This is a genomic window from Roseibium sp. HPY-6, assembly GCF_040530035.1.
Classification (GTDB): Bacteria; Pseudomonadota; Alphaproteobacteria; order Rhizobiales; family Stappiaceae; genus Roseibium.
The window spans coordinates 1594704-1651806 of the sequence record NZ_JBEWCD010000001.1; the positions used below are offsets into that span (position 1 = coordinate 1594704).

The 57103-nt window shown below is 56.7% G+C and carries 56 protein-coding genes (2 of these 56 only partly in view); 24 read left to right on the forward strand and 32 right to left on the reverse strand.

The genetic code is table 11. From position 1 onward, the window contains the following. The 11 genes from ABVF61_RS07570 to ABVF61_RS07620 all read right to left on the reverse strand — a co-directional run. Positions 1-738, reverse strand: the 5' portion of a protein-coding gene (locus tag ABVF61_RS07570) for an FCSD flavin-binding domain-containing protein (protein ID WP_353992903.1). It extends 522 nt beyond the left edge of the window; 738 of the gene's 1260 nt are visible here — the first part of the coding sequence; the start codon lies at positions 736-738; its stop codon lies off the left edge, out of view. Between the two features lie 22 nt (positions 739-760). Next, complete coding sequence (locus ABVF61_RS07575; protein ID WP_353992904.1) at positions 761-1465, reverse strand: c-type cytochrome; 705 nt, start codon at positions 1463-1465, stop codon at positions 761-763. A 6-nt stretch (positions 1466-1471) separates the two neighbouring features. Further along, positions 1472-2773, reverse strand: a complete 1302-nt coding sequence (locus tag ABVF61_RS07580; RefSeq protein WP_353992905.1) for a c-type cytochrome — start codon at positions 2771-2773, stop codon at positions 1472-1474. Next, a complete protein-coding gene (gene soxC, locus ABVF61_RS07585; protein WP_353992906.1) occupies positions 2757-4028 on the reverse strand; it encodes a sulfite dehydrogenase in 1272 nt (423 codons plus the stop codon). The genes ABVF61_RS07580 and soxC overlap by 17 nt, the downstream gene beginning before the upstream one ends. A gap of 22 nt (positions 4029-4050) precedes the next feature. Beyond that, positions 4051-5748 (reverse strand): thiosulfohydrolase SoxB, encoded by a 1698-nt coding sequence (gene soxB / locus ABVF61_RS07590; protein ID WP_353992907.1) that lies wholly within the window; start codon positions 5746-5748, stop codon positions 4051-4053. 89 nt (positions 5749-5837) lie between these two features. Beyond that, positions 5838-6689 carry a sulfur oxidation c-type cytochrome SoxA gene (gene soxA, locus ABVF61_RS07595; RefSeq protein WP_353992908.1) on the reverse strand — a complete coding sequence of 284 codons (852 nt, stop codon included), beginning with the start codon at positions 6687-6689 and terminating at the stop codon, positions 5838-5840. Between the two features lie 39 nt (positions 6690-6728). Further along, positions 6729-7058: a thiosulfate oxidation carrier complex protein SoxZ gene (gene soxZ, locus ABVF61_RS07600; RefSeq protein WP_353992909.1), complete on the reverse strand. Its 330-nt coding sequence runs from the start codon at positions 7056-7058 to the stop codon at positions 6729-6731. A 25-nt stretch (positions 7059-7083) separates the two neighbouring features. Further along, positions 7084-7506, reverse strand: a complete 423-nt coding sequence (soxY, locus tag ABVF61_RS07605; protein ID WP_353992910.1) for a thiosulfate oxidation carrier protein SoxY — start codon at positions 7504-7506, stop codon at positions 7084-7086. A gap of 22 nt (positions 7507-7528) precedes the next feature. Then, on the reverse strand, positions 7529-8002 hold the full coding sequence (gene soxX / locus ABVF61_RS07610; RefSeq protein WP_353992911.1) for a sulfur oxidation c-type cytochrome SoxX: 474 nt from the start codon (positions 8000-8002) through the stop codon (positions 7529-7531). Between the two features lie 153 nt (positions 8003-8155). Continuing rightward, positions 8156-8716: a thioredoxin family protein gene (locus ABVF61_RS07615; RefSeq protein WP_353992912.1), complete on the reverse strand. Its 561-nt coding sequence runs from the start codon at positions 8714-8716 to the stop codon at positions 8156-8158. A gap of 16 nt (positions 8717-8732) precedes the next feature. Beyond that, positions 8733-9473: a cytochrome c biogenesis CcdA family protein gene (locus ABVF61_RS07620; protein WP_353992913.1), complete on the reverse strand. Its 741-nt coding sequence runs from the start codon at positions 9471-9473 to the stop codon at positions 8733-8735. Positions 9474-9554: 81 nt separating this feature from the next. Here ABVF61_RS07620 and ABVF61_RS07625 point away from each other — a divergent pair, with 81 nt between their 5' ends. The 4 genes from ABVF61_RS07625 to ABVF61_RS07640 all read left to right on the forward strand — a co-directional run bounded on the left by ABVF61_RS07625 (position 9555) and on the right by ABVF61_RS07640 (position 12688). Further along, the gene (locus ABVF61_RS07625; RefSeq protein WP_353992914.1) at positions 9555-9923 is read left to right on the forward strand and encodes a thioredoxin fold domain-containing protein; all 369 of its coding nucleotides are present in this window, start codon (positions 9555-9557) and stop codon (positions 9921-9923) included. Positions 9924-10003: 80 nt separating this feature from the next. Further along, positions 10004-10312 carry an ArsR/SmtB family transcription factor gene (locus ABVF61_RS07630; protein WP_299472333.1) on the forward strand — a complete coding sequence of 103 codons (309 nt, stop codon included), beginning with the start codon at positions 10004-10006 and terminating at the stop codon, positions 10310-10312. 41 nt (positions 10313-10353) lie between these two features. Next, positions 10354-11409, forward strand: a complete 1056-nt coding sequence (locus ABVF61_RS07635; protein ID WP_353992915.1) for a YeeE/YedE family protein — start codon at positions 10354-10356, stop codon at positions 11407-11409. 175 nt (positions 11410-11584) lie between these two features. Further along, positions 11585-12688 (forward strand): YeeE/YedE family protein, encoded by a 1104-nt coding sequence (locus tag ABVF61_RS07640; RefSeq protein ID WP_353992916.1) that lies wholly within the window; start codon positions 11585-11587, stop codon positions 12686-12688. 285 nt (positions 12689-12973) lie between these two features. On the opposite strand, the gene ABVF61_RS07645 is transcribed toward ABVF61_RS07640, so the two are convergent. Further along, positions 12974-13903, reverse strand: coding sequence for a response regulator (locus ABVF61_RS07645; RefSeq protein ID WP_353992917.1), 930 nt, complete (start codon positions 13901-13903; stop codon positions 12974-12976). Then, the gene (locus ABVF61_RS07650; RefSeq protein WP_353992918.1) at positions 13890-17303 is read right to left on the reverse strand and encodes a hybrid sensor histidine kinase/response regulator; all 3414 of its coding nucleotides are present in this window, start codon (positions 17301-17303) and stop codon (positions 13890-13892) included. Before ABVF61_RS07650 ends, ABVF61_RS07645 begins: the two co-directional genes overlap by 14 nt. A 452-nt stretch (positions 17304-17755) precedes the next feature. Between ABVF61_RS07650 and urtA the strand changes: the two genes are divergently transcribed. From urtA to ABVF61_RS07685, 7 genes are all read left to right on the forward strand, one after another. Next, positions 17756-19009, forward strand: a complete 1254-nt coding sequence (urtA, locus tag ABVF61_RS07655) for an urea ABC transporter substrate-binding protein (protein WP_502949934.1) — start codon at positions 17756-17758, stop codon at positions 19007-19009. A 173-nt stretch (positions 19010-19182) separates the two neighbouring features. Then, complete coding sequence (urtB, locus tag ABVF61_RS07660; protein ID WP_353992919.1) at positions 19183-20109, forward strand: urea ABC transporter permease subunit UrtB; 927 nt, start codon at positions 19183-19185, stop codon at positions 20107-20109. A gap of 10 nt (positions 20110-20119) precedes the next feature. After that, positions 20120-21286 (forward strand): urea ABC transporter permease subunit UrtC, encoded by a 1167-nt coding sequence (gene urtC, locus ABVF61_RS07665; RefSeq protein WP_353992920.1) that lies wholly within the window; start codon positions 20120-20122, stop codon positions 21284-21286. 9 nt (positions 21287-21295) lie between these two features. Further along, positions 21296-22051 carry an urea ABC transporter ATP-binding protein UrtD gene (gene urtD / locus ABVF61_RS07670; RefSeq protein WP_353992921.1) on the forward strand — a complete coding sequence of 252 codons (756 nt, stop codon included), beginning with the start codon at positions 21296-21298 and terminating at the stop codon, positions 22049-22051. A gap of 9 nt (positions 22052-22060) precedes the next feature. Next, on the forward strand, positions 22061-22750 hold the full coding sequence (gene urtE / locus ABVF61_RS07675; protein ID WP_353992922.1) for an urea ABC transporter ATP-binding subunit UrtE: 690 nt from the start codon (positions 22061-22063) through the stop codon (positions 22748-22750). 56 nt (positions 22751-22806) lie between these two features. Further along, complete coding sequence (fmdA, locus tag ABVF61_RS07680) at positions 22807-24036, forward strand: formamidase (RefSeq protein ID WP_353992923.1); 1230 nt, start codon at positions 22807-22809, stop codon at positions 24034-24036. An 81-nt stretch (positions 24037-24117) separates the two neighbouring features. Then, entirely contained in the window at positions 24118-24492 is a 375-nt protein-coding gene (locus ABVF61_RS07685; protein WP_353992924.1) for a zinc ribbon domain-containing protein, read from the forward strand. Positions 24493-24747: 255 nt separating this feature from the next. Here the strand turns inward: ABVF61_RS07685 and ABVF61_RS07690 are convergent, their stop codons facing one another. Next, positions 24748-25683: a hypothetical protein gene (locus ABVF61_RS07690; RefSeq protein ID WP_353992925.1), complete on the reverse strand. Its 936-nt coding sequence runs from the start codon at positions 25681-25683 to the stop codon at positions 24748-24750. Between the two features lie 716 nt (positions 25684-26399). Between ABVF61_RS07690 and ABVF61_RS07695 the strand changes: the two genes are divergently transcribed. Beyond that, positions 26400-27059: a hypothetical protein gene (locus tag ABVF61_RS07695; protein WP_353992926.1), complete on the forward strand. Its 660-nt coding sequence runs from the start codon at positions 26400-26402 to the stop codon at positions 27057-27059. Between the two features lie 105 nt (positions 27060-27164). Here the strand turns inward: ABVF61_RS07695 and ABVF61_RS07700 are convergent, their stop codons facing one another. The 8 genes from ABVF61_RS07700 to ABVF61_RS07735 form a co-directional block, all read right to left on the reverse strand. Next, positions 27165-28250, reverse strand: coding sequence for a lactonase family protein (locus tag ABVF61_RS07700; RefSeq protein WP_353992927.1), 1086 nt, complete (start codon positions 28248-28250; stop codon positions 27165-27167). A 21-nt stretch (positions 28251-28271) separates the two neighbouring features. Further along, entirely contained in the window at positions 28272-29222 is a 951-nt protein-coding gene (locus ABVF61_RS07705; protein ID WP_353992928.1) for an ABC transporter permease, read from the reverse strand. Between the two features lie 2 nt (positions 29223-29224). Continuing rightward, entirely contained in the window at positions 29225-30175 is a 951-nt protein-coding gene (locus tag ABVF61_RS07710) for an ABC transporter permease (RefSeq protein WP_353992929.1), read from the reverse strand. Beyond that, complete coding sequence (locus tag ABVF61_RS07715) at positions 30172-30927, reverse strand: ATP-binding cassette domain-containing protein (RefSeq protein WP_353992930.1); 756 nt, start codon at positions 30925-30927, stop codon at positions 30172-30174. The genes ABVF61_RS07710 and ABVF61_RS07715 overlap by 4 nt, the downstream gene beginning before the upstream one ends. Further along, a complete protein-coding gene (locus ABVF61_RS07720; protein WP_353992931.1) occupies positions 30920-31660 on the reverse strand; it encodes an ATP-binding cassette domain-containing protein in 741 nt (246 codons plus the stop codon). The genes ABVF61_RS07715 and ABVF61_RS07720 overlap by 8 nt, the downstream gene beginning before the upstream one ends. Positions 31661-31692: 32 nt before the next feature. Continuing rightward, entirely contained in the window at positions 31693-32871 is a 1179-nt protein-coding gene (locus ABVF61_RS07725; protein WP_353992932.1) for a substrate-binding domain-containing protein, read from the reverse strand. Positions 32872-33196: 325 nt separating this feature from the next. Continuing rightward, positions 33197-33967, reverse strand: a complete 771-nt coding sequence (locus tag ABVF61_RS07730; RefSeq protein WP_353992933.1) for an SDR family NAD(P)-dependent oxidoreductase — start codon at positions 33965-33967, stop codon at positions 33197-33199. Continuing rightward, a complete protein-coding gene (locus tag ABVF61_RS07735; protein WP_353992934.1) occupies positions 33964-35010 on the reverse strand; it encodes a zinc-dependent alcohol dehydrogenase in 1047 nt (348 codons plus the stop codon). The genes ABVF61_RS07730 and ABVF61_RS07735 overlap by 4 nt, the downstream gene beginning before the upstream one ends. A 125-nt stretch (positions 35011-35135) precedes the next feature. On the opposite strand from ABVF61_RS07735, the gene ABVF61_RS07740 reads away from it, so the two are divergent. Further along, entirely contained in the window at positions 35136-36266 is a 1131-nt protein-coding gene (locus tag ABVF61_RS07740; protein ID WP_353992935.1) for a CaiB/BaiF CoA transferase family protein, read from the forward strand. Positions 36267-36298: 32 nt separating this feature from the next. Here ABVF61_RS07740 and ABVF61_RS07745 read toward each other — a convergent pair whose 3' ends face one another. The 9 genes from ABVF61_RS07745 to ABVF61_RS07785 form a co-directional block, all read right to left on the reverse strand. Beyond that, positions 36299-36808, reverse strand: coding sequence for a MaoC family dehydratase (locus tag ABVF61_RS07745; protein ID WP_353992936.1), 510 nt, complete (start codon positions 36806-36808; stop codon positions 36299-36301). A gap of 90 nt (positions 36809-36898) precedes the next feature. Next, positions 36899-37345, reverse strand: coding sequence for a MaoC family dehydratase (locus ABVF61_RS07750; RefSeq protein ID WP_353992937.1), 447 nt, complete (start codon positions 37343-37345; stop codon positions 36899-36901). Next, positions 37342-38397, reverse strand: coding sequence for a Gfo/Idh/MocA family protein (locus tag ABVF61_RS07755; RefSeq protein WP_353992938.1), 1056 nt, complete (start codon positions 38395-38397; stop codon positions 37342-37344). Before ABVF61_RS07755 ends, ABVF61_RS07750 begins: the two co-directional genes overlap by 4 nt. A 29-nt stretch (positions 38398-38426) precedes the next feature. After that, complete coding sequence (locus tag ABVF61_RS07760) at positions 38427-38756, reverse strand: L-rhamnose mutarotase (protein WP_353992939.1); 330 nt, start codon at positions 38754-38756, stop codon at positions 38427-38429. A 10-nt stretch (positions 38757-38766) separates the two neighbouring features. Further along, on the reverse strand, positions 38767-39879 hold the full coding sequence (locus ABVF61_RS07765) for a mandelate racemase/muconate lactonizing enzyme family protein (RefSeq protein WP_353992940.1): 1113 nt from the start codon (positions 39877-39879) through the stop codon (positions 38767-38769). A 4-nt stretch (positions 39880-39883) separates the two neighbouring features. Further along, on the reverse strand, positions 39884-40972 hold the full coding sequence (locus tag ABVF61_RS07770; RefSeq protein ID WP_353992941.1) for an ABC transporter ATP-binding protein: 1089 nt from the start codon (positions 40970-40972) through the stop codon (positions 39884-39886). Between the two features lie 6 nt (positions 40973-40978). After that, on the reverse strand, positions 40979-41845 hold the full coding sequence (locus ABVF61_RS07775) for a carbohydrate ABC transporter permease (RefSeq protein ID WP_353992942.1): 867 nt from the start codon (positions 41843-41845) through the stop codon (positions 40979-40981). A 3-nt stretch (positions 41846-41848) separates the two neighbouring features. Further along, positions 41849-42745 carry a carbohydrate ABC transporter permease gene (locus tag ABVF61_RS07780; protein WP_353992943.1) on the reverse strand — a complete coding sequence of 299 codons (897 nt, stop codon included), beginning with the start codon at positions 42743-42745 and terminating at the stop codon, positions 41849-41851. 102 nt (positions 42746-42847) lie between these two features. Continuing rightward, positions 42848-44155, reverse strand: a complete 1308-nt coding sequence (locus ABVF61_RS07785; RefSeq protein WP_353992944.1) for an ABC transporter substrate-binding protein — start codon at positions 44153-44155, stop codon at positions 42848-42850. 118 nt (positions 44156-44273) lie between these two features. Between ABVF61_RS07785 and ABVF61_RS07790 the strand changes: the two genes are divergently transcribed. From ABVF61_RS07790 to ABVF61_RS07805, 4 genes are read left to right on the forward strand one after another with little or no spacing between them, the layout of a single operon-like run. Next, the gene (locus ABVF61_RS07790) at positions 44274-45110 is read left to right on the forward strand and encodes an amidohydrolase family protein (RefSeq protein ID WP_353993686.1); all 837 of its coding nucleotides are present in this window, start codon (positions 44274-44276) and stop codon (positions 45108-45110) included. 51 nt (positions 45111-45161) lie between these two features. After that, positions 45162-45971: an IclR family transcriptional regulator gene (locus ABVF61_RS07795; RefSeq protein WP_353992945.1), complete on the forward strand. Its 810-nt coding sequence runs from the start codon at positions 45162-45164 to the stop codon at positions 45969-45971. Positions 45972-46004: 33 nt separating this feature from the next. Then, entirely contained in the window at positions 46005-47147 is a 1143-nt protein-coding gene (locus ABVF61_RS07800) for an extracellular solute-binding protein (protein ID WP_353992946.1), read from the forward strand. 2 nt (positions 47148-47149) lie between these two features. Further along, on the forward strand, positions 47150-48286 hold the full coding sequence (locus ABVF61_RS07805; RefSeq protein ID WP_502949935.1) for a CaiB/BaiF CoA transferase family protein: 1137 nt from the start codon (positions 47150-47152) through the stop codon (positions 48284-48286). Positions 48287-48439: 153 nt separating this feature from the next. On the opposite strand, the gene ABVF61_RS07810 is transcribed toward ABVF61_RS07805, so the two are convergent. Continuing rightward, positions 48440-49186 carry a DNA alkylation repair protein gene (locus ABVF61_RS07810; RefSeq protein WP_353992948.1) on the reverse strand — a complete coding sequence of 249 codons (747 nt, stop codon included), beginning with the start codon at positions 49184-49186 and terminating at the stop codon, positions 48440-48442. A 479-nt stretch (positions 49187-49665) separates the two neighbouring features. Here ABVF61_RS07810 and ABVF61_RS07815 point away from each other — a divergent pair, with 479 nt between their 5' ends. The 7 genes from ABVF61_RS07815 to ABVF61_RS07845 all read left to right on the forward strand — a co-directional run. Beyond that, the gene (locus tag ABVF61_RS07815) at positions 49666-50586 is read left to right on the forward strand and encodes a sugar ABC transporter substrate-binding protein (RefSeq protein WP_353992949.1); all 921 of its coding nucleotides are present in this window, start codon (positions 49666-49668) and stop codon (positions 50584-50586) included. Positions 50587-50666: 80 nt separating this feature from the next. After that, the gene (locus tag ABVF61_RS07820; RefSeq protein ID WP_353992950.1) at positions 50667-52235 is read left to right on the forward strand and encodes a sugar ABC transporter ATP-binding protein; all 1569 of its coding nucleotides are present in this window, start codon (positions 50667-50669) and stop codon (positions 52233-52235) included. Continuing rightward, positions 52232-53230, forward strand: a complete 999-nt coding sequence (locus tag ABVF61_RS07825; protein ID WP_353992951.1) for an ABC transporter permease — start codon at positions 52232-52234, stop codon at positions 53228-53230. Before ABVF61_RS07820 ends, ABVF61_RS07825 begins: the two co-directional genes overlap by 4 nt. After that, a complete protein-coding gene (rbsD, locus tag ABVF61_RS07830) occupies positions 53227-53637 on the forward strand; it encodes a D-ribose pyranase (protein WP_353992952.1) in 411 nt (136 codons plus the stop codon). Before ABVF61_RS07825 ends, rbsD begins: the two co-directional genes overlap by 4 nt. Then, on the forward strand, positions 53634-54560 hold the full coding sequence (rbsK, locus tag ABVF61_RS07835) for a ribokinase (RefSeq protein WP_353992953.1): 927 nt from the start codon (positions 53634-53636) through the stop codon (positions 54558-54560). The genes rbsD and rbsK overlap by 4 nt, the downstream gene beginning before the upstream one ends. Before the next feature lie 73 nt (positions 54561-54633). After that, the gene (locus tag ABVF61_RS07840) at positions 54634-55617 is read left to right on the forward strand and encodes a LacI family DNA-binding transcriptional regulator (RefSeq protein WP_353992954.1); all 984 of its coding nucleotides are present in this window, start codon (positions 54634-54636) and stop codon (positions 55615-55617) included. 193 nt (positions 55618-55810) lie between these two features. Then, positions 55811-57103: the 5' end (the start) of a DUF2169 family type VI secretion system accessory protein gene (locus ABVF61_RS07845; RefSeq protein ID WP_353992955.1), read on the forward strand. 1917 nt of this gene lie beyond the right edge of the window; only the first 1293 of its 3210 coding nucleotides appear in the window; it begins with the start codon at positions 55811-55813; its stop codon lies off the right edge, out of view.

A 57103-nucleotide genomic window follows, 5' to 3' on the forward strand; every position in this document is an offset into this window, starting at 1 on the left:
GTCTTCGCCGATCCAGTCGACCATGCCTTCGTAGTGGTTCGCCCAACCTTCCTGGAAGAGAGACATCTTGGAGAATTTCGGCTTCGGATCGGCCACGATGATTTTCGCGGTCGGATTGTTCTGCTTCAGGAAATGCGCCACCATCGACACCCTCTCATAGGGGCCCGGAGGACAGCGAAAGGGGTTCGGTGGTGCGACCATTGCAAAGGTTCCACCTTCCGGCATCGCCATCAGCTGTGCCTTCAAAAGTTCCGATTGGGAACCCGCCTTGTAGGCATGCGGCATCGCGTTTTGCGCGCTCAAGCCCCAGCCCTCGACAGCCCCTTCCACAAAGTCGATACCCGGGCTCAGGATGAGCTTGTCATAAGGCACCGATCCGCCACCAGCCAATGCGACCGTTTTGGCGTCCCGGTCGACGCCAACCGCCCAGTCATGGACCACGTTGACACCACCTGCGGCGAGACCGCCATAGGTATGTCCGATATCCTCGATTTCCTTGAACCCGCCGAGATAGAGGTTGGAGAAAAAGCAGGTGTAGTATTTGCGGGTCGGCTCGATCAGCGTGACGTCGATCGCCCCCTTGCTGTCCTTGGCCAGATAGCGTGCCGCAGTGGCACCGCCGGCACCACCGCCGACCACGACAACGCGCGGTGTTCCTTGCGCCTTGACCATGGGAGCGGACAGGACCGCTGCCATTGCAGCCGTTGTACCGATAAACTGCCTTCTGTTCAGTGTCATTTCTTCCTCCCTAAATGCACTGTCATTGTTCAAGCGCGGCAAAATAGGCTGCCAGCGCCGCGATCTCTTCCGCGTTGAGCCGCCCGGCCATCATTTGCATGACAGGGTGCGCGCGTTTCTTGTTCTTGTAGGCATGCATGGCGACGACGAAGTCTTCCTCCGGCCACAGCACGATCGACGGAATGCCGTCATCCGCGCCGTCGGCCTGGTGACAGGTCGTGCATTCGCTACTGAGGTATTCTCCGTATTCCGGATCTCCTTTTAGCGCGAGTATGTCCGGATCAAGATCATGATCCGTCGGAGTGGCTGTCGGGTCCGCTTCCGGAATGTTGGCCGGATCGTCGGAAAACGTGCGCAGGTAAGCGATGAGATTGAGCCGATCAGCGGGCTTTTTCAGGCCTGAAAAGCTCATGCGCGTCCCGCTTGCAAGCGCCCTTGGTTTTTCCATGAACGCATCCAGCGTATCGGCATGCCACGCAAGTCCGCCGGTCCCGGCGCGTACAAGCGCCTTGGAATACCGGAAGTCCTGATGCGTGCCGGCCTGCCGGCCGAAGATACCGTTCAGATGCGGACCGATACGATGCTTTGCGCCGTCGCCCACCATGTGGCAGCTCTTGCATTTTTTGAATACCGCCTCGCCGGCGACGGGATCTCCGAACTCATCGGCCGCTGCCGCCGTGCAAAGCAGCGAGACCGCGAGAACCTGGAAAAGTGGAGCGAGGCGCATCTCTCCTCACTCTCCGATCGACTTCAGATAAGCCGTAATGGCATCAAGATCGTTCTGTTTCTTAAGCCCGGAGAAGGCCATTTTCGTGCCTTTCATGTAGGACCTGGGCTTTGCCAGAAACTCTGCCAACGCCACCTCATCCCAAACCCGGCCTTCTTCGTTGGCAGCGACGAAACCCTTGGAATACTTGTATCCTTCCACGGAACCCATCTGGCGGCCGATCAGGTCATTCAGATGTGGCCCGGACTTGTTCTTGGCGCCCACGCCAACCGCATGGCAAGCGCTGCATTTCTTGAAAACCTTTTCGCCGGAAGCCACCAGTGCGGGATCGACAGAAGGCGAAGCCGCAGCCGACGGCGCTTCCTCTGTGGCAGTGGCATCTGTCCCGGTGGAAGGTGCAGCAGCGACGAATGTCGGCGTGTCGTCTGCCGTTGCATGGTTCATGACCGACTCGCCACCGTCTTCCGGTGTCACGTCGAGAAACGTCGCGCGCATGGTGATTTCGACGCTCGGCTTGCAATTCTCCATGCAGGGCTCGCCGCGCCACTTGGCATATTCAAGCTCGGGACGGTCATCGATCACGAACCCGTCCTTGTTATACATCTCGAACTCGGCGAAATTCTCGTGGCTCAGTTCAAAGTCGTCATCTACGAGATCGTTCGAATAAAGAATATAGGCGACGATTGCATAGGTCTCGTCGGCGGTGAGCGTCTGCGCTTCGCCGAACGGCATGGAGCGATGCACATAGTCCCAGACCGTAGAAAGATACGGCCAGTAGGATCCAACGGTCTTTACAGGATCCTTGTCGCCAAGCGTGTCGAACCCGCCTGCAAGAACCGGCCAGTTGTCCACGCCTTCAGCGAAATCCCCATGACAGGACGCGCATTTTTCCGCGAAGACTTCCTCGCCCCAGTAGGCGTCACCCTTGCCTTCCGGCAGACCCCGTCCGTCGGGCAGCACGTCGACGTCCCATGCCGCAACCTCCGCAGGTTGTGCTTCCCGGCCAAGACCGAACTTGCCGTCGTTACCCGGGGCAACTTCGGTCAGATCGGCGGCGTTTGCCTGACGCGCAGCGGCTGCTTCCTGGATTTCCGCGATCTTGTCTCTCAACTCTGATACGACAGCCGCCTCTTCGTCCGCCCGCCTGTTCGCCGTTTCGGCTTGCAGGGAAACCTGCTCCACGCGCTTTTCAAGCGATCCGATTCTTTTCTGTCCGTAGTCCATATTGGCGAACAACAGCGCGGCCGAAAGCGCGAGAGCCGTACCACCGATGACCGGAAGAAAAACCTGGTTAAGAGACTTCGACATTCTCGGCGACCCCGTTTTCATCCACGAACCAGGTCTGGATGCAATTGTTGTGATAGACGGCGTTTTCGCCGCGCATTTCCCGCAGTTGCTGTTTCGTCGGCTGGACGTAGCCGGTCTCGTCCATCGCGCGCGATTGCAGAAGCATCGGGTTTCCGTCCCAGTCGATGTCCAGATAGAACCGGGTCAGGGCCTTGGTGTCGCCCTGCTTTCCAAGCCGGGCCGTCCGCCAGGTGATGCCGCCATCTCTTGAGACATCGACCCGCGTGATCTTGCCGTGGCCGGACCAGGCGAGCCCCGAAATGACAAGGGGGCCTTTGCCGTGCGGAATGGGCATCTGCGGGCTTGGAGAGGTGATGACGGATTTTGCATCCATCACCCAGGTCCACTTCCGAGCGGTGCCATTCTCGTAGACGTCTGTGTATTTCGAGGTTTCTTCGCGGCTTTCCACCGCCATGTCGGTCACCTCGATGCGGCGCAGCCACTTCACCCACATGTTGCCTTCCCACCCCGGCACCACGAGGCGAACCGGGTAGCCGTGCTCCATGCGCAGGGCTTCACCGTTTGCCTTGAATGCCACAAGGACATCATCCAGGGCCTTTTCCATCGGGATCGAGCGGCCATTCGACGAAGCATCGGCTCCTTCGACGTAGACCCACTTGTCTTTGAGGTCACCGGCCGCGCCAAGGCCTGCCTCATTCAACAGCGTGCGAAGCGGAACGCCGGTATACTCCATATTGTGGATCATGCCGTGCGTGAACTGCGCCCCATTCAGCTGGGCTCCCGCCCACTCCATGCCGGTATTGGCGGCACATTCGCAGAAATAGACGTGGTTCTCTCGCGGGAAGCGCTCCAGATCCGTGTACTGGAACACAAGCGGCTTATCGACCAACCCGTTGATCATGAGCCGGTAATCTTCCTTGCGCAGCTCGATCGCACCGGAATGGTGGCGTTCGAATGCGCATCCCTGGGGCGTGATTGTCCCGTCGAGCGCGTGTATCGGTGTGAAGTTGATCGAAGAAATAGGTGAGGCCGTCAGCCATTCGACATTGCGGCGGACGACATCTTTTTCGAAACTGATCGGCATGCCGTAGGGCGTTTCATCCACGCCGGCGCCGGTGATCGATGCCCAGTCCTGAACCTCAGTGATCAGCGGATCGGCCTCGGTTGCGCTTGCCGCTCCGGCCACCGACGCGCCTGCGATCGCGACACTGCCCTTCAGAAAGGACCTTCGGGATGTTCTGGTTTTCGCGTCCATCAAAGAGGACTCCCTGCCTAAACTATGCACCAATGACTTCAACGCTGTTGCTCGGCTGTGTCGTCACCGTGCCGAGCTTGCGAATGTGAGTTTCAACGACGTCCCAGATCTGCGGTCCTTCCGTGCCCTCATTCACACTGGCCCATCCGGCCACGACGTACGAGCGCGACGGATCGATCGCCTCACCGGTCTTCAGAAGGGTCATGTTGGAAATGCGGCTGCCCTGCGGCTGGGCGATATCGATTGTGTAGCCAAGCCCGCCGGTGCGCACCATGTCGCCGCCCTGCTGGTAATAGGGATCCGAGTTGAAGATGTTGTCCGCAACATCCTCCAGGACGACTTTCAGGAATTCTCCCGTCATTTCGGTGCGATAGGCCTTGCCATAGGTCATCGAAGTAACGTTGAAGATGTCCTCGCGCGTGATCTCCTGCCCAGGGATCAGCGACGGCCCCCAGCGTACACCGGGGCTGAGCGCGATTTCGGCATCGCGTTCAGACAGCAACGCATCGCAGATAAGGTCGTCCCAGGTGCCGTTGAAGTTGCCTCTGCGATAAAGCAGGCTGTCGGTCTTGCCGACGACCTCAGACAACTCGGCAAGAAACGGCGCACGTTGTTCATCGATGAGAGCGGCAACCTCTGCATCCGGTTCAATAACGTCGGAGAAAACCGGAATGAGCTTGTGCCGGTAGCCCATGAGCTGTCCGTTGCGAATGTCGAGATCGACGCGGCTCACAAATTTTCCGTTCGACCCGGAGGGAACGATGATGGTCTTGCCCGCCAGCACCGGCTCCGGCAGTGCATCGTGGGTGTGACCCGATAGGATGACATCGATCCCGCTGACCACGGTCGCCATCTTCTTATCGACATCGAACCCGTTGTGGCTCAGGACAACGACACATTCCGCGCCTTCCGCGCGCACATCGTCGACCATTGCCTGCATGTTTTCATCACGGATGCCAAACGCGAATTCGGGGAACATCCAGCCCGGGTTGGCAATCGGCATATAGGGAAAGGCCTGCCCTATGACCGCGACCTTGGTGCCGCTGCGCTCGAACATCTTGTAAGGCGGAAAAAGCTCCGTTGGCTCGTCCCATTCGACATCGAAAATGTTCTGGCCAAGCGCCGCAAAGGGAAGGCCTTCGACAATTTCGGTAACGCGGTCGCTGCCGAGAGTGAATTCCCAGTGGAACGTCATGGCGTCCGGGTTCAGTGCATTCATGACATTGACCATGTCCTGCCCCGCCGTCTTGTAGCAGGTGTAGGAGCCGTGCCAGGTATCGCCGCCATCGAGCAGGATCGCGTCTGGACGATCTGCGCGAATGGCCTTGATGACAGTTGCGACGCGGTCCAGTCCACCGACACGGCCATAGCCTTTGGCCAGTGACGCGAAGTCGCCCGAGCTCAGGGCATAGTGGCTCGGACTGCCATCCGCTATCCCGTAGAGCTTGCGGAACTGCGCACCGGTTACGTGCGGCACGGCGCCACGATTATCTCCGACGCCGATATTTTCCGATGGTTCGCGGAAATAGATCGGTTTCAGTTGAGCGTGGATATCAGTTACGTGAATAAGCGAGACATTTCCGAAGGTGTCGAACTCCAGAAGCTGATCCTGGGTCAGCGCCTGCTGCGCTGCAAGCCGTGCCCAATTGCCGAAGCCCGAAGCGCCGACGACCGCTGATGCAGCCATTCCAACCTGAAGAAAATCGCGACGCGATATCATATTACTGGGCGCTCCTTAAAACATATGCGCATAAGTGAATATTTCACATTGCAAAAAGGGCCTCAGCGACAAGCAGAGGCCCTTAGGCATCAGTTGCGGACGGACGGACCTTCGACACTCAGACCGTTTCCGCGGGAGGCAACATAAAGCTCAAGCGCGATGAACTCCGGCGACCCGGGTTTGAAGGTCTGCGCGCGCGTATCACGGACACAGCCCTTAAACCTGGCATGCACGGAATTCAGCTTGGTGTTCTTGAGCCTGTAAGTCGGAAAACCGTTGATCTGCCCCTGGCTCAGGTGATCCGCGCGGATCATCAGGCCATAACTGTCTTCATGGCAGTTCGCGCAGGAAAGCTCCAGTTGGCCGGTGCGCGTATAGTAGAGTTCCTTGCCCTGCTCCCACGTCTCCTTTGCAGGACCGTTAATGGCGACATTGACCGGCATGCCACGGGAAACCGAGGAAATCAGAGCCACCATGTCGGTCATATCGCCACCGGTGTATTTCCATTTTTCCGCACCCATGCGGTTCTCGCGGCAATTGTTGACCTCCACTTCCAGGGTGGTCACCTTGCCTTTGTCCTCGTTCCACTTCGGGTAAACCGCACGCACGCCTGCCATGTCTTCAGGCGCACCATGACAGCCCGCGCAGGATTTTCCCGCAGATCCGTCGACCGTTTCCCAGTTCACCATCGCGTTTTCGACACCGATCATCCCGGGATTGTCGAAATCGTCCATCTGGAATGCCTGGGTTTCGTCGGAGCGAAACCGCCAACCGGAATAGATTGTCGAGAGGTTCTCCGCGTGCGCCGGGGCCTCGGTCTCCGTGACGATCGAAATATCGCCATTGATCGTCAGGCTATCATCGTCAGGGCCCGACATGGCAAGTCCGGGGACCAATATCAGCATCGCCGCCGAGCCAATTGCTGTTGTCGTTTTTTTCACGCCTTCCTCCCTCTACGAGACGCTTGAGTGACCTGTCGATCAGCTGACCGTGATCTTTTTTGCAGTGTCGTAGACGGAGCCGTCGTCGTCGTACCAGGTGAACTTGAATTCGCCCGATTCCGGAACGACTGCCTCGAACTGGAAATAAGGATTGGTTGATATTGCGGGTTCGAGCACGACATCGATTACGTTCTCACCGTTGAAGTCGGCGGTGAACCGATTGATGATCGAACGCGGGATGACATTTCCATCATCGTCCTTGCGCTGACCGCTTTCCATCTTGTGGCTGATCAGGGTCTTGATGGTGATCGTTTCACCCGCCGCCGCCTCTTTGGGAACCTTCACCCGTGGTTTCACACCAGATGCCATGATTTTTCTCCTAATGCCTTGCGGGTTAGCCGCCGCAGCCGCCGATGGTCACTTTCACGTTGGCTTTGGCCATCTGGAAGGAGCCATCTTCCATTTTCGCGATTGCGACGACGTTCTGGGTCGTTGCAAGACGGATGCGCGTCGAGGCGCTGCGAGATGCGCTCAAAGGACCGAACTTGAAAGTCGCGACATTCGGAACGGGGTTTCCGTCGGCAAAGAGCGTCACTTCCGCCGCGCCCGGCGCGTCGAAGGCAATTGGGACGGTGTTACCGTTTTCCGCGATTTCCGGTGCGGTCAATGTGATGGCCCCCTCGCCCATGTCCGCCCCGCCTGTCAGCTCGGCTATCGCGTCGTCGGTCAGGGTGGCAAATGCGGGGAAGCTCGGCAGGGTCGCCAGCACGAAAGTACCGGAGCCGAGTGCGAGCAGTTTTCGCCGTGTCATTTCCATGTTGGTCTCCATGTGAGGAAGATCAGTCTTCCTTGAGCGTTACGAGAAAGGCGACAACGTCCTCGATCTGCTGAGCCGTCAGCAGCGGCTGGACTTCACCATCGCCATGAGCATCGCCCGTGTAGGCGTCCCCCAGACGAACAAATCCCTCGGTTTTGTAAAAAGAAGGCATCATGCTGCCCTCAAACATCACCTTCGCATTGGTGACGATGCCGCGAAGCTCCGCGACGGACCAGCGATCGGCGACACCGTCGAGCGGTGGGCCAATCTCACCGTGAAAGGCCAGATGACTGAGCGCGGAAATCTGATGACAGGCAATACAGTTGCCTGCGCCCTTGTCCATGATTTCGGCCCCTGCCGCGGGATCGCCGGCGACACCGGATAACGAGACGTCAACGGCACCATCGGCAAAGACGACGTCCTTCGGCTTGACTGTTTCGGCAAACGCCGTCGTTGCGGCAAGCATTGCAGATAAGCCGAATAGTGCGTTTTTCATGTACCCTCCCTCAGTCGATTCCCGGCGACCTTTGGTGCGACCATACATCACATATTCGCTTTTACGCAATAACAAATTCAATTAAATGAATTTATCTATTTGTTCGCGAACGCAGCAAAAACGAAATAAAATGTCGCGCCGCAGCATCGACAGCTACTTGTTTTGGCTCTCGAACTTGCGTGCGTGGTATTTTTGGAAGGGTTCGTCGCTTTTGTAGCCCTCCTCAACCACCCAGGTCAGCATATTCAACGTCGTCCACCGTCCGAAGGCACCGGGCATGTTGGCAACAGCTGCTTGTGTTGCTGTCAGATCATCTGCAACCTCGGCCGGGAAGAAAAATATGTTCGGCGTGAACAGCGCGCCCCACCGTTTAACCATGTCCTTTTCCGGCAGCGTCGTCCCATCGAAATCAGTGACTTCGACATCTCCGAACATGTTGATCTGGACGACAAAAAAATTGTCCTCGATATACCGGGAGATTTCCGGGATCACGAAAACCTCTTCGTGCATCCGCTTGCAATAGATGCAACCGCGCTGCTCGACGATCACCATCAGTCGCTTGCCTTCAGCGTTTGCTTCTTCAAGGTCTTCTGAAAGGTCCTTGAAAGTGTCCCGCATCCAGGCTGCCTTGTGAAGGCCATCGTCGCCTATCTCGGCCGCAAACACGTTTGTTGTCAAAATGACCGCGCAAAGCGTCAAAAGCAGACGTTTCATTTTCCTTCCTCCTCCACTAGCCAATGGCGCTGAACCAGGGAACGTTTTCCAGCATCCATTGAGCGATGACGTTGATGGAATTCGTGGCGATCAGGACCCCGAACAGGATCAGAAAAGCGCCCATGAGTTTTTCAATGACGCCGAGATGTTTCCGAAATCCGGCCATCCAGGACATAAACGGTCCGATGAAAAGAGCCGCAAAAACAAACGGCAGCGTCATGCCGAGGCCGTAGATGAACAACAGCATGGCCCCCTGCCCCGCAGTCTCCTGACCTGCCGCCGTGAACAGGATTGCGGCCAGTACCGGCCCGACGCACGGCGTCCAACCGAATGCGAATGCAAGACCAACCGCGAAAGCTCCGAGCAGGCTGACACTCGATGCGTTTCCGGTCTCGACCCGCAGCTGCCGGTAGAGAATACCGATCCGAACCACACCCAGAAAGTGAAGGCCCATCGCAATGACAAGCGCTGCCGCCCCCCAGCGCAGAACATCAAAATACTCGCGCACCAACTGACCGAATGTGCTTGCGGTGGCGCCGAGCCCCATGAAAACGGTGATTACGCCAAGGGCAAAACAACAGGCGGAAAGAAAAGCGCGCATCTTTACGGCGCCGGATACGCCCGTCTCTGCTTCCATCTGGTTCAGCCCGACACCTGCAAGGTAACTCAGATAGAACGGTACGATGGGCAGGATGCAGGGCGACAGGAACGACAGAAGTCCTGCCGCCAGCGCACCAACAAAGGTAATCTCGAACATGGAGTGAGCTGCTTCTCAGCTTGATATATTCACAAATTAGATTATGATTAAGTGTATGCACTCGTCAATCGGGGTTTCGAATTGACTTTGTTGAAGACGCTGATCGTTCTGTTGCTGGCGTTCGCGCCCGCCGGAGCGCGCGCAGAGACGCTCTTGCTCATGGCGGAGGAAGACGGCTGTCACTGGTGCGCGAAATGGAACAAAGAGATAGCGCACATCTACCCCAAAACGGTTGAAGGCAGGACGGCGCCGCTGAAACGCTATGATTTGCACGGCGAAGCGCCGGATGTGACATTCGAAAAGAAGGTTCGCTTCACACCAACCTTCATTCTCGTGCACAATGGCGCGGAAGTCGGTCGAATCGAAGGATATCCCGGTGAGGATTTTTTCTGGAGCTTGCTCAACATGATGTTCACTCAGGCGAACATTCCACTGGATCAGACGGGTTGAACAATATGACTGCTGACACGCAAGGCACCCCCGAAGGCTCAAGCGAAGGAACGTCCCGCCTGCCAGTGTTCGACGCCAACATGTGCGCCGAGGATATGGACAGGATGATGAAGAACGCACAGCGTGCCTCCAATTTCCTGAAGGCGATCAGCCACGAAGGCCGCCTGATGATCCTGTGTCACCTCGCGTCCGGTGAAAAGTCGGTGGCCGAACTGGAAAATCTGCTTTCTGCCAGGCAGGCGGCCGTATCGCAGCAATTGACACGTTTGCGGCTTGAGGGTCTGGTAACACCACGGCGCGACGGCAAGGCGATCTATTACAGCCTGGCAGATGACAGGCCGAAGCAAATCATGGAAGTTGTCTATGAACTGTTCTGTCGGGACGACTAACCGAACGCTTTGACAGCGTCCGCTTTTGGGAGGAGCCGGACATGCTGGAAATGCTCGGAGAAGCCAATTCAGTTGCACTGATCGGCCTTGTGGGCGGCATCGCCCTCGGGCTTGCCGCACGGATTGGCCGCTTCTGCACTCTTGGTGCCATCGAAGATTTTCTCTATGGCGCGGACGACCGCCGTCTGCGCATGTGGGGTCTGGCAATCGGTGTCGCCATTATCGGATCGCACGCAGCCATGTCCTCGGGGTTCCTGGAAGGCTCCGGCACAGCTTATCTCGACAGGGTCTGGAACCCGCTCGGTTCGATCATCGGCGGACTGATGTTCGGTTACGGCATGGCACTTTGCGGCAATTGCGGCTATGGCGCCCTTGCCCGCCTCGGCGGCGGGGATTTGCGGGCGTTTGTCATGGTCATCGTGATGGGGCTGTCCGCCTATTTTGTCATGTCGGGCCCCCTCGCCCATGCGCGTGTCTGGTTGTTCCCGGCCGAGACAGGTGCCGAAACGCCACAAGGCGTGAGTCAGTTCTTTGATGCCCGCTTCGGTATTGCGCCCGTCGTAACGGGCCTCGTAATCGGCGGCCTGATCATCGCGTTTACGCTCGCAAGCGCCACCTTCCGGCAGTCCCCACGCCATATCTTCTGGGGAAGTGTTGTCGGCCTGGCGATCGTTTCGGGATGGGTCGGCACCTATTGGGTGGCCATGACAGGCTTTGAAGCAGAACCGGTTGAGACGCACACATTCGCCGCGCCCATCGGCGACACGATCTACTACGCCATGACCGCCTCCGGTAACACGCTCTCTTTCAGCGTCGGATCGGTTGCCGGTGTCATCATCGGTGCGTTTCTCGGATCGTTTTCAAAAGGGCATTTCCGATGGGAAGCCTGCGAAGATCCACGCGAGCTGCGTCGGCAGATCACAGGAGCGGCAATCATGGGTCCTGGCGCGATCCTGGCCGTAGGGTGCAGTGTCGGCCAGGGTATTTCCGCGTTTTCAGTGCTTGCCTACAGCGCACCGGTGACATTTCTTGCCATTTTTGCCGGAGCCGCACTTGGCTTGAAACAGCTCATCACGGGTTTTGCACCAGCCGAATAGCTCGGGATAGTTGCGCTAGAGCCATTTGACACGCGTGCCACCGTCGCATCATATTCAAATTATCGAATTTTTTGATGCGTTCTTGAGATCGGTCAATGCGATCCGATCGACGGTCCTCAGAATTGGCACCATCTTCAACTTCTGACAGCGCTGATCCCGCTGCATTGGATCGTACATGGACCTGACCCCCGTTCTTGAAAGCTTATCGGAGCCCACAGTGCTCGTCATCGGTGGATTGGTGGTCGGTGTCACGTTCGGCGCTCTCGCCCAGCAGAGCCGTTTCTGCCTTCGGGCCGCAGCACTTGAGTTCTCGCGCCGCAAACCGTCCGACCGGCTGCCCATCTGGCTGCTTGCTTTTTCAAGCGCCATGATCGCAACGCAGCTTCTCAATATGTTCGGCGAGATCGCCGCGGACGAAACCCGGCAACTGGCGTCTCCGCAGAGCCTCTCTGGGGCACTGATCGGTGGCCTGTTGTTCGGAACGGGCATGGTCATGGCCCGCGGCTGCGCCAGCCGGCTCCTGGTGCTTTCGGCAACCGGCAACCTGAGAGCGCTGCTCTCCGGACTGGTCTTTGCGGTTGTCGCCCAGTCCAGTCTATATGGCGCTTTGAAACCGATGCGTGACTGGTTGTCCGGATTGTGGACAACGGTTGACACAGGAGGCAACAACCTGACTTCATTCCTTGGATTGAGCGAGGCATCCATTTTTCTGTTCGGTGGTCTCTGGCTGCTCGCGGGTCTTGGTTTTGCGTGGCGCAACCGGAGTTCTATATGGCAGACAGTTGCAGCAGTCGGTGTGGGATTGACGGTCCCGCTTGCGCTTTGGTTCACGACTGCCATGTCACGGCAGGCCTTTGATCCTGTTCAGATTGAAGGCGTGACCTTTACCGGACCGTCCGCCGACATGCTGATGCTGTTCCTGTCAGCACCTTTCGAAAGCCTCGGCTTCAATTCCGGACTTGTTCCAGGCGTTTTCCTCGGCTCGTTTGTTGCGGCGCTCCTGACCCGGCAGTTGGTGCTGCAGGGCTTTGAGAGCGGACCATCCATGGCCCGGTATCTCACCGGCGCTGCCCTGATGGGATTTGGCGGGATGCTGGCCGGTGGCTGTGCGGTCGGCGCGGGCATATCAGGCGCGTCCCTCTTCGCGGTGACCGCCTGGCTCACGCTCATCGGCATCTGGCTGTCCGCGATTGTTACGGATCATGTTTTCAAAAACGCAGCGCGCAAGACGAACGTTAGACAGAGCGCGCGCCTGGGCGGGCAACAAGCAGCGCTTTGAATTCAATTCCGCTTCTGCTCTCTTTCAACGTCATATTGACGTTTTGCAGTCGTTTGTTGAGCTGCCATGCGGGTTCGCGATCAATTTGATCACGAATGTTCAGCACATCGCGTTATCTCACATCGTCAAACAACAGAACTCATGCATCGCCCGCTTTCTAGTGACTTTTATGAAAGCGCCAACACCACGAAATGCACTTCACTTGGGTGCTTGCAACGGTGATTGAGATCCTTGAATGTAAAATTCGAGGGTCGTTTCAATCTCTTGCTTTCCAAGCGCGCTTTTCTAGCCTTCCAAAATACGCTTGAGAGAAACGACGGCAGCGGATGTCCGGTTCTCGACCCCGAGTTTTCCGAAAATCCGGTCAAGATGCTTGTTCACCGTTCGCGGGCTCATCTCAAGAATGACCGCAATTTCCTTGTTCGACTTGCCATTCGCAATCCATGTCAGCACCTCGGCTTCGCGCTCTGTCAAATCGAATGATCTTCGAAGAATGTCGGACGGACCGCCGCCGACCACTTCGGTGACGCGCAGCAGATGTTCGCCTGAGCTGATTTGACCGGCATAGCTGAACCTGAGCGACAAACCAGACATCGCCGCAACGACGTCATTGTTGCCAAGCGCGTGTTTGCTCGCTTCAAGCAGATAGCCGCGCAGCCATTCCGTGGCTTCGACAGGCAACTCGCCGAATGTTTCCTCGTCTCTCGTGCCTTTGCCATCGAGCAGTGCAAGAGCTTGCGGCGTTGCCCAGCAAATCCGACCGGATAGATCCACCGAAATAAGAAACCGCCCGGATGCGTCCAGCGCGACATGCGCACTGTGCGTGTTGCGGGCGTTTGATATATGGACGCGCAATCTTGCAATGAGTTCATCCGGGTCGACAGGTTTGGTGACGTAGTCAACGCCGCCGGACTCCAGTCCCCTGACGATATGTTCCGTCTGGCTAAGACCGGTCATGAAGAGAACCGGCACGTCGCGAAGGGCATCAAGTTGTTTGATCTGCTTGCTCGTTTCGAAACCGTCAAGCTCCGGCATGATTGCATCCATCAGGATGGCACTCGGCGTAATTCTTGCCGCGATGTCCAGGGCCTTGCGACCGTCCTGGGCAACCAGCACCGTATAACCGGCCTCTTCCAGGGCATCTGTCAGCATGCCCAGGGACGCCGGCGCATCATCGACAACGAGAACGGTTTCGCTGGGACTAGGAGCATTCATGATCATGTCCAAGTCCTTCCAGTACCTTGTCATATCGGGTGAGATCGAATTCACGGATGAGGCGTCGCATATGTCCGACAAACTCCGCCGCATTTGGTTCGTGCGCCTCAATGTCATCAAGCTTCGCCCTGATGCCACGAACATAGCCCAGACTGCTCAGCTGCTTGAGCATTTCAAGGCTCTCTACCGAAGGCAGGCTGTCTCCAGCGAACACGCGTTCGGATGCAGCGGCCGGGATGTGAAGCTGTGGGCGTGACTGCATGGGCGAGGTCCGCCAGACGAGTTTCAGACCCTGTTGCAATTTGTTCTGAAGGTCCTGCAGCCGGACAGGCTTCACCAGATAGTCGTCGTGGTAAATCCTGTGGAGCGGATCTCGTCCGCTGTCATCGGCATTTGCGGAGATCATGATGATGAGCGCATCGCTGTGTCCTGTTTCGCGAAGCGTTCTGGCAAGGTCCCATCCGTTCATGCCGGGCATGCTGATATCCAGAAGAAATGCGCTGGGTTTTTCGGTCGCGACCAACTTTAGACATTCGTTGCCGCTGGCGGCGGTCAGCACCTTGAAACCCAACGGATTGAGAAAATCCTGGATCAGCGATCTTTGAGCCGCATCGTCATCCACCACCATGATCGTTTGGACAGCGCCTTCATAGCCATGGACGTGTTTTTCGGCCGGGGCTGTCTGTGCCGGCGCATTCGCGGCACTCAAAAGGATCCGCACCTTGAAGGTGCTGCCCTTGCCTTTCTCGCTTTCAACCTGGATGTCACCACCCATGATCTCGCTCAGGAGCTTGGTGATCGTCAGCCCGAGACCCGTGCCAGGAATGCCCGACTGCCCTTCGTCCTCAACTCTTTCAAAAGGATTAAAGATCCGCTTCAGGTTCTCTTCGGCAATACCGATACCGGTGTCGACAATCGAAAACTCGGCGACCTGACTGTGGTAGGAGACGATCAGACTGACGCGGCCACTGTCCGTCCATTTGATCGCATTCGAAAGCAGGTTGATAAGCACCTGCCGAAGCCTCTTTTCATCGCCGAATACAAACTGGGGCAGATTGTCCGCGGGACTGAATGCCAATGTCAGTGCCTTGGCGTCCGTCTGCAGCCGGAACATGTCGACGATCTGCGTGAGGAACTCATGCAGATTAAACCGCTCCCGGTAGATCGTCAGGTGTCCCGCCTCTATTTTGGAAATGTCGAGAAGCCCTTCGATCAGGCCGGCCAGATGGTCGGCGGAATGCTGAATGACCTTCACCGCGTCCCGGCGATGGGCCGGGATTGTCGGATCCTTGCGCATGAGCTGTGCATATCCGGCAATCGCATTCAGCGGAGACCGCAATTCGTGGCTAATGCCGACAACATATCTGCTTTTGGCCTGGTTGGCGGCTTCCGCGGCTTCCTTGGCTTTTTGCAGTTTGGCGTCCGTTCTCTGGTGCGCCCTGATTTCCTTCATCAAAAGACTGGTCTGGCGCCGTGTCTCTTCATTGGCGAATTTGCGGCTTTCGTGGACCAGAACGAACAGCCAGGCCATTACGCCGGAAATGAGCAGCAGGATGAAAAAGACCTGGGTCAGCGCCCGGGCGACGCTGTCCGTCCCATAAAGGGCCTGCTGTGCCCCGGCCTCGACGAAGACAAGGTAGAGAATGCCGCCGAGGGACAGCATCGTGATCAGCATGATCCCAAGATAAATGCCGATGCGCGACCCAAGCCAATTGGCTGTACGAGTGGGCAGCAGAGAATGCAGCAGCAGGGATATCTGATCGCCCCATCGGGCGTTTTCCTTGCAATCGTCCTCGCAGCGCGCATCGAGGGAGCAGCACAGCGAGCAGATCGGACCCGTATAGACCGGGCAATGCGTCATATCCTCGTGTTCAAATGTGTGTTCACAAATACAGCACTGGACGGTCTGTTTCTTTTCACCGGTCTTGGAAACAAGTTCGACGGCCTCGCGCGCGATGTAATATTTGCCTTTCGTCACGAACGCGATCACGGGCGCCAGAACGATCGCGGTGAAAAGCGCGATATAGCTGGCAAGCGCATGTGCCGTTTGCCCGAACCAGCCGGCATAGGCCAAGAACGCTATGACGCTCGCGACGATCATCGAGCCCAGTCCGACAGGGTTGATGTCATAAAGATGAGCGCGCTTGAACTCGATATAGGACGGGCTGAGACCCAGTGGCTTGTTGATCACAAGATCTGCAAACAGCGCTCCGATCCAGGCAACCGCAACGATCGAATAAAGGCCGAGCGTCCGTTCCAGTGCCTTGTAGACGCCCAGCTCCATCAATGTCAGAGCAATCACGACATTAAATACCAGCCACACAACGCGGCCCGGGTGGCTGTGGGTCAGGCGGGAAAAGAAATTGGACCAGGCAATCGAGCCCGCATAGGAATTCGTGATGTTGATCTTGATCTGGCAAACGACCACGAAGATACCTGTCAGCGCGATGGCGACTTCCGGCGTCGTTACCTTGCTGAAGGCAACCAGATACATATGCGTCGGCTCGACGGCTTTGTCCGGTGCAAGCCCGCTCTGCAGAGCAACCACGACAAGGAACGATCCCAGCAGGAGCTTGAAGGCCCCGATTACGATCCACCCCGGTCCGGCAGCCAGCAACGCGAACCACCAGCCGACCCGACCACCGCGCCTCTGGCGCGGGAGAAAACGCAGAAAGTCGACCTGCTCACCAATCTGCGCGATGAGCGAAAACAGGACCGCACTCGCTGCACCAAAGAGAAGAAGGTTGAATTGACCGTTCTCATCCCCCAGGCGCCCTGAAAAATTCTGCCAGTCCTCAATGGGTGCCAGCCCCTGCCAGGCGAGAAAGGCAAAGGGAAGAAGCTGAAGAACGATCCAAAGCGGCTGGGTGTAGACCTGAAGCCGGCTAATGAGTGTGATGCCGTAGATCACCATCGGAATGACGACGAGTGAGCAAATGAGGTAGCCGACATTGAGCGGAATCCCTAAGAACAGCTCGAGCGCCGTCGCCATAATCGCCGCTTCCAGAGCGAAGAAGATGAAGGTGAAGCTGGCATAGATCAGCGAGGTGACCGTCGAGCCGATATAGCCGAAGCCGGCACCGCGGGTGAGAAGATCGATATCGACGCCGTATTTCACCGCGTAATATGAAATCGGCAAACCGGTCACAAAGATAAGCAGGCCGACCAGCATGATCGCCGGAACTGCATTGGAAAAACCATAGTTGTATGTGATGGCTGCGCCGATCGCTTCCAGCGCGAGAAAGGAAATGGCGCCGAGCGCCGTGTTGGCAACCCACACAGGTGACCACCGCCGGGCGCTCTTTGCCGTGAAGCGCAGGGCATAGTCCTCAAAGGTCTGGTTGGCGACCCACTGATTATATGTTCGACGCGAGCGCACAACCCGCTGGTAACCTGCCATCTATCCTGCCTTGCGATCCGTTTTCACTTGGATCCGCTCAGATTTTGTGCATCGCAATCCCGCTGTTGCCTTTTGTAGCTCAAACACTCGGCAAAGAGCACACAGAGAGCAGCTGATACACTCTCGCTCCAACTACGACTTGCAATTATCGTGCCCAATCTCAGCCAATTAATCTTATTGTTACTATGTTACATGAAGAATTATTCGGCAAAGAGTTATCTTGCAGCCTCAACGCTCAGTATTTTGAAAGCATCTTTGAATGAAGTCGCTCAGGAATATTTCCACGCGACCAAGCGAAACATTGTCTCATAGTTCGAACCGAGCCGGAATCAGTCAATTGACCCACAGCAACTGACGCATTGCGGCAGCGCACAAAAAACGTCGACGCTTGGAGCCAGACAGAGGTGCTTGAAAGCGCCCTGCTCAAACTCGAACCAGATAGGGGTCCAAGTATGCGACGCGTGAAAGACATTATTCAAAGCCGGATGTCCCGCCGGTCCCTCCTGGCGGGAACCGCCGCCACTGCAATTGTCGCGGCGACTGGTGCGGTAACGCCGGCCTTCGCCGACGAAGTCAACACCACGGGGCTCGCCGTTACCGACGACACTGTTCAGGTCGGTATTCTTCATTCGGTCACGGGCACCATGGCGATCTCCGAGACCGGGTCCGTGCAGGCTGAAAAGCTGGCCATCGAACAGATCAACGCCATGGGCGGCGTTCTTGGCCGGAAGATCGAATACATCCAGGAAGACGGCGCCTCCGACTGGCCGACTTTCGCGGAAAAGGCCAAAAAGCTCCTCGTGAACGACAAGGTCGCTGCCGTCTTCGGATGCTGGACGTCAGCCTCCCGCAAAGCGGTTCTGCCGGTGTTCGAACAGTATAACGGCATGCTCTACTATCCGACCTTCTACGAGGGGCTAGAGCAGTCGCCGAACGTGATCTACACGGGCCAGGAAGCGACGCAGCAGATCATTGCCGGGATCGACTGGGTTGCTGAGGAAAAGGGTGCGAAAAGTTTCTACCTGCTCGGATCCGACTACATCTGGCCGCGCACGTCCAACAAGATCGCCCGCAAGCACATTGAGAAACTTGGCCACAAGGTTGTCGGCGAGGAGTACTATCCGCTCGGCCATACCCAATTCAACTCGGTCATCAACAAGATCAAGCTGAAGAAGCCGGACGTTATCTACGCCATCGTCGTGGGCGGTTCGAACGTTGCTTTTTACAAGCAGCTCAAGGCTGCCGGCATCGACATGACCAAGGAAAAACCGCTTCTGCTGACGATTTCGGTGACCGAAGACGAAATCCGCGGCATTGGTGGTGAAAACATCGAGGGCGCTTACGCCGCGATGAAATACTTCCAGTCTCTGGAAAACGAAAACAACATCGAATTCGTGAAAGCATTCAAGGAGATGTGGGGCGATGATGTCGTCATTGGCGACGTTACCCAGGCCGCTTATCTCGGTCCATGGCTCTGGAAGGCCGCGGTCGAAAAGGCGGGCAGCTTCGACATCGACAAGGTGCGCCTCGCATCACCGGGCATTGAACTGACCACGGCGCCTGAAGGCTATGTACGCATTCACGAAAACCACCACCTGTGGTCCAAGACGCGCATCGGTCTGGCAAAGCCCGACGGTCAGTATGAACTGATCTATGAAACCGCGGAGCTGATGGAGCCGGATCCGTTCCCGGAAGGCTACCAGTAAGCGGCGTTCCCTCTCTCCCCTGGGACGGAAACGCCCGCCCGATTGACGGGCGACCCGGCAAGGCACTGCGCGCGAGCAGCCCGTGCGGTGCCTTGCCCAACCTTCGCACTTGCCATTCCCACAGCAGGGGCACCTTGCCTTCGCATCGCCCCAAAGCCTGGAGACCGCGCGCCATGTTCGCCGACTACACCTGGACGGAACTCGGGTCCATCTTTGCCATGCAGGGTTTTGCCGGACTGATCCTTTTTTCCGTTTTCGTTCTGATGGCCCTGGGCCTTGCAATCATTTTCGGCCAGATGGGCGTGATCAACATGGCACATGGCGAGTTCATGATCCTGGGCGCCTATGTGACGTATCTGTGCTCGAATTTCGTCGAGGCCTATTTTCCCGCACTCTTCGGGATCTACTTCTTTTTCGCGATGGCTCTGGCCTTTGTCGCTGCCGGCGCGCTTGGCGCACTCGTGGAATGGTCACTCATAAGGCACCTCTACAAACGGCCGCTCGACACGCTCCTGGCAACCTGGGGACTGAGCCTTATCCTCCAGCAGGCCTACCGCTCGATCTTCGGAGCGCGCGAGGTTGGCGTCTCGCTGCCGAACTGGCTGCTCGGGTCAGTCCCCCTCACCGACATCATCGAGATCCCCATCAACGGCATCTTCGTCATGGTGCTGACCTTCGTTATCGCCATCGGCGTCTATTTCATTTTGTTCCGTTCACGGATGGGCATGCAGACGCGCGCGGTGGTGCAGAACCGGGTCATGGCAGGTGCTGTGGGCATCAACACGCAGAAGGTCGACCGCAACACATTCGCGCTCGGCTGCGGCATTGCCGGCATCGCCGGAAGCGCCTTCACCATGATCGGGTCGACCGGTCCCACCGCCGGCCAGCTCTATATCGTCGACACGTTCCTGATCGTCGTGTTCGGCGGCGCAGCCAGCCTGCTTGGAACCATCGCTTCGTCTTTTGCAATCAGCCAGGCCCAGTCGACCATGGAGTTCTTCCTGTCCGGCTCCATGGCCAAGGTTCTGACGCTCCTGACCGTGGTCGGCATCCTGATGCTGCGTCCCCAGGGTCTCTTCTCCCTGAAAATCCGCCGCTAAGGAGGCCGTGATGACAAGCCTTAAATCCTTCATGTCGCGGCAGGAACTGATCGGCATCCTCGTCATTGCCGCCGTTCTTTTCGTTGTCATGCCGCTGGCAATGGACATCTTCCGGCTCAACCTGTTCGGCAAGTACCTGACCTACGCCTTCGTTGCCGTCGGCCTCGTTCTGTGCTGGGGCAAGTGCGGCATTCTCAGCCTCGGCCAGGGTGTTTTCTTCGGCCTCGGCGGCTACTGCATGGCCATGTACCTGAAGCTGGAGGCGTCCACGCCCGAGGCGACCGCCATCCAGTCGACACCCGGCATTCCCGACTTCATGGACTGGAACCAGATTACCGCGCTGCCCTGGTTCTGGGAGCCGTTCAACAGCCTGACATTCACGTTGCTCGCCATCATCGTCGTGCCGGCCCTCTTCGCCTTCATTATCGGGGCGGCCATGTTCAAGCGGCGTGTCGGCGGCGTCTATTTCGCGATTATCACCCAGGCAATCGCGGCGATTCTGACGATCCTGATCATCGGTCAGCAAGGCTATACCGGCGGGGTGAATGGGATCACGGACCTGAGGACGCTGAAGGGGTGGGACATCCGCACCGACGAGGCAAAGTACATTCTCTACTACGTGAACGGCGCGCTGCTGATCGCCGTCCTCCTGCTGAGCCAGGTCGTGCTCAAAAGCAAGCTTGGCCGCCTGCTGGTGGCGGTCCGGGACCAGGAGGACCGTGTTCGGTTCTCCGGGTACGATGTCTCCAACATCAAGATCTTCGTCTTCTGTTTCGCAGCCGTCCTGTCTGCGATTGGCGGTGCGATGTTCACCCTTCAGGTGGGCTTCATGTCCCCGTCCTTCGTCGGCATCGTGCCGTCGATCGAGATGGTGATTTTCTGTGCCGTCGGCGGCCGCCTGTCGATCTTCGGCGCCGTCTACGGAACGCTGCTCGTCAACTGGGCCAAGACCACGTTTTCAGAGACATTCCCCGAACTTTGGCTCTTCGGCCTCGGTGCTCTTTTCATCGCCGTGGTGCTGATTTTTCCGAACGGCCTCTCCGGTCTTTACCAGTCCTATCTCGCACCTCTTGTGGACCGTCTCGTTTCAGCCGGCAAACGCAAGGGACGCTCCGACACAGCTCCTCCGCCATCCTCCGGCTTTGGTGCCGAAACGACCGCAAAGCCAGCCGAATAGGAGGCCCACATGAATACGATCAACAACAACACCGATTTTCTGCTGTCGATTGAAAATCTGACCGTCTCCTTCGATGGATTCAAAGCGGTCGACGATCTCAACCTCTATGTTGACGAGAACGAGATCCACGTGATCATCGGCCCGAACGGGGCTGGCAAAACCACCGTGCTCGACCTTATCTGCGGGCGCACGCGATCGACCGACGGCTCGATCAAGTTCCGCAACAAGGAACTGACCGACATGCGCGAACACGAGATCGTTCGTGAAGGCGTTGGCCGCAAATTCCAGAATCCGTCCATCTACGAAGATCTGACGGTTTTCGAGAATCTCGAACTCTCCTTCCCGCGCGGACGCAGCGTCTGGGGAGCCCTGACGTTTCAGCGGGACCAGGACGTCAAGGCGCGGGTTCATGAAATCGCGGGCATGGTGTTCCTCGACGAGCTTCTCGACAAGCAAGCCGCGCTGCTCAGTCACGGTCAGAAGCAGTGGCTGGAGATCGGCATGCTGCTGATCCAGGACCCGGAGCTCTTGATGCTGGACGAGCCGGTTGCCGGCATGAGCGTCTCCGAACGCAAGCAGACAGCGAAACTTCTCAATGAAATCACAAAGGGCCGCTCGGTGATGGTGGTGGAGCACGACATGAAGTTCGTCGAGGACATCGCCCACCGCGTCACAGTTCTCCACCAGGGAAAGATCCTTTCCGAAGGCTCCATGGCCAAGGTGCAGGCGGACCCCAAGGTCATCGATGTCTATCTCGGCCACTAGGAGGCTCCAATGCTGAATGTCGCGCACTACCACGTCGCCTACGGCCAGAGCGAAGTGCTCCACGGTCTCGACTTCACCGTGGCACCCGGCGAGATCATCGCCATCATGGGCCGCAATGGCATGGGCAAAACCACGCTGATGAAATCTCTCATGGGGATCGTGCCAACCAAGGACGGCGCCGCTGCCGTTGACGGTGTCGACATCACCTCGATGCAGAGCTACGAGCGCGTTGCCAACGGCATCGCCTACGTGCCCCAGGGCCGGATGATTTTCCCGACCATGACGGTCCAGGAAAACATCGAGACCGGACTTTCGATCAGTGGCAGAAGCAAAGTTCCGGGAGACATCTACGAATTGTTTCCGGTCCTGCTCGACATGAAGGGCCGCCGGGGCGGCAATCTTTCCGGGGGCCAGCAGCAACAGCTCGCCATCGCGCGCGCGCTCGCAACCAATCCAAAAGTGCTGCTGCTGGATGAGCCCACCGAAGGTATCCAGCCGTCGATCATTCGTGAAATGGCGCGCGTGCTCAGGCGTATCCGGGACGAACGCGATCTTTCCATCGTCGTCTCGGAACAGGTCCTATCCTTCGCTCTCGACGTCGCCGACCGTGTGCTCGTTCTGGAGAACGGACGCCTCGTTCACGACGAGCCGCGAGACAGCGTCGACGAAGAAAAGGTCGCTGCGTTCCTGTCCGTCTGAGCAATCGAAACTTCCGACAAAAAACCAAACCGCAGGTATTCAAGAGGAGAAGCCCAATGGCAGATACACTGATCTCGGTAGACTTGAGCGAGTCCCCGCACACAAACGAGAAGGTTCACAACCGCTGGCACCCTGACATTCCGATGGCGGTCTGGGTGGAGCCTGGCGATGATTTCAGGATCGAGACCTATGACTGGACCGGGGGCCAGATAAAGAACGACGACGATGCCGCTGACGTGCGCGATGTCGAGCTTGAGCAGGTTCACTACCTGTCGGGTCCGATTGGTGTGAAGGGAGCCGAGCCGGGTGATCTGCTCGTCGTCGATATCCTCGATATCGGTGCCAAGGAAGAAATGCTCTGGGGTTTCAACGGCTTCTTCTCCAAGCAGAATGGCGGTGGTTTTCTGACGGAGCACTTTCCGGAAGCACAGAAGTCGATCTGGGATATCGAGGGCATGTTCACGCGCTCGCGCCATGTACCGGGTGTCAGCTATGCGGGGCTCATTCATCCTGGTCTTATTGGGTGCCTTCCGGACCGATCCATGCTGGACATGTGGAACACACGGGAAAAGGCCCTGTTCGACACAGACCCGGAGCGCATTCCGCCGCTTGCGGCGCTCCCCAACACTCAATCCGCTCATATGGGTCAATTGAAAGGTGAGGCAAAAGACAAAGCCGCTGCGGAAGCCGCCAGAACCGTCCCGCCACGAGAACATGGCGGCAACTGCGACATCAAGGATCTATCGCGCGGTTCAAAGATCTATTTTCCTGTCTACGTGGACGGTGCCGGTCTTTCCATGGGCGACCTGCATTTCAGCCAGGGCGATGGCGAGATCACCTTCTGCGGTGCAATCGAAATGGCCGGATGGCTTCACATCCGTGTCAGTCTGATCAAGGAAGGCGTGACGAAATACGGCGTCAAGAACCCGATTTTCAAACCCTCCCCCATCACGCCGAAATACGACGACTATCTCATCTTCGAAGGCATTTCGGTCGACGAGGCCGGCACACAGCACTATCTCGACGTCCACATCGCCTACCGAATGGCATGCCTCAACGCGATCGAATACATGAAAAAGTTCGGTTACACGGGCGCACAGGCCTACGCGATCCTCGGAACAGCCCCCGTTCAGGGGCACATTTCAGGGGTGGTCGACATACCGAATGCCTGCGCAACGCTTTGGCTGCCGACGGATGTCTTCGAATTCGACATGATGCCCGGTTCGGAAGGTCCGAAGGCTTATCTTGACGGCTCAATCGACGTTCCGCTTGCACCCGACCTTTAACCGGAACCCGGGAGACGAGGCCGGGGCCAGCCGCCGGAGAATTTCCGGTCTCAAGCACAATCAATTTTTGAGGACGATCTCATGCCCCTTTACGACTATCTTTGCGCAACCTGCGGTCCGATATCAGCGCGCCGGCCCATGTCCGAGCATGATGCGCCGATCATGTGTCCCGCCTGCAAGGCTGAAGCGCCACGCGCCATCCTTCAGGCACCCAACATGTCCGGTCTTTCTTCCAGCGACAGGCAGGCACATCAGCGCAACGAAGCCGCTCGGCATAACCCCAAGTTTTCGACAAAGTCGGAACGTGAAGACGTCAGCAGAGAAACGCGCAAACGCCATCCAGCTGGCTGTTCGTGCTGTTCCGGTTCAAAGGGAAACTTCCGTTCCAGCGCGGTCTACAAGGCTGACGGAAGTAAAACCTTTCCGTCCAAGCGCCCCTGGATGATCAGCCACTGACATTCGTTCGCTCCGACACGGAATAAAGTTCGGCAAACGAGGCCCAAATGGAAAGCCTGCGAAGGGTCACGCTCAGGGTGCCAAGCCATGCGACGAAATCGAAACAGTGTTGGCAACGCAGAGGACGGTCACACACACTGCGGCATGAAAGCGTCTCGCTGCTTCGGCAAGTCCGCCAGCCTTCAACAGCCAGATAGCACCGAACGCACAATGCAATGAACAAGCTTGCACGCACGGAATGGGCGAACTGCCGCTTCAATCCTCCGTAAACGACACGATTTGATAAACATAATTCGGCACCGACGATGTGGCCGTCACCTGGCTTGAGACTGCATTTCCGACAGATCGCCCTCCAGCATACATATTGCCTCCAACAGGCGAGGCGTTTTGCGGGCTCAGGAGGCGGAACATACCCAAGAACATTTGATATGTTGCGTCCTGACTTAAAGAATACAGTTTCTGGTACGCTTCAGGAGGACACATTTGATGAGCGACGACCCAGCGTCGGTAATCTCTCACAGCGGCCTGCGCGGTTTCGCAGAGTATTGCTGACTTTACCGCGTTGTTTGCAGTTTGGCGAAGCCAGTAGTCTTTTTCGGAACGCAGTAGTCCAACAACCATAATCTTGTTCTGGCAATTGCAATATTCGCGGGGGCTCCGGCACTTCCAGACAATGGCTGTTCCCAAATGCGTGCTGACGCTTTCTGATAGGCTGAATATCGCAGCTGATGGTCTCGTTTCAGATGAGGGTTTTTTTCGACAGTAGTCGGCTACTTCACGTCCCCACGATTCTTGGATCTTTTGGCCCAGTGCGTGGCTTGTCCAACCTTCTGCCGGCTTCCCGTAAATCAAGTCTTCATATTCAACGCCGAGATCATCCAAGAAGTCCTGCGAAGCGGTGGTCGTCGTCGTCTCAGGTGTTCCATGCGCCAGGCTTTGTGCAAATTGCTTGTATTTCTTCCATTCGGCGACCAACGAATTGTAATTCTTGATGCCGGGTTGAAGGGCCATACTGCCGCCCGGGAAAACGAGTTCTTTGTGGGCGTGATAGAACAACAGATCTGCGATCTTGTTCGTATCGGAAATCCCAGCATTTCGAGCTGCCCAATACAAAACATTCCAATCGGTTATACTGTTATTATAAAAAACATTCTGAACGCTTTGCGGCAGTGACATAGTGTTGAAAGACATCACCCGACTCCTTGATCCGTGTCAATGAAGTAGATTGCGTAAAAGCCCACTGATGTTTTTCGTTTTTTTAAGATATGAAAACGTTACTTTATTAAATACTTATGTTGACGTGGTAGAGTAGCATAGTTGGCTACGAGTATCACTACGTTTTTCCTGCCACGTTTGGATCGGGAGCTCGCCTGGTTCCATAGACAGTTCTTTCGCGCGTTCGGTGTAGCCGTTCGGAACAAAATGCTCAGGTTTGGAAGGCCCATAGCATCGGTGAAGACCTGCCTTGGGCGCTGGACTTCAAGCCCCGAAAGAGACCGTTCAGGACGCGCCTGTCATCCAAGTGTGAAGCGCCGATCGATCTGCGGAGAATGACAGGTTCGATGACGCGCCACCGGCGTCAGTGAATTCGTACCGCATGCTTTGGACTGTTTCAGGAGGCATGAATCACACCAACTTTCCTTCATTCAGTGACTGTTACACTGCAAGAATGAGACCCCGCTTTCTCTCTCTGAAGTGCCTCAAGATGATCCGAAGTCGTCATTCAATGGTGTTGGCGAGAAATGGCGCTTGGCGGACATTTCCAGCGAAACGGAACTGGGTCCCGCGCGCACAAACCTGACTGATGTTTGTGCGTGATGAGGAAGAAATCAACTTGCCAATTCTCGAAGTTGAAATTAAAATCTTTCAAAATTTCGTCAAAATTATAATGAATTCAGGCTTTTAACATGATTTTTAAGTATCTCACTCTGGGTTATTTAACGACTCTAATCTGCACTTTGTTTTGCGTTACTTCAGTGAATGCAACAACAATCGGGGGCTCTCACACGAATTTTGACGTGGCGGTTGGCGATGGGGTGTTTCAGGTTAGTCCTTTAACTGTTTCCGGCACGGCAAATATTGAAGGGTCGTCGATAACGCTAACCGATAGCGCTAACGATCTGAACATCGGAAATTTCTCAGCCACCGGCGGCGACTTAACATTTGTCGATTCAAACGCACTGACCGGAAGCTTCTTGGCTCCGAGCGGAAATGTGACGGTGTCAACTGGCGGGGCTCTGGAAATCACCGCGTTGTCAGTGCTTGGCGACGCAACCTTTGCGTCGCTGGGAGATGTGATTGTGCGCGATGCGCAAGACATCTCGGTCGGTGGAACACTGTCTATCATTGCGGCAAGCGTGTTGTTTGAGTTCAGCGATGGGACGGCGCCCAATCTAGCCTCGCTGAACGTGGGCCTATTGGATTTCGACGTTCCCAATAACGCAGTTTCGGTCGCTTCGGTTGCTATACCACTTCCAGGGGCGCTGCCGCTTTTGGCAGGCGGATTAGGATTGATGGGATTGGTCGGTTGGCGCACAAAACGCAGATCTGCCACTTCTTGCACTTAAAGACGATCCTCCCTCCCTTGAAGTGGCCCCCGATCTGTTAAGGAGCATGGCGAGGATCATAATGGCTACGAAGCGACACTGACCTCGTTAGATGGCGTTACATGCTCAGCATTCAGCGAACTTGATACACATTGGCGTGCCCAGCTCTATCTGGGCCGGTCCAGGCTTAAGATGGCCGTTTTGCGCATTGCGGGAAAAGACAGCAATGTGATCTGAATCCTGATTTGCCGACAATAGCCAGTTTCCGCAGGGGCTCAGTGCCAAGGCTCGCGGCGTTTCACCGCCACAGGAAATTGTCTGGACGGCGGTCAGGCGGCCATCCGTTTCTACGGCGAAAACGGAAATTACGTTTGCACCTCGGTTCCCCACGTAAAGAAACCTGTCATCCGGTGAGATCTGGATATCGGAGCAGTGGTTGCCTACGGCAGCTTCCCCGTCGATCGCCGGGACAATGTCCACCAGTTCAAGCGGCTGTCCCGGGCTGACCGAGAGGCTGGCAAGCGTGCTGTCAAGCTCACCAACGACGAACATTTTTCTGCCGTCCCCCGTCCAGGCCAAGTGGCGAGGTCCCATGCCGTCCGGCATATCGAAGGAGCAGTCCCACTCAAGCGCTCCGTTCGGGCTCAGGTGATAGAGGAGTATTTTGTCGATCCCCAGATCAGCGACCGCAAGCCTGCCGTCGGGCATTTGCCGGATAAAATGTGCGTGTGACCTTTCCTGACGCTCCGGATGCGCACCCGTCCCTTCATGGACAGCGCTGGAGCAGGCGGGATGGATACCCTCCGTTTCGGTAATCGGAAAGATGGCGACCGACTTGTCGGGGCCTTCGGAACCAAGCGCATAGTTGGTGACCAGCAGGTGCCGGCCGTCATTGCTCAAGGAGTTATGCGACGTGATGCTGCCCCGGCTCGCGACCATGTCCAGATGAATGATCGCACCGGTCTCGGGATCAAATTCAAGTGCCGTAACGTGGCCCTGAGCCTTCCCGAAAAGCTCCGAGTTTGCGAAAATGCGTCTGCCTTCGGGCGTCGTTGACAGGTAGGTCGGATTGTCGATGCCGTTGTAACTAGTCACCGGCACGGCCGTTCCGGTGCTCGCATCGAACCGAAAGACGGAGACACCATCACCGTTCGCACTGCCAAAATAGGGGGTTGGAACGTTGCAGCTTCCGACGAACATATGCAAAACCATCTGCTATCCCTCTTTTTGAGCTCAGATCGCGGTGCGAAGATGAGGTTGACGCCCATAAATCGCCACGACACAGACGATCAATACGCCCAAAAGCGCCTGGACAACTGACTGGTCGAACCCGAGACCGATGAGAACGGTGTTAAGCTGAGTCAGCACAAGGGCGCCCGCCACAGTCCCCGTGATACCACCCTGTCCACCTGAAAGCGCGGTTCCGCCGATCACTGCAGCCGCGATGGTCTGAAACAGATAATGCCGTCCCACATCGGCAAAGGCAGCACCGGAAAATCCGAGGAGCAGAACCCCGGTCACAGACGCCAGCAATGCCGACGCGCCAAAGCAGAACACCCAGACTTTCAAGGAGCTGATCCGCACAAGTGGTGCGGCCGTTGGATTGGCGCCATACGCAAAGATCTGCCGTCCGAGGAGCGTGCGGCGCTCCAAAAGGAAAAGCAACAGGGCCAGCAAGAGCGTTGCCGGAACGAGCATTGGCACCGGGATCGGACCGATCGACTGTCCGATAGAAACAAAATCGCTGATGTAGTCCGGCGCACTTCCTGTTGGATAACCCTTGGTCCACAAAAGCACGGCTCCCAGCAGTGCAGTTCCCGTTCCAAGGGTGATGATGAGAGGATGAACCCTCAACACCGAAGACAGTGCACCGTTGAACATGCCGACCGCAAGGCTAAGCGCGAAGGTAACAAGCATAGCCACGCCGAAGGGTATGCCCTGGGACGACAATTGCGCCACGGCGACATTCGCGAATCCGACAACAAAGGGAATTGACAGGTCGATGCCACCTATCAACATGACAAGCGTCTGCCCGGCAGCCGCAATGATCAGGAAGGACGCTATGACAAGTATTGCCCTGATGGAAAAGACGGATGTGTATCCTTCAACGGTGATCGCTCCCATTGCGAAGATCAAGGCGACCATGCCATAGGCAAGAACAGCCTTGTTGACGTTCCGTTGCATGATCAAAGTGCCCGCCTCTTCTTGAATTTTCCAGCGATCACCTGCGAATTCAAAGCCACCGCAACCACCAGCACGAGGCCGTAGGTGATCTGCAGAAAAAACGGTGACACATTCAGATAGGTGATCAGGTTCTGAATGAGGAAGATGTCCAGGGCACCAAGGGCTGCTCCCGCGATGCCGCCTTTTCCACCGGCAAGGCTGACGCCGCCGAGTGCGGCAGCGGCGATCGCCAACAGGGTGTAATTCGGCCCGACCTGGGCATCCGCGGATCCGAGAAGCGCGGTCAGTGAAATTGCCGCCAACCCGGCAAACAGACCGCCGAGAACATAGGCTAGAAACCTCACGAGACCGACATTCAGTCCGGCCGCATAGGCCGCCCTGTCCTCGCCGCCGATGGTTAGGATATGCCCGTGCAGCGGGGAAACCTTGACGGCAAGCCACAAGGCCGCAGCGGCAAGCAAGGGCAGGATGGACCATTCCTCTGAAAGGGACACCAACCATCCAGGTGCAGGACCAATCGGGGATGGCAGATACCATGTCGCAAGGCCTGCCAGAACGAGGTAGGTGCCGAGTGTTGCCACAATGGGCTGGACACGCAGGAAAATAGCGAGAAATCCGTTCACAGCACCGCCAATTGCGCCGATGGCAAGTGCTGCGGGTATGATGATAAGCGGCGAAGCGATCCCGAGGTCCAGAACCAGGCCTTTGACAATGAGGACCGAGATCATCCCCATCAGCGGACCAATCGAAATGTCGATCCCTTCCCGTCCCGCCAGGATCACCGGTGTGGCCGCCGCCGCGGCCAGCATGAGAGGCGCGACCAATCCCAAAGTGGTGCCCAGGTTTTCGACCGCAAACCGGTTCGGGGTCACAAGGATGGTCACGAAAAGAAGGATTACGAAAAGACCCAGGGCAAACTTGGCCTCCACAAGACTGCCGGGATTGAACTTCATGAGCCAGCCCCCTCCCCGAACATGGCTTGCATCAGGCTATCAAGGGAGAGCTCCGCGCGGTTCAACCTGGCGAAAACCCCGTTGTCCCGAAAGACAAGTACCTCATCGCAGAGCTCAGTCAGTTCTTCAAGTTCGGTCGAAAACACGACAATTGTTGTGCCCAGATCGCTTACCGCTCGCCGGAAATAGCGGTAAAGCGCATGACGTGTCTGAATATCGACACCCCGTGTGGGATCGTTCAGCAACAACACGTGCGGGTTTGAAGCCATGACGCGCGCCAACAGGACCTTTTGCTGATTGCCTCCCGAAAGATTGCGAATGGGTGTCTTGGTAGATGCAAAGGAAATAGCGAGTTCCTGACGGAATTTTTCAAGTCTGTCGCGGACTGATGCGCTGCGGATCCATCCATTTGGGGCAAACTCCCTGGCCGCCCCCAGCAGAAAATTGTCTGCAACGCTGAGCATCGGAAAAATGCCGTTCTTCTTCCGGTCGGATGGCAAATAGGCAAGCCCGGCACGTTCAGCATCCGCATAGGAGCCAATTGTCTGACTTCCGGTCTCGAAATGCGCGCGAACCGCACCGGTATGGGGTGCGTGCAGTCCTGCGAGCGCTTGCAGGAAAAGGTCCTGACCATGACCGTCCAGCCCGGCGAGACCGACAATATGGCCGCCCCCGATGTCGACATTTATCGGGACGTTGCCAGGCAACAGGCAAAGGTCGGAAACGGTGAGAACGGCCGGACGGCTAAGCATTGACGGCTTCCTGTGTCAGCTTTGCCAGCAGCGTCGCAGGATTAATGTCGTCTCCCTGCAGCTCCGCAACGACCGCCCCGTTTTGCAAAACATGAACTTTGTCGGAAAGTTCCACGATCTCGGGCATTCTGTGAGACACGAACACGACGGACTTTCCCGCGTCGCATATCGCGCGGAGCGTCGCAAAGAGCTTTTGTCTGTCCGTCAGGTCCAACGATGCCGTTGCTTCGTCAAGAATGAGCACGTCGGGTCTGCGCGCCAGACCACGGGCGATGACGACGATCTGTTGCTCGTGAAGCGGCAGTTCACCAACCGGACGATGCAAAGCAATCTCCCGGTCGGTCAACGTACTCAATATCTGCAAAGCAAGGTCGATTTTCTCAGTTTCGGCCATCGAGCGACGGAAGATCCCGTCTTGCCCAAGCACAATATTGTCGAGCACTGAGCGGTTCGGAACGACGAGAACTTCCTGGAGAACGATCGCCACCCCCCTTTCCAACATCCTGCACGGATTTGTCGATCCGCGCACGGCTTGCCCGCCGACACGTATTTCACCCTCGTCGGCAGGAATGACGCCGGCAAGGACTTTCGCCAGTGTGCTCTTTCCCGATCCGTTTTCTCCAAGGATTGTATGGATTTGACCAGCATGGACATCAACAGACACACTGCGGAGCGCCTGCGTTTCTCCAAAACGCTTTGATACGCTCTCGCAGCTGAGTTGCACCTTACTCATGCCAAGCGTCCATCCTCATCCTCGGCGTCTGGTTAGTTGCAAGCGCCTGGAACGTCAGCATAGTTCCACCCCGGGGCAAGCTCGGAATTGTCGAAATACGCATTCATGACTTGAGAAGGAACAGGATCTTCAGGATTGACAGGGAAGATCTCGGCGGAATCGGGTTTCATACAATCCGCGTACCAGGCGTCAAATGACGACATGGGAACTTTCGGTATCGGGATCATCAAGGTGCTGAGCTTTGGTTCCTGACCGGAAAGAATGCGCGAGGAGACCCGGAACAGGTTCTGTCCCATCCATTGCGGCAACACCGCGTGACCTTCGAATTTGAACGCATCGGGATTGGCTTTCCAGTACCCCAGCGCATCGCCGGTAACCGACCCTGTAACAACCGGAACCGGACGGCCAGCCTGGGCAAAAGCCTCCGCAATGACCCGTGTTTCGGATCCAGTCGTCCACACGCCGTCGATCGGCGACGGGTTGGTTGCCAAAGTCTGCAGGATTACGGACTTGGTGACGCTCGGCGTCCAGTTGCCGTTCACCATCCGCACGACCTTCACATCCGGATATTCTGCAAAAGCTGCCTGCGCTCCCTGTCTCTGCTGATCGACAATCGAGACACCTGCGATCCCTTCGACCATGACGACATTGCCCTTGCCTCCGATGGCCTCGGCAAGGCTGCGCGCCATGTCATAGCCCCATTTGTAGTAATTGGAGTCCACGTTTACGGCGTTAGGAGAACTGACGGTCGACGCTGCCGTCACAAAGGGGATGCCTGCCTCGGCCGCCGCATCAACAACTGCATTCAGGCCGGTTGGCGAGCCGGGGACAGATGTGATGATATCGCAATCCGCGTCTATCAGACTTCGGATGTTTGAGATCTCCAGACCAACGTCACCGTTTGAATCCGTCATCTTGAATTCAGTAACCTTACCCTCATCGATAAGACCCTGAACGAGCCTCTTCAGCTCGTTTGTCAGTGCTACGCGCCAGGGATTTCCCTGATAGCTCTCTGAATGGCACCAGAGCAGCGCTCCGTCTCCGGCGACTTTCGGGACTTGAGGCAATCCAACGGGTGTAGATGAGTTTTCGTATTCAGCCTGCAGTTCGGGCGGCAGATCTCCGATGACGTCGCCGACCTCTTTTGCGCTTGCCGAACCCGTCGCGGCGACCATTGCGGCACCCAATACGGCATACCGGATCAAATTCATGACGATATCCTCCAGTTTTGGCGCGTCTGCGGGGTTTCGTCTTGCGCGAAACTCGCCGAATTCGATCCCTTACTCCCTCAAGACCGACGGACGCCCTCCAGTATGGATTACCACCAAAGAATTCACTTGTAAAACTTATTTTTAAATATGCTTCAGAAAAATGAGGCTCTCGGTTGAGCGCATAACACGGTTTGATGCCCGGAATTGCGGCGCAATCATCACTTCTGCCTTGGGATCTTAGGGATGTCCTGAAAGTAAAACGCTCCCGCCACACGACTTGAGTGGCAGGAGCGCTGACAACGGTATTTCGTGCAAATAGAGGAAGTTACCTCCCCATCCAGCCACCATCGACCGTCATCACGGTTCCATGCATATAGTCCGAGGCAGAAGAGGCCAGGAAAACGGCTGGTCCGGCAAAGTCAGTCGCTTTTCCCCAGCGGCCAGCGGGGATGCGTTCCAGGATGGATTTTGACCTGACAGGGTCGTTGCGGAGCGCTTCCGTGTTGTCGGTCGCAATATACCCCGGTGCGATTGCATTCACGTTGATACCGCTTGAAGCCCATTCGTTTGCAAGGGCTTTGGTCAGCTGGCCGATCCCGCCTTTGGAGGCCGCGTAACCGGGAACGGTAATCCCACCCTGGAAGGTCAAAAGCGAAGCCGTGAAGATAATCTTGCCACTGCCGCGCTGAACCATGCCGCCACCGATTTCCCGTGTCAGAATGAACTGAGACGACAGGTTGACTTCGATGACCTCATCCCAGATGTCGTCACCGTGCTGACCCAAGGGCGCGCGTTTGATCGTCCCGGCGTTGTTGACCAGAATATCGACGACCGGATGCCCCCGCTTCACCGTCTCGGCAAACGACTTCAACGCGCTCCGGTCGGCAAAGTCGCACTGGTAGCCATGGAACTGCCGCCCAAGTCCGGTGACCTCCCTTTCGACATCACTGCCGGACGCCTCGAGTGTCGCGCTCACGGCGATGATATCCGCGCCGGCCTCTGCCAACGCAACGGCCATCGCCTTGCCGATGCCACGCTTTGCCCCCGTTACCAGTGCTGTTTTTCCCGAAAGATCAAAACTTTGCAGAACACTCATGCGTCACTTTCCTCGTTTACCCGGATCATGGACTTGATGGCTTCGGGATTTGTTGTCAGCGCTTCAAAGGCGCTCTGAATTTGCTCCAGCGGCCTGATATCCGTGATGAATGATGCGCAATCCACGACGCCTTCCGTCAAAAGCCTGATGGCTTCGTCATAGTCTTCAGGCTGGTAAACCCGTGCGCCCAGAAGTTCCAGCTCGCGCCAGAAAAACTGAAACATGTCGACTTCCGGTTTTTTTGCGTGGATCGCGACCATGACGATCCTTGCCCGGGCAGCGGCCGCCGCCGTCATGAGGTCAACACCGGGCTGACTGCCTGAGACTTCGAAAACGACGTCTGCTCCCTTACCCTTGGTCATCTCGTTGACGACATGGAGCGGGTCCTGTGACTTCGGATCGATGATGTCGAATCCAAGCTTAGCGGCATAGGCGAGACGAATGTCGTTGATCTCGCTGATGAGCACATTGCCTCCGGCTTCTCTGGCCACCAGAGCGACGAGCAAACCGATGGGGCCGCCCCCGATAACGAGGACATTTTCTCCGCTCGCGACTTTTGCCCTTTGAACGTCATGGCAGGCGACCGCCAACGGCTCTATCAGAGCCGCGTGGTCGAGCCGCAACTCATCCGGCAATGGATGAAGCGTATGCGCCGGGACGTTCCAGACCTCCTGCATGGCGCCATCGGTATCGAGGCCCAGAAATTTCAGGTTATGGCAAATATGCGTGTGGCCGGCCTTGCAGGCGGGGCATTCACCGCAATGGTCCAATGGGCGCACAACAACCTTCTGTCCGATCGTGAAGCCACGAACACGTTCGCCCAACGCCTCTACTGTTCCGGACATTTCATGACCGATGATCCGGCTGAAGCCGACGCGAGCATCCATATTGCCATGATAGACATGCAAATCCGTGCCGCAGATACCGCAATAGCCAATGCGGACAGCAACCTCATCCAGACCTGGGGCCTCTGCCGGTTTGCGCTCCACAGAGAAGGTTTTGTCTCCACGATAATAGGCAGCCCGCTGTGTGTTCTCAGACATGGAAACGCTCCGGGTTCTTGAAGGGGTTCGAAAATTCAGCGCCAGGAAACTTGAACCGCGGCGCTCAGCGATGTATTGGTATATAAAAAACTGTTTTATATACGATTAGAACGGAGTCAAGCCCGGTGAAGCCTCTGGAAGGATTGAGAGTACTGGATTTCGCGCAGTTTCTGGCAGGTCCGATGGCAGCACTCCGGCTGGCAGATCTCGGCGCAGAAGTCATCAAGATCGAGCGGCCGGGCATCGGTGATCTGTGTAGAACACTCGTCATTTCAGATCAGAAAGTGGGCCCGGACAGTCTCTTGTTTCACACGATCAATCGAAACAAGGCGAGTATCGCAGCTGACCTGAAAGACGCTTTTGACCTTGAGAAGGTCAAGGATCTCCTGAAGACCTCCGATGTGATGATCCATAACTTCCGGCCCGGCGTCATGGAACGCATTGGGCTCGGCTGGGAAGACGTCCGGAAGATCAATTCCAGGTTGGTGTACGGTGCCGTGACCGGCTACGGCACGACGGGTCCGTGGGTCAAGAAACCGGGTCAGGACCTCCTGGTCCAGTCGTTGACCGGTATGCCGTGGCTCTCGGGAGATCTGGATCATCCCCCTATCCCTGCCGGCTTTGCGGTTCTTGACATCACCTGCGGAAACCATCTGGTTCAGGGCGTCTTGGCGGCCCTCCTTCGCCGTGAAAAAACCGGCAACGGAGGATTGGTTGAAGTCGACCTGATGTCGTCCGCAATAGACATGCAATTCGAGCTGTTTACGGCATTCTTGAATGGTGACGGGTCGATGTCGAAACGCAGTGCGATCAGCAATGCAAATGCGTCTGTTGGAGCGCCCTATGGGATTTACGCCTGTCAGGATGGTTACATCGCAATCGCCATGGCACCGATCTCGGCTTTGGCTGATCTGTTGGACTGCAAAGATCTCGTACCTCTTTCAGATCCGGAAGAGGCGTTCAAGCGGCGGGACGAGATCAAGGCCGTGCTGCGTGACCACCTGACAGCGCAGACTGTTGCCTATTGGCTGGAAAGACTTGAGCCGGCGGACATCTGGTGTTCAAAAGTGCTTGATTGGCCTGAGCTGATAGCCACTGAAGGTTTTGCCGCACTCGATATGCTGCAGACCATCACAGCCCCCGACGGAACCGCGATCAAGACAACACGGTGCCCGATCCGGATAGATGGCGAAACCGGAAAATCAGATCAGGGTGGCCCTGCGCTCGGCGCTGATACCGACATATACCTGAATTAGCCAAGGGCGGGTTGCGCGCCCTTCTCAACACGTCATTTTTCCGGCGTGAAGTTTTCCGGGTTACGATACTTCACCGTCTGAAGATGCTCCGCATAGAGAGCCAGCTCACCTTTGTTCTTGTAAACCTGATAGGACACTTTAACGAGGCCCATTTCTTCGTATTTCGGACGCTTTTCAAGGTTCGTGCGCACGGTATAGATCGTGTCACCTATGAAGACGGGCTTGATGAAACGAAGCTTGTCGTAGCCATAGGAAAACGTGTTGACGTTGTTGTTCGCCATCAACCCGAGACCATAGCTGAACACCATGGCACCAGCGACAAGCCGTTTGCCGAATATGCCTTCTTCCGACGTGAAAATATCATCCGCGACATAGGGATGGTTGTCGAGCACAAGACTGTTGAACAACATGGCCTCACCTTCGGAAATCGTCCGCCGGATTGAGCGCCTTTTTTCACCTATCTCAAAATCTTCATAGAGCCAGGTTTCAACATTGTACAACTTGGCATCGCCATGTTCGTTGTAATAGCTTTGCTCGCTCATCAAAGACACCTCCCGTCTTGAACCATGTCACGTAAGCCGCGTGCACATGACCGAATTCTTTTCCTTTAGTTAGACTGCTAATCTTCTCGTTTAGCTCTTCATCTCAACGAGATAGATGTGTTCGGCGAAAAGAACGATTTCGTCTCTCTGATTGAGAACCTCGCACTTCTCAATGACTTGCCCCATCCCTTCCCGCTTCGGGTCGGGTGACTTGCGGTCGATGGTCAGCCGGGTGCGTATCGTGTCGTTGATATGCACCGGTTTTATGAAGCGGAGCCGGTCGTAGCCATAGGAAAACGCGACCGGATTGATGACACTTGCACTCAGGCCAATGCCGATCGAGAACACCATAGTTCCGTGTGCGATGCGCTGTCCGAAATCCTGCGTCGCGCACCACTCGGCATCCATGTGATGCGGAAAAAAGTCACCCGTATGGCCGGCATGTACGACGAAGTCGGTTTCGGTAATGGTCCGCCCGAACGTTTCCCGAACATCGCCGATCCTGTAATCCTCGTAGTAGATTGTCTGGATGTTCATTGCGGTATCCTTGCAATCGGAGTGGCGGGTGCGGCACTGCTTTCATAGGCGGCTTCGACCAGCGCCATCGTTTTCCAGGCGTCTTCGACACTGCTGACGAGCGTGTCCTCCTCCCCGGTGGCGAAGCGTTGAAGCTGATGCATCCGGCCGGCGAAGGCATCGGGAAACCAGGCGCCGTCGAGATCCACTTTGCGCCAGCCGTCGCCCGTGTTGATTTCCAGAATGTCCGGCTCGCCATTGGGATAATCGAGGTTGACGCCCAGTTGCAGATAGGCGGCGCCTTTCGTGCCGCAGATGCGGAACTCGCATGCCTGATGTTTGCGGCCGAATGCGTGATTATGGTTGATCGAGAGCGCGCAGCGGACACGATCGCCATAATCAAGGATCGCAGCTGTACGGGTCTGAGAAATTTTCGAACTGGGATGTCCGATTGTCTTGGCGTGAACACCCAACGGGTCTCCAAGCAGCCCACGGATGAAGTCCAGATAGTGGATGGAGTGAAGACTTATTTCCACGCGCGGAAGCGGTTCGAGAAACTTCCAGAGACCCCAGGGCGTGTTCAGCGCAAGCCACGCATCAAAGTCCAATATTTCGCCCAGAACACCGCGGCCTACGGCATCCTGCAGAGCGAGCATCATCGGTGCGAACCGCAACTGAAAGTTCACCGCCGCAGACAGGCTGCGTGTGCGGCAGATCCGCAAGATCTCCGTTGCGCCATCCAGGTCGCTGCCCATCGGTTTCTGGATCAAGGCCGCCGACCCTTCCGGCAACACTGAAAGGATACCGGCATGCGCGTCAGGAGGCGTGGCCAGATCAAAAATGACATCCTCTTTGGAACAGGCTTCTTCCGGAGTAGACAGCAACGGTATGTTGTGCGCCTCGGACACCGCCCTGGCCTTGTCGAGGTCAGGGTCATAGAGACCCGCGACCTGATAACCTGCATTGGAATACGCCGGCAGGTGGGCATCGGTCACGATGGACCCGGCCCCAAAAATAACAATCGGTTTGGGATTGGCGGGCCTCGGCCAGTGCTGTCGGAGAGTGTCGAACATCTGTGTTGCTCAGTCTTTGAAGCCTGCGGCTAGTCGAGGTGAAATACTTCTTCCATCATCGCCCACCATTCCCCGTCCTTTCGGGTTTCGAGCGGGACCTGGCAGGGCATGCAGACATCCCACCACCGCTGCGTTTCAGGATCGGCCGCCATTTTCGCTGCATCAGCCGCGAAGTCGCCGCCGTGATACTCCCAGTACCCGAAGAGGATGTTCTCCGGTTCCTTCAGATAGATGGAATAGTTCCGGATATTGCACTCGGAGATCATCTTCAGGACACCAGGCCATACGTCGGCATGCAGCTTCTTGTATTCGGCGACCTTGTTTGCCTCCAGGCCGATCATCATGCCCATGCGTTGCATGACATACCTCCTACGCTGAGATTTCGCTGTTGAACGTCTTGATGCAGGCTGCTGCGAGCTTGTCCTCGTCCCAGTCAATGCCCAACCCTGGAACGTTCGACGGAATAGCGCAGCCTCTTTCCATGCGCATTGTCGAGGCCGTCAAACTGTCGAGCTGCGGAATGTATTCAAGCCAGGGTGCGTTCGGGATTGCACAGACAAGGCTCACGTGAAGTTCCATGAGAAAGTGCGGGCAAACAGGCACATTGTGTGCCTCTGCAAGATGAGCGACCTTCATCCATGGCGTAATGCCGCCAATGCGCGCAACGTCTACCTGCACGATGCTGGCGCCGCCTGCCACCAGATAGTCCTTGAACTGACTGAGCGAGTACATGCTTTCTCCGACCGCAATAGGCACGGATGTACTTGCGGCCAGACGGGCATGTTCCAACACATCGTCGGCGGGCATCGGTTCCTCGAACCAGCCGATGTTCAATTCTTCCAGGACTTTGGCGCGCCGGGTCGCTTCTGCGCGTGAGAAACACTGGTTGGCATCGACCATGATTTCATAGCTGTCGCCAACTGCCTCGCGCACCGCTTTCAGGCGAGCACGGTCTTCGCTCAGATGTGGTCGTCCGATCTTTATCTTGGAGCCTGCAAAGCCTTTTGATTGAGCCGCAAGCGCATCCTCGACGAGGTCTTCTGCCGGGATATGCAGCCATCCGCCTTCGGTGGTGTACATCGGGACGGAATCCTTCGCCCCGCCAAGCATACGCCAAAGGGGAAGTCCAGCCCGCTTGCAGCGCAGATCCCACAAAGCTGTATCAATGGCGGCCAGAGCCAGAGAGGTGATGGCACCAACGGCTGTTGCATGCGTTGAGAACAACAGGTCCCGCCATATCCGCCCGATCTCTTCGGCCTCCCGGCCGATCAGCTGTGGCGTGAGGGTATTTTGCAGGAGCGACATGACGGCCGGGCCACCCTGCCCGATCGTGTAGCTGTAGCCCAGACCGGAGACGCCGTCAGAGTCGGAAATTCTGACGAAAGGTGTTTCCTGGCTTACAAAGCTCTGAATGGCATCGACGCGCTTCACCTTCGGCTGAAGGTCGGCCATGAACATCTCGACACGGGTGATCCTGGCCATCGGGCTACCTCAGTGCTTGCTGGTTGTCAGCGTCGAACAGATGGCAGCGCGCGAGGTCGAGGCGGAACTGCAATCGTTCTCCATCTGCAACAGGACGCGGGTTCAACATTTTCGCCTGGACTTCTTTGCCGGCGAGCGATCCGAACAGAAGCGTTTCGGTGCCGAGCGGTTCGGAGAGGTTGACGGTCATGTCAAATTCGGCACACCCGTTTTCCATCGGCATGGCGTGTCCGGACGGCATCAGATTGTCCGCGCGGAAACCCAGAATGACCTTTTGACCGTCCTGTACCTTTCCGGTGAAAGGTTCTGGAATGGCGATCGCTGGCCCGCCGTCGATGGCGATCTCATTGCCCGCAACGCGTCCGGGCAGGAGGTTCATCGGCGGTGAGCCAATGAAGGTCGCAACAAAAGTATTCGCAGGCGTCTCGAATACATCAAGGGGTGTTCCGACCTGTTCGATATAACCGTCCCGCATGATTACGATGCGATCGGCAAGGGTCATGGCTTCGACCTGATCGTGCGTCACATAGACGATCGTCGATTTGACCTTCTGGTGCAGTTTCTTGATCTCGGTCCGCATCTGCGTGCGCAGTTTTGCATCGAGGTTCGAAAGCGGCTCATCAAACAGGAAAACATCGGGGTGCCGGACGATGGCGCGGCCCATGGCGACTCTCTGACGCTGACCGCCCGACAACGCGCCAGGCTTTCGGTCCATGTATTCCGTCAGGCTGAGTATTTGCGCGGCTTCGCCCACAGCCTTGTCGATCTCTTCCTGCGGCCGCTTTGCGATCTTGAGTGAGAACCCGAGGTTTTCGCGCACCGTCATGTGCGGGTAGAGCGCGTAATTCTGGAAAACCATCGAGATGTTTCTGTGGCGCGGTGGCAAGTCGTTGACCAGGCGCTCTCCGATCTTGATGTCACCGCCGGAGATCGCTTCAAGGCCGGCGATCATTCGAAGCGTTGTGGATTTTCCGCATCCGGATGGGCCGACCAGCACAACGAATTCGTTGTCGGCGATCTCCAGATCAATCCCGTGAACGACCTGCAACGAGCCGTATTTCTTGACAACCTTCTGCAGGTGGACTTGAGCCATCGTGTCTTATCCTTTGACGCCGCCGAAGGTGAGGCCGGCAATGAGATGTTTCTGGACGAGGAAGGTCAGGATAAGCGCAGGAATGATCATAAGGACCGCCAGCGCGCACATGCCGCCCCAATTGATCGTGAACTCGCTTGTGAAATCGCGCAGCCCCACCGGCATCGTCTTGGAAAAGGTCGAGCGCGTCAGTTGGCTGGCAAGCGCATATTCGTTCCAACTGGTCAGGAAAGCGAAGATGCCAGCAGAAGCGACCCCGGCGCGGGCGACCGGAAACTCGACCTTCCAAAAGGCCTGCCACCGCGTGCATCCGTCGATTTCGGCGGCTTCCGCCAGTTCGACCGGAACCTGGCGAAAGAACCCGTCGATCAGCCAGATCGTGAACGGGACATTGAGGGCCACGTAGACAAGGATCAGTCCGATATGCGTGTCGATCAGCCCGGTCTTGGCCATGACGATGAAGAGCGGCAGCGATAGTGAAACGCCCGGAACCGCGCGTGTCAGCATCAGCCCGATGAAGATCGACGCCTTGCCTTTGAACCTGTAGCGGGCAAAGGCGTATCCGCCGGCCATTCCGACCAGGATCGCGATCAAAGTAGACGTTACGGAGATGATCAGCGAGTTGGTGAAATATTGGAGCACGGGCACGCCGCCCTCCCCAACCGCGCCGAACATGGCGCGATAATTGTCGAGATTGAGATCTCCCGGGACCCAAACCGGCGGCTTGGCCATGATCTCGACCGTCGGGCGAAAGGAGTTGAGAACCACCCAAAGCCCCGGCACGCAAATGATCGACATGGCAATGAACAGCGTCACGAAGTGCAACATCTTCAAGAGACGCGCGCGAATTCGATAGAGAAGGTTTTCGTTCATGTCTCAGCCCGCCATGCCAAGTTCGCTCCGCGCCGCGTTCAGCTTGCGGAAGAAGTAGATGGTGAAGAAGATTGCGAGGAAGATGGAGATGTAGCCCATCGCATTGGCGTAGCCCATCTTGGCATCGACGTAGCCGGTCCGCCCGATCAGGGTCCAAAGCAGTTCTGTCCTTCGTGCAGGCCCGCCGTTTGTCATGATCTGAACGATGTCATAGGCCCGGGCGACATCAAGCGAACGGATCGCCAGTGCGATATAGATGAACGGCATGATGTAGGGCAGCGTGATGTGCCGGAAACTCTGCCAGGGTGTACAGCCATCGACCTTTGCTGCCTCGATCGGGTCTCGTGGCACGGCGAAAAGACCGGCAAGGATCAGGATCGCGAAGACTGACGTGGAAGACCACATCTCGGCCACAAGAATTGAAAAGAAGGCGAGCTGACCATCCACCAGCCATGGGATCGCAACGTTCGAGAGCCCGAGTGACTGCAGGGCATTATTCACCAAACCGACATTGTCGTTGAAAATGAACTTGAACTGGAACCCGACAAGGATCGGCGAGAACATCATCGGGAACATCATGACGGTTCGCAGCGCCCGCTGGCCGTATGTCACCTTGTTGACCAGCAGCGCCAGCCCCAGACCCATCAGCATTTCAAGATTGAGCGCAATCGTCAGCAAAAGGATTGTTCTTCCGAATGCCGCCCAGAAATGCGCGCTTTTCATCGCCTTTTCGTAGTTGAAGGTTCCGATCCACTTGTACAGCGTTTCCGGCCGGGTCAAGCGGTACGGTGTGAAACTCGAATAAAGCGAAAGCAGAAGCGGGATCAGGACCACCGCCGTCAGAATGATTATGGCTGGCAGCAGCAGAACAAACCACGGAGGCGGCCGGAAGCGGGACATTGCTTGCGTCCTTGAAGGCTGAAACGGTCGTTGTTACGGAGATTACGCTTTAAAGCAGGCAATTGCCCGGAAAGACCGGTCTCTTTCCGGGCAGGTTTTGTCTTAATAGACGCCGTTTTCCTGCATCATCTCGTCTACCGCTTCTTGAGCATCGCTCAGAGCCTCGTCAATCGACTTGTCTCCCAGGATCGCAGCCTGAAGCTCCGGATAAATGAGGTTCGTCGCTTCGATCCAGTATGGCGTTTGAGGAGCCGGGAACGCATGAGAGGCAGCCGCCTGAAAGGCTTTCAGCACTTCAGTTCTGTACGCGTCGCCCTCTGCCGAACTTACCACATGATCCCATACCGCGGTGCGTGTCGGGAGCGGTCCCGCCGAGCTCTCAAGTTTCTGACTGTCCTCGTTGGTCAGCCAGGCAACCAGCGATGCAGCCGCTTCCTTGTTCTCGCACGCTTCGGTGACGGAAAAGCCATGGTGCCCGGACCAGCCTGTGCGAACACCGGCACTGCCGGCGGGCTGTACCTTCACGCCAACGTTTCCGGCCGCTTTCGATGAATCCTCACCATTGAAGAAACCGGCCCAGCCCGGCCAGTCCAGATTGAGTGCAATCGTGCCGGAGGCAAAGCCCTGACCGAGGTCGTCCCAGAGATAGGAGGTTGTGCCGGGAGGAACCGCTCCTGCCTCATAGAGATCGACGAACCATGCCAACGCGCGCTTGCCTGCGTCCGAGTTGAATGCGGGCGACCAGTCATCGTTAAAGAGCTGTCCGCCTTCGGAGATCACCAGCTCGTAAAAGCGTCCGACGATTGCCTCGTCTTTGCCGGCGTATTGCGTACCGTAAAAATTCGGCGCGTCCGTGAAGAAGATCGCCTGCTCCTTGTACTCGTCCCAGGTGTCGGGAGGAGTCAGTTCACGCCCGGTCTTGGCTTTATAAGCGGCTTTGTTGTCCTCGTCCTCATAGATTGATTTGAGATAGTAGAGCGCGGAGACATCGAACTGAGCGCGCGGAAGCATGACCAGCGCGTCGCCGATCTTGGAGGCCGCGATGTTGGACGGCACATATTCGCCGATGAACTCGGCTGTGAGATAAGGCGTCAGATCCGTGTAGAGGCTCGGATACTGGGACGCAAAGGAAGAGTGGTTGGAACCAACGCACCAGCCCAGTGTTCCTGCCGCAAGATCAGACTTGAATTCCTTGTCCAGTTCAAAGTGGTTCTTCTTCGAGATCACCTCGACCTTGGCACCTGTCTTGGCTTCCCACTCACCAATGCGGGCATAAAGCGCCTCGTATTGCTGCCCACCAATCAGCTTGGCCTGAAGCGTTACACCGTCGAATTCAGCCGCACCGGCATGTCCCGCGACAGCTACCAGTGCAGTGGCGCATAGCAACGATTTCAGTCTGCGATTTCCCATCAGTTCCTCCCATCAAACAAGCAAGGTGAAGACCCACTCCTCGCTCCATTTATTTCATATATAAACTTGACTTTTATATGTAGTCAACGATTATCTGGACGGAGGGAGGATCCTCATGATGCTGTTCGATACCCACCTTCACCTGATCTACAAGGACCGGCTGAAGTATCCGTGGCTGAACGATTTCGACACATTGAACAGGGACAGTCATTTCGATGCCTACTGCCGCGACGCCGCCCGTTTGGGGATTGGTGGATGCCTGCATATGGAGGTGGATGTCGCGGAGCATCACATCGAGAAAGAAGCCGCGGTGATCGACGAGCTGATTGACGCACCGGGCAGCATGATGCGCGGAATGATCTCGTCCTGCCGACCGGAGAGCGACGACTTCGCCGCGTTTCTGGAACGCGCAAGGTCCAACCCAAACATCAAGGGCTTTCGCCGCGTTCTGCATGTCGTTCCGGATGACGTCGGCACGACCGTCACGTTCCGGGACAACATCAAACGACTTTCGGGAACCGGGCTGACCTTTGATTTATGTGTTCTGCCGCGGCAATTACACTTGGCGCTCGACCTCGTGTCGCATTGCCCGGATGTCACCTTCATTCTTGATCATTGCGGCGTGCCGGACGTTGCAGCCGGAGCATTCGAGCCCTGGCGCACAGGCGTTAAGGCTCTGGCAGAACGGCCAAACGTCTTCGCCAAGATCTCCGGAGTGGTTGCTTATGGCAATCCAGACACCTGGACGCTGAACGACATCAGACCCTTCGTCGAAGAGACCGTGGATGCCTTTGGCACAGACCGGATCGTGTGGGGATCGGACAGCCCGGTGTGCAACCTTGGTGGCGGCTTGCCCACTTGGGTGGCTGCAACGCACGCTTTGACGGAACGCTGGTCCACGACCGATCGCGAGGCGCTTTACCACATCAACGCTTGCAGACTGTGGCGGCTATGAGGCACACCATCTGAGTTTGTCTTGATAGCACCGGGGAAATGGAGGCGCACAGTGGCAGGAAAACTGGCAGATACCAAGGATACAGGCGACGTTGAAACGAATCTCAAGTACAGCGCGCCAGCCCTGTCCAAGGGCCTCGACATCCTTGAGCTTCTTGCCGAGCAGTCTCAGGGTCTGAAAAAGACGGAAATCGCCCAGGCGCTGAACCGTTCGGTAAGCGAGATCTACCGGATGCTGGCGGTGCTCCAGAGCCGTGGCTACGTGATGCTCGATACCGCAAGCGAGCGATACTCGCTCACGATGCGAATGTTCGAACTCTCCCACCGTTTCCCGCCGACGAAACGGTTGACGGCCGTTGCCGGTGAAATCATGGCGGAGACCGCAATCACGCTCAATCAGTCTGTCCATATGGCAATATTGAACGGCAACGAAATTCTCGTGATTGCGCAGGTCGACCCTCCCGGGAACAACATCACCTCCGTCCGCCTCGGCGCACGCGTTCCGATGGTCTTTACCTCATCCGGTGCGTGTCTGAGTTTTCAGATGTCCCCGGAAAGACGCGCCGAGATGTGTGAAAAAAATCCGAACTTTTCGCCCAAGGCATTCGAGATGTTCGAAAACGCCGTCAAGCAGGTGGAAAAGACCGGGGTCTGTGAAAGTCCTTCAGCGATCGTGCAGGGCGTCCACAATGTCGCCGTTCCCATCATTGGCTTCGGCGGCGAAGTCGCGGCATCCCTGACGGTTCCCTTCGTCAAACGCCTGATCAAGACCAGCGACCCCAACATCAAGGAATGCAAGGCAATCCTGCTTGAGGCAGGCCGGCAGATATCAAAGAAAATCGGTGCAGGTGCAGCTGTGTGAGGCCTGTACGAAAGAACTGGGAAATCGAAGCAAATGACGCACGCCATCACTCTGAAGGGAATGACCTGGTCGGACCCGCGCGGGTACGATCCTCTGATTGCAGCAACTGCCGCTTTTGAACAGCAGAATGAAGGCGTGTCGATTACCTGGGACAAACGTTCGCTTCAGGAGTTCGAGAGCACACCGATCGAGGAACTGGCTGCCCAATATGACCTCATGATCATCGACCATCCGCATGTTGGCGAAGCCGCGCGGCAAGGGTGCCTTCTGGCTTTGGACAGCTGGGTGCCCGCACAGTCGATGACGGCGATCGCGAACGAAACGGTTGGAAAAAGCTTCATTAGCTACACGATAAACGGACACCAATGGGCCTTGCCCGTAGACGCAGCCACCCAGGTACAAGCCCACAGGCCCGACCTTGGAGCGCGTGCCGAAACCTGGTCGGAGGTAAAACAGGTCGCCCGCGAAGGCGCCGTCGTCTTGCCAATGCGCCCGCCGCACTCGCTTATGTGTATTTATACCCTTGCTGCCAACATCGGGTGCCCGTGCGGGTCCGAACGCACGCGCCTTCTTCCCGAAGATGTCGCAAAAACCGTCTTTCTGGAATTGAAGGCTGTCACCGATCACATCGACCCGGCCTGCTTTGGCATGGACCCGATTGCCGCGATGGACCGGCTGAGCGAAGAGACGACCCTTCGCATAGCGCCCCTCGTTTATCTTTACAAAGGCTATTCGAACGCAGGCTACCGGGGCCACCGGTTGGCCTTCACCGATATTCCAGTCCTCGGCAAGTCCGGTCCGATTGGTTCCGCGCTTGGCGGCACAGGCCTCGCAGTCTCCAGCAAAACCACAGAGCCCGAGGTTTGCAGTGAATTTGCTGCCTGGGTGGCGGGCGCAGATTGTCAGTCGGGCATTTACGCAGACGCGAACGGTCAGCCCGGCAATGCTGTTGCCTGGGCCGATCCACGCGTAAACGAGCCGGTTCTGGACGCCTATCGCAATACCAGGGCGACACACGAGGCCGCCTGGCTGAGGCCACGCCACGACGGTTATATGGCCTTTCAGCAATCAGCATCTGAGATCGTCAACGCCGCTCTGACGGAAGAGACGGGTATCGAAAACGCGATCACTGAAATGAACGGCGCGTTTGCCTCCAGCTTTAACGAGGGGCACTGAAAATGAATATGTCTGCTCCTTTGGACGGATTAAAGGTTGTCGATTTCAGCCAGTTTCTCGCCGGCCCTTACGCCACGCTCCGCCTTGCAGACCTCGGCGCCGATGTCATCAAGATCGAGAAAAGCGGAAAAGGTGATCTCTCCCGGTATCTGTACGTGTCGGACGTGCTGATTGATGGAGAAAGCACGATCTTTCACGCCATTAACCGCGGCAAACGCTCCATTGCAGTCGATCTGAAACTGGAGTCGGATCGCGAGAAGGTCTGGAAGCTGATTGATGATGCCGACGTGGTTGTCCAGAATTTTCGGCCAGGCGTTATAGAGCGTCTTGGGTTTGGAGCGGACGCCGTACGTAGAAGGAACCCGTGGATTGTCTACGGCTCGGTTTCGGGATACGGCGGAGACAATGACTGGGCGGCGCTGCCGGGTCAGGATCTTCTGGCCCAGGCCCGGAGCGGGATCATGTGGCTGTCAGGTGCGGAACAACACGGGCCCGTCGCAATCGGCTTGCCGGTCGCCGATGTTCTTGCCGGCGCTGCATTAACACAGGGCATTTTGGCGCTTTTGGTCAGGCGCGGAATAACGGGCGAAGGAGGCGTCGTCGAGACCAGTCTGATCGAGGCGATTACGGATCTTCAGTTCGAATTGCTGTCGACGTTTCTCAACGATGGACGGCAAACGCCCAGACGTCCACGCAACAATCCTGCGCATTCCTACCTGTCAGCACCCTACGGCGTATATGCGACGGCAGACGGACACATCGCAGTTGCCATGAATGACCTGCAAGACCTGTTTGCCTGTCTTGGAATAAACCAGTCCCTGGAAGGCCTGGATACCTTTTTGGATCGGGATCACATAGCCCGGCTACTCAATGACCACCTCAAAACCCAGCCAACAAACATATGGATTGAGAAAATGGTCGAGGCCGACCTTTGGGCGGCGCCAGTGATGGACTGGCACGATTTGATCAACTCCGGAATTCTTCAGAAGCTCGGCATGATTGGTGACGTTCAGCGCGGCGAACAGTCGTTTCATTCTCTGCTGTCACCTCTCCGGGTCGACGGCAAACGTCAGGCAACAACAGGGGCAGCACCTTACCTGACCACCGATGCTGTTGACTGGTTTGACACCAAACGATGACTGTATCCGGCACCCACTCCATGACAGCGTGTGCCGCCGAATTGCACCCGGCCTGTGCCGGTCCTATGGGATGATGCGTTTGCGCAGCAACTGATCGGAGCGGCAAAACAGGCCGCGACCGTTCGACCTGTGTCAAGCGCGAGACCGTGTTCCTTAAGTGTGCTTTTTCAATATTTCTTCGCGAAGCGCACCCTTGATGTCTCTTAGGGCGTAGAGCGTAATCGTGCTGCTCACCCCCTTGGTCCGCAGGTCAACGACATAAGGCAGCACGTCCTCTCTATGCCAACGCATAAGATCCCGCAGGCACCACCCCACTCCGGTTTGCACCAGACGTTCCGGGTCTTTGACCAGCACATCACAATTGGCAAGCGCTGTGTCTTTATGAAGGCCTGACTTCGCGACCTTTCGTGTGAAGATGACAACACTCGCCCTGCGAAGCCAGAGATCCTCGTCTGTGGTCCAAGACCGAAGCAGGTCAATGAACTCCTCCTCGTGAGCTTCGAGAACGAACCTCAGGAATGATCCGGTGTATGCATCGATTTTACTCCACCCATGCAATCCCCTTAGAAGTTGCTCCAGGAGATCAAAATGCTGCGGTGAGAAATAGCTTGAGGCCTGCTCCAACAGGGCCAGCGCAACAGTCTTTTGCTCGCCATATCCTGAATTGATAAGCCGCCGTGCCAGTTCAATCTTCTGCTCCGTCGCCAGGTCACGAAAGTCAGCCTTGTAGCCTGCAACAAATCGCTTCATCTGCGGCGCTCGAACGCCATAAGCAAGGTAACGTGTGTCAGGCTCATCGGCGTCAGACGCATATGGAGAAACGTCGCCCAATGCACGGAGCCTTGTGGCGATAGACTGATGCAGGGCGTCGATGTCGGGATTGTTCTGCTGGATTGCCATTGAAGCAATCTAGGTTGGGTATGGTCCGCCGACAATGAGACTTCTGCACTGCCTGTCATCATCGCCTTTCAAGATAAGTTGTGTGACGTAGCAATGGTCTTCGCTGCGAACCCTCTCCAATAATCTCGGTCGCTTCACTGGCACACGACGGATACAGCCTTCAAAACCGGTAAAGACCTGGCGCCGTCCCGCTGAGGTGACCGAAACAGTGTTCGACGATAGCCGACTTCCAATGCTGTCCTTCACAACAAACCAGGCTACTTCCACCTCATTTTCGGGCACTGGGCATATTTTTTTTCAAGTCTCATTTGGTAACGAATTCAGCGCACTGCGTTGGTAGTCACAGCGCAAAAATGAATGCATTCAAAAAAATGAACCGTTTCATATTGACGGACTTCCTGTCCCGTGTTTTCCTTATTTAGCCACTTCACCTCAGCAGCCCGATGTGAAAAGGCGTTACCTTTTTAGGGAGGAAAATCATGAAGTTATTGAAAATCGCTGCCGCGGCAGCGACCGGTCTCGCTTTGCTTGCTGGAACCGCTCAAGCCGATGACAAACCGGTTGTAGGCCTCATCATGAAGTCGCTTGCCAACGAGTTTTTTCAGAACATGATGGCGGGCGCTCAGGCCCATGAAGAAAAGCGTGGCGACTACAAATTGCTCGCCGTCGGAATGCAGAACGAAACAGACTTTGAATCGCAGATCAACGCGGTTGAAAATTTCATCACACAGGGTGTCGATGCAATCGTGGTGGCCCCTGCCGATTCCAGAGCAATGGTCCGCCCTCTGAAGAAGGCAATGGAAGCCGGCATTGTCGTGGTCAACTTCGATGTGGCCTTGGACACGGAAGCCAAGGCGCAACAGAGTGTCGAACTCGCCTTTGTCGGACCCGACAACCGCGGCGGTGCAAAACTCGCCGGTGATGCGCTCGGCAAAAAACTTGGCGCAGGTGGCAAGGTCGTCATCATCGAAGGCAATCCAGGCGCTGACAATGCAAACCAAAGACGCCTCGGATTTGAAGATTCCGTCGCCGAGTTCGAACTTGAATTGCTCGATAGCCGCACAGCGCATTGGGAAACAGAAGAAGCCAACACTGTGTTTTCCAACATGCTGACGGCGCATCCGGACATACAGGGTGTAATGGCAGCAAACGACTCCATGGCCATCGGCGTCGTGAAGGCGCTGGAAAGCGCGGGCCGTGACGACATCGTTGTCGTCGGCTTCGACAATATTCCTGCGGTCGGCCCGATGATCGCTGATGGGCGCATGCTGGCGACTGTCGATCAGTTCGGAACCGACATGGCAGCGAATTCCATCGACCTCGCACTTGAGGTGGTCAAGGGCGGCCCGGCGCTTGAAGGCTGGGTAAAGACACCGATCGAGTTGGTGACCGCCAATTAAGCGATCCCCAGGCGCCCCCGCCTTGCTCTGTCTGAGAGCGGGGGCGGCTCCCCTTCCAAAGCAAGTTGACTGGACACACCATGGCAGCCGCATTGCTTGCAACCTCGCCCGAACCAGCCAAGAGCCCTGCGTTTCTGTCCGTTGAAGGACTGAAGAAACACTTTGTTGGGGTCAAGGCACTTGATGGCGTCAGTTTCTCGCTCGAAATGGGCGAAGTACATGCCCTTGTTGGAGAAAACGGGGCCGGCAAATCCACTCTCATCAAAATTCTTTCCGGGGTCTTTCCGCACGATGCCGGCACCATTTCTCTGGCAGGCGAAGACTACCGGCCAGCGAACCCGCACGTTGCCAAGGAACTTGGTGTCCAGGTTGTTCACCAGGAATTCAATCTGCTGGATCATTTGAGCATCGCGGAAAACATCTCCGTGGAAAGAATGCCGACAACCCGTTTCGGCCTTTTGGACAAAAAGGAAATGAACCGGCGCGCGCGAACGGCACTGGATGCAATTGGCCTGACCGACATAGACGTCAAAGCCCCGGTCAGCACTCTTGGGATCGCGCATCGCCAGCTCGTTGAAATTTCAAGGGCGCTGCAATGCAAAAGCCGGATCCTGATCCTGGACGAACCAACTGCAACGCTGACCGAGCGGGAAACCAAACGGCTCTTCGATATCATTGCGTCCATCAAGGATGAAGGTGTCACGGTCGTCTTCGTGTCTCATCACCTCGACGAAGTGTTCGCCATTTGCGACCGAGTGACAGTGTTTCGAAACGGCGTTTCCATCGGGACGGACCATATTTCTGAGACCACGCCCGATGGGGTCGTTCTGAAGATGGTCGGCCGCCAGCTTGCCGCGACTTCCAACGACGCCGATCCATCCCGAATGACCGGCGAGGTCGCACTGCGCCTTGAAGATATTCGAACGCAGGCGAACCCGAAAGAGACCGGTGTTTCCTTCGAGCTCCGGCATGGCGAAATTGTCGGCATTGCAGGACTTGTAGGTGCGGGGCGAACGGAAATCCTGAGAGGTATTTTCGGCGTCGACCCGATCAGGTCCGGCCGCATCCTCCAAGGAAGCAACGAGGTGCGTTTCAGCGGACCACGCGATGCGATTGCAGCCGGCATCGGCTTTGTCACCGAGGATCGGAAGGACGAAGGCCTGATTTTGGACATGCCGATCGCCGCAAATATTTCCCTTGCCAACATGAGCGCCGTTTCCAAATCCGGATTGCTGCAGTTTTCGCAAGAAAACCGGTGTTCGCGTGAAGGCGGCGAACGGTTGAAGCTGAAGTACGGCAAGTTGTCAGACGCTGTGTCCAGCCTTTCAGGCGGCAACCAGCAAAAAGTCGTTCTCGCCAAATGGCTGGCACGAAACCCGAAAGTGCTCTTGCTGGACGAACCGACCCGTGGTGTCGATGTCGGCGCGAAAGCGGAAATCTACACAATACTCAAGGAGCTGGCGCGCAGCGGCGTGGCGTTGCTCGTGGTGTCATCGGAGATGCCGGAGTTGATGACGCTCGCAGACCGCATTCTTGTCCTCGCCGAACATGAAATCCAAGGCGAGCTGAAGCGTCCCGAATTCTCGGAAGAAAACATCCTGAAACTGGCCTATGGCCAGGCCCGGCAGGCCGGAGGACACACGCAATGACAACGCAGACCCTTTCTGAAACCATGCCCCAACCAACCCGTTTTTCCATACGCACCATTCTGCAGAACGCCGGCATCGGCCTTGCACTTTTGGCTCTCATTCTTTTTTTCTCGGTGTTTACGGAGCACTTCCTGACGCCGAACAACATCACCAACATTCTGACGCAGATCACCATCAATCTGGTCCTGGCGGTCGGCATGACATTCGTCATTCTGATTGGCGGAATCGATCTGTCGGTCGGTTCCGTGATGGCATTTGCAGCCGTTGTCGCCGGCAAGGCGATCACGTTGCCGGGCTTCGGACCGGCGGAGGCAATTGCACTCGCGATCGTCGCGGCAACGCTGACGGGTGTACTCTGCGGCATGATCAATGGCGTCATCAGCGCCTATTGGGCTTTGCCGTCATTCATTATCACGTTGGGGATGCTCAACATAGCGCGCGGAGCAGCGCTTCAGGTTTCTGACGCCCAGACCATTTATTCATTCCCGTATGCCTTTGAAGAATTTGGCTCTGCCATGATCTACGGCATTCCGGTGGTGTTTCTGGTTGCTCTGTTCCTGGTTCTCATAGCCTGGTTCGTGCTCAACTTCACTGTTTTCGGACGGCTGCTCTACGGTATCGGCAACAATGAGGAAGCGGTGCGTCTCGCAGGCCATTCGGTCTATTGGTACAAGGTCGCAGCCTTTACCATTTGCGGCTTCACGGCCGGTATTGCGGCGATCGTCTATATGGCACGGCTGAATATTTCCAGTCCGATTGCCGGTATTGGCTTTGAACTCAATGCCATTGCCGCCGTCATTATCGGAGGCACCAGCCTGAGCGGTGGACGCGGGTCTGTGATCGGAACCTTGCTGGGCGCTTTCATCATCGGCGTTCTGGCGAACGGATTGATCCTGATAGGCCTTTCCGACTTCATGCGCCAGATGATTACGGGTGTCGTCATCATCGTTGCCGTCGTGCTTGACTACTACCGCGCCAAGTACACTTCGAAATGAAACGTACGGCGCTATTGAACCGGCATCTGAGCGAGCTTGTGGCCTCGCTCGGACATATGGATGAAATCATCGTCGCCGACGCAGGTCTTCCAGCCCCTCATGGCGTAAGGGTTATCGATCTTGCCGTCAGCGAAGGCGTGCCCGGTGTTGAGGATGTGCTGCGGGCATTGCGCGGCGAACTGATCATAGAAAGCGCCATGTGGGCGGAAGAAGCGCCCGATACCGTATCCGCGTTGATGCGAAAAGAGATTGAACTGTGGTCCGCGCAGACCGGGAATTCGGTGGCCGTATTGCGGTTTTCGCATGAAGAACTGAAACGACGGTCGGGCCACGCGCGGGCGATTGTTCGCACCGGGGAATTCACACCATACGCCAACATCATCCTGACGAGCGGGGTCGCGTTTTGAAACCTATTGCAGTTGTCGGCAGCGTCAATGTCGATCTGGTCAGCTATCTTGATCGCTGGCCGGAAGTTGGTGAAACCGTTGCTGTCCGCGAGACAAATTCGTCACTTGGCGGCAAGGGAGCCAATCAGGCCGTGGCGTCCGCTCGGCTTGGCGCGGACGTCACCCTGGTCGGAGCGGTTGGCAGAGACGGCTTCGCACAAGATGCCAGATCGCAACTCGGCCAATCGGGTGTCAGTTCCCGCCTGATTGAGGTTCCGAGCGTCTCAACGGGTCTTGCGTTCATTGATGTCGGACCCGACGGTGACAACATGATCCGCCTGTCCAGCGGTGCGAACCAGTCTGTTTCAAGTGCCCATGTGACACTTCATTCAGAAGTCATCCGGAACAGCGGTATTCTTTTGCTTCAGAACGAAATTGGATTGAGCGCCTCCCTGGAGGCCGCCAGAATTGCGCGCGAAGCCGGGAGTTTCGTCATCATGGATCCGGCCCCCGCTCCAGACCCCGCCTGGAAGCACGCAACATTCGGTTTATTTGACGTTCTGACGCCAAACGCACATGAAGCTGGAATCTTGTTGGGAGCGCAGCCCACGACGCTATCCGACGGCGAACAAGCGGCAAAGTCGCTCCAGAAAAGGGGATTGCGCGGTGCCATTGTGACAATGGGAGACATCGGCGTTGCCTGGTCTTTCGATGATCGTCAGGGATCACTGCCGGCACTCAAGGTGAAAAGCGTTGATACGGTTGCCGCCGGTGACTGTTTCAACGGAGCATTGGCGGCATCCCTGAGCGAAGGTGAAATGATGAGCAATGCAATCGCCTTTGCGCTGCGCGCGGCTTCGATTGCAACTACCCGCAAGGGAGCTTCCATTTCGTTGCCGACCCGCTCGGACCTGGACACCTTCCATGTTCCGGAATTTGCCTGAAATCCAGGCGGCACTTGATTGGCGCGCTCAGGAATGCTTCAACGAAAGAAGGGGTTAAGGAGTGCTGCGGGACATGCCAACGATCAAGGACGTCGCCAGGAAGGCCGGTGTGTCAGTTGGTACAGTATCGCGTGTATTGGCAAACAACGAAACCGTAAAGCATCCGCTCAAGCTCAAGGTGCAGGCCGCGATGAAAGAGCTTGACTACAAGCCCAACCTCGCCGCACGCGCGCTGCGCACAAACAGCATCGACGTGATCGGGCTGATCGTGCCCGACCTCACCAATCCGTTTTTTGCGCAGCTCGCCCAGAATGTCGAAATGGAAGCGGCGAAACGCAGTCATTCCGTCATGGTGGCAAACTCCCACGATGATGCCGAAACGGAAGGAACGCAGATTTCCGCGCTGCTCGATCGCGCTGTCCGTGGCATCATTATTGTGGCAACAGCCGCCGGAAAGAACCTCAAGAGAGCCGACGTACCCATTATTTCGCTCGATCGCCGATTTGGAAACTACCCTTTGATCGCGACGGATCATTATGACGGGTCTCAAAAGATCGCGGACCACCTTCATGCGCTTGGCCACCGGCGGATCGCCTACATCGCCGGGCCGTTAAGCATGGATGTCGCGCAAAGCCGCAGGGAGGGTTTTGTGAAACGGATCGAAGCCCTTTCAACGCCCGACGATCCGATTGAGCTTACGGTCCATGAGGGCCAGTTTGACTATGACGCCGGCGAAGAACTCGGCAGGACAATACTCGCCAACGCGTCAGCGAACGCGCGGCCAACCGCAATCGCGGCAGCCAGCGATCAACAGGCGATCGGGGTTTTACGCTGCGCACGTGACTTGAAGCTGGATGTGCCGAAAGATCTCTCCGTCGCCGGTTTCGACGACATAACCCTTGCATCGCTCGTCGTCCCGCGGCTGACGACCCTTCGTCAACCGATAGAGGCGCTTGCGCTTGCAGCGGTTGAACAGATTTTTGAAACGATGTCTGCCTCCAATGACAAAGCGATTGCCGGGGAAGTCGTCCTGCGAGAGTCGACGGCATCGCCCTGATGGTGTTCTGCATCAGAGCTTAGGCGCGCAGCTCACCGACGGTCGAGACCCACGCTGAAAGTTGCCGCCATGCATGGCTCAACGCAAAGGCGCAGAGCGAGCCCAATCAACATTACACAATTGAAACTCAACAAATCCGCATCAGATGTTAAGTTGATCCTTCAACGCGACAGATACCGGCCCGTTTTCGCTCATGGTGAAGGTGATCAAACCGACGAAGCTTTCCTGCGTTCAGAACGTTCAAACGTTTGGAAGCGCGAAGTACCTTGTCGCAACCTTGTATTATGGAGCGGATCTTTCTCAGGCCGACGCGTTGGTCTCAGAGGATCAGTATCTCTCGATTTCAAGCGGACGGATGCCAGCGGGTACTGTTGCCGACCTCGGATTTCCCAAAGGTCAGCCTGAAGTCCTCATCGCCGGGCAAGCGCATGCGCCGGGTGGCATCCCGGCTCAGTCAGTTGAGGTGTCGGTTTCAGTCGGCGACTTTCGCAAGGCAGCGCTGGTCTTCGGAAAGCGCTTTTGGACCCGGCAGCACCGCGACGACTTCACTCTGACGCAGGCCGAACCCTTTGAAAGTCTACCGCTTGACCCACGACATGCTTTTGGCGGCGAAACCCATGCGGTCAACAAGCTGGGCAAGGGCTTTCAGATTGACCATGTGATGCGGCAATTCGGCTATGCGCCGCTGCCGAATATCGAAAATCCCAAAGACCTCGTCCTGCATCCGAACGACTCTCCCGAACCCGTGCTCTTCGGTCCGCTCGACGTTGAGCACCCGCTTCGAAAGTCCTGCCTGGGTCAGGTCGACAGCGCCTGGATGCACACAACGTTCCCCGGACCTCCACCCGGTTTCAAATTCGATTATTTCAACGTCGCGCCCCAGGATCAGCGACTGGAGGAACCGCTCTGCGGCGATGAGACGGTCTTTGTGAAAGGCATGCAGGCCGATGTGCCGGAGTTGCGCGGACACTTGCCCGGTCTCGTTCCGCGCCTCTTTGCCGTTCATGACGAAAAGGCGGAAACCCTTACCGAAATCGGGTTGAAGTTCGACACGCTCTGGATCTTCGGCTCCGACGCCTTGGCGGGGGTTTACTACAGAGGCCTTCTGGAAGTCACGGATGCAGTGATCCATTCGCTGGCCGGGTTTGTTGCGGGCCTTGAACGTCTGTCCGAAAACCCGCGTTCTGCGGAGCACTATGCCGAGGTCTTCCGCTTGAGAACCGACCCGGTCGACGGACCGCTCCACGCCCTGAACGAACAACAGCTCATGCCTGCGCTGTCGGAAGCAGACCTTCAGGCCGTCGAGGCAAGATCCAGGGACTATACGGAAAAGGTTGCCCGAAAGACCGAACGGCATCTCCATGCTTCCCTTGAGGACATGAAGTCGAAGAGCGGTCTTCCCGAGGCTCTGCTTCCAGGCATGAAATTGCCCGACGTGCCACGCATACCGCTTCCGGACCCGGATGATCTTGTCGCCGGGCGTGTC

Coding starts and splice junctions, on each gene's coding strand:
- ABVF61_RS07575 (WP_353992904.1), bottom strand. CDS start 1,465: ATGCGCCTCGCTCCACTTTTCCAGGTTCTCGCGGTCTCGCTGCTTTGC.
- ABVF61_RS07580 (WP_353992905.1), bottom strand. CDS start 2,773: ATGTCGAAGTCTCTTAACCAGGTTTTTCTTCCGGTCATCGGTGGTACG.
- soxC (WP_353992906.1), bottom strand. CDS start 4,028: ATGGACGCGAAAACCAGAACATCCCGAAGGTCCTTTCTGAAGGGCAGT.
- soxB (WP_353992907.1), bottom strand. CDS start 5,748: ATGATATCGCGTCGCGATTTTCTTCAGGTTGGAATGGCTGCATCAGCG.
- soxZ (WP_353992909.1), bottom strand. CDS start 7,058: ATGGCATCTGGTGTGAAACCACGGGTGAAGGTTCCCAAAGAGGCGGCG.
- soxY (WP_353992910.1), bottom strand. CDS start 7,506: ATGGAAATGACACGGCGAAAACTGCTCGCACTCGGCTCCGGTACTTTC.
- soxX (WP_353992911.1), bottom strand. CDS start 8,002: ATGAAAAACGCACTATTCGGCTTATCTGCAATGCTTGCCGCAACGACG.
- ABVF61_RS07615 (WP_353992912.1), bottom strand. CDS start 8,716: ATGAAACGTCTGCTTTTGACGCTTTGCGCGGTCATTTTGACAACAAAC.
- ABVF61_RS07620 (WP_353992913.1), bottom strand. CDS start 9,473: ATGTTCGAGATTACCTTTGTTGGTGCGCTGGCGGCAGGACTTCTGTCG.
- ABVF61_RS07630 (WP_299472333.1), top strand. CDS start 10,004: ATGTGCGCCGAGGATATGGACAGGATGATGAAGAACGCACAGCGTGCC.
- ABVF61_RS07635 (WP_353992915.1), top strand. CDS start 10,354: ATGCTGGAAATGCTCGGAGAAGCCAATTCAGTTGCACTGATCGGCCTT.
- ABVF61_RS07640 (WP_353992916.1), top strand. CDS start 11,585: ATGGACCTGACCCCCGTTCTTGAAAGCTTATCGGAGCCCACAGTGCTC.
- ABVF61_RS07645 (WP_353992917.1), bottom strand. CDS start 13,903: ATGAATGCTCCTAGTCCCAGCGAAACCGTTCTCGTTGTCGATGATGCG.
- ABVF61_RS07650 (WP_353992918.1), bottom strand. CDS start 17,303: ATGGCAGGTTACCAGCGGGTTGTGCGCTCGCGTCGAACATATAATCAG.
- urtA (WP_502949934.1), top strand. CDS start 17,756: ATGCGACGCGTGAAAGACATTATTCAAAGCCGGATGTCCCGCCGGTCC.
- urtB (WP_353992919.1), top strand. CDS start 19,183: ATGTTCGCCGACTACACCTGGACGGAACTCGGGTCCATCTTTGCCATG.
- urtC (WP_353992920.1), top strand. CDS start 20,120: ATGACAAGCCTTAAATCCTTCATGTCGCGGCAGGAACTGATCGGCATC.
- urtD (WP_353992921.1), top strand. CDS start 21,296: ATGAATACGATCAACAACAACACCGATTTTCTGCTGTCGATTGAAAAT.
- urtE (WP_353992922.1), top strand. CDS start 22,061: ATGCTGAATGTCGCGCACTACCACGTCGCCTACGGCCAGAGCGAAGTG.
- fmdA (WP_353992923.1), top strand. CDS start 22,807: ATGGCAGATACACTGATCTCGGTAGACTTGAGCGAGTCCCCGCACACA.
- ABVF61_RS07685 (WP_353992924.1), top strand. CDS start 24,118: ATGCCCCTTTACGACTATCTTTGCGCAACCTGCGGTCCGATATCAGCG.
- ABVF61_RS07690 (WP_353992925.1), bottom strand. CDS start 25,683: ATGTCTTTCAACACTATGTCACTGCCGCAAAGCGTTCAGAATGTTTTT.
- ABVF61_RS07695 (WP_353992926.1), top strand. CDS start 26,400: ATGATTTTTAAGTATCTCACTCTGGGTTATTTAACGACTCTAATCTGC.
- ABVF61_RS07700 (WP_353992927.1), bottom strand. CDS start 28,250: ATGGTTTTGCATATGTTCGTCGGAAGCTGCAACGTTCCAACCCCCTAT.
- ABVF61_RS07705 (WP_353992928.1), bottom strand. CDS start 29,222: ATGCAACGGAACGTCAACAAGGCTGTTCTTGCCTATGGCATGGTCGCC.
- ABVF61_RS07710 (WP_353992929.1), bottom strand. CDS start 30,175: ATGAAGTTCAATCCCGGCAGTCTTGTGGAGGCCAAGTTTGCCCTGGGT.
- ABVF61_RS07715 (WP_353992930.1), bottom strand. CDS start 30,927: ATGCTTAGCCGTCCGGCCGTTCTCACCGTTTCCGACCTTTGCCTGTTG.
- ABVF61_RS07720 (WP_353992931.1), bottom strand. CDS start 31,660: ATGAGTAAGGTGCAACTCAGCTGCGAGAGCGTATCAAAGCGTTTTGGA.
- ABVF61_RS07725 (WP_353992932.1), bottom strand. CDS start 32,871: ATGAATTTGATCCGGTATGCCGTATTGGGTGCCGCAATGGTCGCCGCG.
- ABVF61_RS07730 (WP_353992933.1), bottom strand. CDS start 33,967: ATGAGTGTTCTGCAAAGTTTTGATCTTTCGGGAAAAACAGCACTGGTA.
- ABVF61_RS07735 (WP_353992934.1), bottom strand. CDS start 35,010: ATGTCTGAGAACACACAGCGGGCTGCCTATTATCGTGGAGACAAAACC.
- ABVF61_RS07745 (WP_353992936.1), bottom strand. CDS start 36,808: ATGAGCGAGCAAAGCTATTACAACGAACATGGCGATGCCAAGTTGTAC.
- ABVF61_RS07750 (WP_353992937.1), bottom strand. CDS start 37,345: ATGAACATCCAGACAATCTACTACGAGGATTACAGGATCGGCGATGTT.
- ABVF61_RS07755 (WP_353992938.1), bottom strand. CDS start 38,397: ATGTTCGACACTCTCCGACAGCACTGGCCGAGGCCCGCCAATCCCAAA.
- ABVF61_RS07760 (WP_353992939.1), bottom strand. CDS start 38,756: ATGCAACGCATGGGCATGATGATCGGCCTGGAGGCAAACAAGGTCGCC.
- ABVF61_RS07765 (WP_353992940.1), bottom strand. CDS start 39,879: ATGGCCAGGATCACCCGTGTCGAGATGTTCATGGCCGACCTTCAGCCG.
- ABVF61_RS07770 (WP_353992941.1), bottom strand. CDS start 40,972: ATGGCTCAAGTCCACCTGCAGAAGGTTGTCAAGAAATACGGCTCGTTG.
- ABVF61_RS07775 (WP_353992942.1), bottom strand. CDS start 41,845: ATGAACGAAAACCTTCTCTATCGAATTCGCGCGCGTCTCTTGAAGATG.
- ABVF61_RS07780 (WP_353992943.1), bottom strand. CDS start 42,745: ATGTCCCGCTTCCGGCCGCCTCCGTGGTTTGTTCTGCTGCTGCCAGCC.
- ABVF61_RS07785 (WP_353992944.1), bottom strand. CDS start 44,155: ATGGGAAATCGCAGACTGAAATCGTTGCTATGCGCCACTGCACTGGTA.
- ABVF61_RS07790 (WP_353993686.1), top strand. CDS start 44,274: ATGCTGTTCGATACCCACCTTCACCTGATCTACAAGGACCGGCTGAAG.
- ABVF61_RS07800 (WP_353992946.1), top strand. CDS start 46,005: ATGACGCACGCCATCACTCTGAAGGGAATGACCTGGTCGGACCCGCGC.
- ABVF61_RS07805 (WP_502949935.1), top strand. CDS start 47,150: ATGAATATGTCTGCTCCTTTGGACGGATTAAAGGTTGTCGATTTCAGC.
- ABVF61_RS07810 (WP_353992948.1), bottom strand. CDS start 49,186: ATGGCAATCCAGCAGAACAATCCCGACATCGACGCCCTGCATCAGTCT.
- ABVF61_RS07815 (WP_353992949.1), top strand. CDS start 49,666: ATGAAGTTATTGAAAATCGCTGCCGCGGCAGCGACCGGTCTCGCTTTG.
- ABVF61_RS07820 (WP_353992950.1), top strand. CDS start 50,667: ATGGCAGCCGCATTGCTTGCAACCTCGCCCGAACCAGCCAAGAGCCCT.
- ABVF61_RS07825 (WP_353992951.1), top strand. CDS start 52,232: ATGACAACGCAGACCCTTTCTGAAACCATGCCCCAACCAACCCGTTTT.
- rbsD (WP_353992952.1), top strand. CDS start 53,227: ATGAAACGTACGGCGCTATTGAACCGGCATCTGAGCGAGCTTGTGGCC.
- ABVF61_RS07840 (WP_353992954.1), top strand. CDS start 54,634: ATGCCAACGATCAAGGACGTCGCCAGGAAGGCCGGTGTGTCAGTTGGT.